At 50.4% G+C, this 44104-nt stretch carries 40 protein-coding genes and 1 pseudogene (1 of these 41 running past the window's edge); 11 read left to right on the forward strand and 30 right to left on the reverse strand.

The genetic code is table 11. The annotated features are described in order from the left end of the window. The 17 genes from lpxB to rpsB form a co-directional block, all read right to left on the reverse strand. Positions 1–219, reverse strand: the beginning of a protein-coding gene (gene lpxB, locus H5985_RS05055) for a lipid-A-disaccharide synthase (protein ID WP_205050225.1). It extends 921 nt beyond the left edge of the window; the window shows 219 of its 1140 coding nt (coding positions 1–219); its start codon is at positions 217–219; its stop codon lies beyond the left edge, outside the window. Continuing rightward, positions 219–1019, reverse strand: coding sequence for an acyl-ACP--UDP-N-acetylglucosamine O-acyltransferase (gene lpxA, locus H5985_RS05060; protein WP_205050226.1), 801 nt, complete (start codon positions 1017–1019; stop codon positions 219–221). Before lpxA ends, lpxB begins: the two co-directional genes overlap by 1 nt. An 86-nt stretch (positions 1020–1105) precedes the next feature. Next, complete coding sequence (gene fabZ / locus H5985_RS05065; protein ID WP_420892574.1) at positions 1106–1564, reverse strand: 3-hydroxyacyl-ACP dehydratase FabZ; 459 nt, start codon at positions 1562–1564, stop codon at positions 1106–1108. Then, positions 1561–2658: a UDP-3-O-(3-hydroxymyristoyl)glucosamine N-acyltransferase gene (gene lpxD / locus H5985_RS05070; RefSeq protein WP_205050228.1), complete on the reverse strand. Its 1098-nt coding sequence runs from the start codon at positions 2656–2658 to the stop codon at positions 1561–1563. The genes fabZ and lpxD overlap by 4 nt, the downstream gene beginning before the upstream one ends. Positions 2659–2662: 4 nt before the next feature. After that, positions 2663–3157, reverse strand: a complete 495-nt coding sequence (locus tag H5985_RS05075) for an OmpH/Skp family outer membrane protein (protein WP_205050229.1) — start codon at positions 3155–3157, stop codon at positions 2663–2665. A gap of 96 nt (positions 3158–3253) precedes the next feature. Further along, the gene (gene bamA, locus H5985_RS05080) at positions 3254–5584 is read right to left on the reverse strand and encodes an outer membrane protein assembly factor BamA (RefSeq protein ID WP_205050230.1); all 2331 of its coding nucleotides are present in this window, start codon (positions 5582–5584) and stop codon (positions 3254–3256) included. A gap of 28 nt (positions 5585–5612) precedes the next feature. Then, a complete protein-coding gene (gene rseP, locus H5985_RS05085; RefSeq protein ID WP_205050231.1) occupies positions 5613–6965 on the reverse strand; it encodes an RIP metalloprotease RseP in 1353 nt (450 codons plus the stop codon). Next, positions 6959–8122 (reverse strand): 1-deoxy-D-xylulose-5-phosphate reductoisomerase, encoded by a 1164-nt coding sequence (locus H5985_RS05090; protein ID WP_205050232.1) that lies wholly within the window; start codon positions 8120–8122, stop codon positions 6959–6961. The genes rseP and H5985_RS05090 overlap by 7 nt, the downstream gene beginning before the upstream one ends. A 23-nt stretch (positions 8123–8145) precedes the next feature. After that, positions 8146–9045: a phosphatidate cytidylyltransferase gene (locus H5985_RS05095; RefSeq protein ID WP_205050233.1), complete on the reverse strand. Its 900-nt coding sequence runs from the start codon at positions 9043–9045 to the stop codon at positions 8146–8148. 2 nt (positions 9046–9047) lie between these two features. Continuing rightward, positions 9048–9803, reverse strand: a complete 756-nt coding sequence (uppS, locus tag H5985_RS05100; protein ID WP_205050234.1) for a polyprenyl diphosphate synthase — start codon at positions 9801–9803, stop codon at positions 9048–9050. Between the two features lie 16 nt (positions 9804–9819). Then, positions 9820–10380: a ribosome recycling factor gene (gene frr / locus H5985_RS05105; protein ID WP_205050235.1), complete on the reverse strand. Its 561-nt coding sequence runs from the start codon at positions 10378–10380 to the stop codon at positions 9820–9822. A gap of 34 nt (positions 10381–10414) precedes the next feature. Then, positions 10415–11143: a UMP kinase gene (gene pyrH, locus H5985_RS05110; protein WP_205050236.1), complete on the reverse strand. Its 729-nt coding sequence runs from the start codon at positions 11141–11143 to the stop codon at positions 10415–10417. 198 nt (positions 11144–11341) lie between these two features. After that, positions 11342–11761, reverse strand: coding sequence for a DEAD/DEAH box helicase (locus tag H5985_RS05115; RefSeq protein ID WP_338124956.1), 420 nt, complete (start codon positions 11759–11761; stop codon positions 11342–11344). A 56-nt stretch (positions 11762–11817) separates the two neighbouring features. Further along, positions 11818–13071, reverse strand: a complete 1254-nt coding sequence (locus H5985_RS05120) for an RNA-guided endonuclease InsQ/TnpB family protein (RefSeq protein WP_239481618.1) — start codon at positions 13069–13071, stop codon at positions 11818–11820. Between the two features lie 97 nt (positions 13072–13168). Next, the gene (locus H5985_RS05125) at positions 13169–13456 is read right to left on the reverse strand and encodes a hypothetical protein (RefSeq protein WP_205050237.1); all 288 of its coding nucleotides are present in this window, start codon (positions 13454–13456) and stop codon (positions 13169–13171) included. An 83-nt stretch (positions 13457–13539) separates the two neighbouring features. After that, entirely contained in the window at positions 13540–14430 is an 891-nt protein-coding gene (gene tsf, locus H5985_RS05130; RefSeq protein ID WP_205050238.1) for a translation elongation factor Ts, read from the reverse strand. Between the two features lie 97 nt (positions 14431–14527). Then, positions 14528–15268 carry a 30S ribosomal protein S2 gene (rpsB, locus tag H5985_RS05135; RefSeq protein ID WP_205050239.1) on the reverse strand — a complete coding sequence of 247 codons (741 nt, stop codon included), beginning with the start codon at positions 15266–15268 and terminating at the stop codon, positions 14528–14530. Positions 15269–15571: 303 nt separating this feature from the next. Between rpsB and map the strand changes: the two genes are divergently transcribed. Continuing rightward, positions 15572–16375: a type I methionyl aminopeptidase gene (gene map / locus H5985_RS05140; protein WP_205050240.1), complete on the forward strand. Its 804-nt coding sequence runs from the start codon at positions 15572–15574 to the stop codon at positions 16373–16375. 60 nt (positions 16376–16435) lie between these two features. Here map and fabF read toward each other — a convergent pair whose 3' ends face one another. Next, positions 16436–17665 (reverse strand): beta-ketoacyl-ACP synthase II, encoded by a 1230-nt coding sequence (gene fabF / locus H5985_RS05145; protein ID WP_205050241.1) that lies wholly within the window; start codon positions 17663–17665, stop codon positions 16436–16438. A gap of 232 nt (positions 17666–17897) precedes the next feature. Between fabF and H5985_RS05150 the strand changes: the two genes are divergently transcribed. Next, the gene (locus tag H5985_RS05150; protein ID WP_205050242.1) at positions 17898–20447 is read left to right on the forward strand and encodes a [protein-PII] uridylyltransferase; all 2550 of its coding nucleotides are present in this window, start codon (positions 17898–17900) and stop codon (positions 20445–20447) included. A 42-nt stretch (positions 20448–20489) separates the two neighbouring features. Here the strand turns inward: H5985_RS05150 and H5985_RS05155 are convergent, their stop codons facing one another. The 8 genes from H5985_RS05155 to H5985_RS05190 form a co-directional block, all read right to left on the reverse strand. After that, the gene (locus tag H5985_RS05155; RefSeq protein ID WP_205050243.1) at positions 20490–20921 is read right to left on the reverse strand and encodes a PepSY-like domain-containing protein; all 432 of its coding nucleotides are present in this window, start codon (positions 20919–20921) and stop codon (positions 20490–20492) included. A gap of 23 nt (positions 20922–20944) precedes the next feature. After that, a complete protein-coding gene (locus H5985_RS05160) occupies positions 20945–21679 on the reverse strand; it encodes an S-methyl-5'-thioinosine phosphorylase (protein WP_205050244.1) in 735 nt (244 codons plus the stop codon). Between the two features lie 2 nt (positions 21680–21681). Continuing rightward, positions 21682–23778 (reverse strand): NAD-dependent DNA ligase LigA, encoded by a 2097-nt coding sequence (ligA, locus tag H5985_RS05165; RefSeq protein WP_205050245.1) that lies wholly within the window; start codon positions 23776–23778, stop codon positions 21682–21684. Between the two features lie 45 nt (positions 23779–23823). Then, entirely contained in the window at positions 23824–25161 is a 1338-nt protein-coding gene (locus tag H5985_RS05170; RefSeq protein ID WP_205050246.1) for a hypothetical protein, read from the reverse strand. A gap of 167 nt (positions 25162–25328) precedes the next feature. After that, a complete protein-coding gene (gene smc / locus H5985_RS05175; protein ID WP_205050247.1) occupies positions 25329–28856 on the reverse strand; it encodes a chromosome segregation protein SMC in 3528 nt (1175 codons plus the stop codon). Between the two features lie 124 nt (positions 28857–28980). Next, positions 28981–29682 (reverse strand): trimeric intracellular cation channel family protein, encoded by a 702-nt coding sequence (locus H5985_RS05180; RefSeq protein WP_205050248.1) that lies wholly within the window; start codon positions 29680–29682, stop codon positions 28981–28983. Between the two features lie 142 nt (positions 29683–29824). Then, positions 29825–30340 carry a phosphoribosyltransferase gene (locus H5985_RS05185; protein WP_205050249.1) on the reverse strand — a complete coding sequence of 172 codons (516 nt, stop codon included), beginning with the start codon at positions 30338–30340 and terminating at the stop codon, positions 29825–29827. Between the two features lie 50 nt (positions 30341–30390). Then, positions 30391–31686, reverse strand: a complete 1296-nt coding sequence (locus H5985_RS05190) for an adenylosuccinate synthase (RefSeq protein WP_205050250.1) — start codon at positions 31684–31686, stop codon at positions 30391–30393. Between the two features lie 167 nt (positions 31687–31853). Between H5985_RS05190 and H5985_RS05195 the strand changes: the two genes are divergently transcribed. Then, entirely contained in the window at positions 31854–32705 is an 852-nt protein-coding gene (locus tag H5985_RS05195; RefSeq protein ID WP_205050251.1) for an arginase family protein, read from the forward strand. Positions 32706–32713: 8 nt separating this feature from the next. Further along, complete coding sequence (gene queF / locus H5985_RS05200; RefSeq protein WP_239481620.1) at positions 32714–33556, forward strand: NADPH-dependent 7-cyano-7-deazaguanine reductase QueF; 843 nt, start codon at positions 32714–32716, stop codon at positions 33554–33556. 88 nt (positions 33557–33644) lie between these two features. Here the strand turns inward: queF and H5985_RS05205 are convergent, their stop codons facing one another. From H5985_RS05205 to hflK, 3 genes are read right to left on the reverse strand one after another with little or no spacing between them, the layout of a single operon-like run. After that, positions 33645–33839: a DUF2065 domain-containing protein gene (locus H5985_RS05205; protein WP_205050252.1), complete on the reverse strand. Its 195-nt coding sequence runs from the start codon at positions 33837–33839 to the stop codon at positions 33645–33647. Between the two features lie 2 nt (positions 33840–33841). Continuing rightward, entirely contained in the window at positions 33842–34714 is an 873-nt protein-coding gene (gene hflC, locus H5985_RS05210; RefSeq protein WP_205050253.1) for a protease modulator HflC, read from the reverse strand. Between the two features lie 20 nt (positions 34715–34734). Beyond that, positions 34735–36162: an FtsH protease activity modulator HflK gene (hflK, locus tag H5985_RS05215; protein ID WP_205050254.1), complete on the reverse strand. Its 1428-nt coding sequence runs from the start codon at positions 36160–36162 to the stop codon at positions 34735–34737. Positions 36163–36475: 313 nt separating this feature from the next. Here hflK and H5985_RS05220 point away from each other — a divergent pair, with 313 nt between their 5' ends. The 4 genes from H5985_RS05220 to iadA all read left to right on the forward strand — a co-directional run bounded on the left by H5985_RS05220 (position 36476) and on the right by iadA (position 40237). Continuing rightward, positions 36476–37177, forward strand: a complete 702-nt coding sequence (locus H5985_RS05220) for a nucleoside recognition domain-containing protein (RefSeq protein WP_205050255.1) — start codon at positions 36476–36478, stop codon at positions 37175–37177. 23 nt (positions 37178–37200) lie between these two features. Further along, complete coding sequence (locus tag H5985_RS05225) at positions 37201–37665, forward strand: YjiG family protein (protein WP_205050256.1); 465 nt, start codon at positions 37201–37203, stop codon at positions 37663–37665. Positions 37666–37812: 147 nt separating this feature from the next. Further along, the gene (locus tag H5985_RS05230) at positions 37813–38934 is read left to right on the forward strand and encodes a M20 family metallopeptidase (RefSeq protein ID WP_205050257.1); all 1122 of its coding nucleotides are present in this window, start codon (positions 37813–37815) and stop codon (positions 38932–38934) included. A gap of 157 nt (positions 38935–39091) precedes the next feature. Continuing rightward, positions 39092–40237: a beta-aspartyl-peptidase gene (gene iadA, locus H5985_RS05235; protein WP_205050258.1), complete on the forward strand. Its 1146-nt coding sequence runs from the start codon at positions 39092–39094 to the stop codon at positions 40235–40237. 97 nt (positions 40238–40334) lie between these two features. Here iadA and H5985_RS05240 read toward each other — a convergent pair whose 3' ends face one another. Continuing rightward, positions 40335–41225 carry a LysR family transcriptional regulator gene (locus H5985_RS05240; protein WP_205050259.1) on the reverse strand — a complete coding sequence of 297 codons (891 nt, stop codon included), beginning with the start codon at positions 41223–41225 and terminating at the stop codon, positions 40335–40337. Positions 41226–41327: 102 nt separating this feature from the next. Here H5985_RS05240 and H5985_RS05245 point away from each other — a divergent pair, with 102 nt between their 5' ends. The 3 genes and pseudogenes from H5985_RS05245 to H5985_RS05255 all read left to right on the forward strand — a co-directional run bounded on the left by H5985_RS05245 (position 41328) and on the right by H5985_RS05255 (position 44067). Continuing rightward, complete coding sequence (locus tag H5985_RS05245; RefSeq protein ID WP_205050260.1) at positions 41328–42275, forward strand: AEC family transporter; 948 nt, start codon at positions 41328–41330, stop codon at positions 42273–42275. A gap of 551 nt (positions 42276–42826) precedes the next feature. Next, positions 42827–42907, forward strand: a pseudogene (locus tag H5985_RS09650) (helix-turn-helix domain-containing protein); the annotation flags it as partial. Positions 42908–43047: 140 nt separating this feature from the next. Then, the gene (locus H5985_RS05255; RefSeq protein WP_338124957.1) at positions 43048–44067 is read left to right on the forward strand and encodes an RNA-guided endonuclease InsQ/TnpB family protein; all 1020 of its coding nucleotides are present in this window, start codon (positions 43048–43050) and stop codon (positions 44065–44067) included. Positions 44068–44104 lie beyond the last annotated feature (37 nt).

The following is a 44104-nucleotide window of genomic DNA, read 5'->3' on the forward strand; positions in this document are numbered from 1 at the left end:
CTTTAAAAGTGAGGGAAGCTTTTTAATCACTTCGACGTAGCCGCGAACAGAAAGCGCCCGGCTGTGATGCCAAGCATCGAGTCCTGCCGCAATCATCCGATCGCCGCCGATCCCGTACATTTTTTCATCGGGATAACGGTGGGCGACCTGCGGCAGCACCAAAGAGGCGATAAAGTCGCCGGAGGTTTCTCCGGCGAGCCAGACCAGATCACGAGCCATCAGTCGTTCTTCGGACGGATAATACCGCGTTCACTCGAGGCGATGAAGTCACGCATGAGCTTGAGCTCGCGGCTCACCTGAGGATTGTTGGCGATAATCACATCAAGCGCTTGCACGGCTTCAGCAATACGCAAGCCGTCACGGTAAATCACCTTGTAAGCAGCCTTAAAAGCGTTGAGGGCTTTCAAATCGTACCCTGCACGACGCAAACCGACGATATTTAAACCGTGCGGTTCGGCGGGATTGCCGTTACAGATGACAAAGGGAGGCACATCCATCACAAGAATGGAGCCGCCGCCCACCATCGCGCCTTCACCGATTCGGCAGAATTGATGCACGCCTGCCTGCCCGCCGATGATCGCACGATTGGCCACGATGCTGTGGCCAGCCAATCCGACGTTATTGGCCAAAATCGTATCGTCGCCGATGATGCAATCGTGAGCGATGTGAACGTTAGCCATAAAAAGATTGCGGTTACCGACAACGGTAATGCCGTGATCCTGGACCGTACCGGTCGCAATGGTGACATGCTCACGAATGACGTTGTCATCGCCGATAATCAAACGCGTATCCTCACCTTTGTATTTTTTATCCTGAGGTTCGCAGCCGACACTGGCATTGGGGAAAATACGATTGCGTTCACCGATTTGCGTATTGCCCAAGATATTCACATGCGAAATGAGTTCGGTACCCGCACCGATTTTCACTTTCGGTCCGATCACGCAAAACGGTCCGACGACCACGTCATCGGCCAATTCCGCAGAGGGGTCAACTAAAGAAAAATGATGAATTTTTGCCATAATGGCTCGCCTTATCTCGGTTGTTAATCATGGCCGGCAACAAACGGCATCCGCCGGCCTCGCGGCTTGTTGACTCACGGAGTCGGTCAATCCATCTTGCGACGAGCGCACATCATCGTGGCCACACAGGCAACCTGATCGTCCACCATGGCCGTTGCTTCAAACTTACCGATACCGGCACGATCCTTGATAAAGTGGCAGTGAATGCGCAATTGATCACCCGGCTGCACTACCTTCTTAAAGCGGGCATTGTCGATACCGGCAAAGAAATAGAGCGAACCGTCATTGCGCTGCTCTTCGGTCAAGCGAGCCAAAGCCAACACGGCGCAGGCCTGAGCCATCGATTCGATGATCAATACACCGGGCATCACCGGGCATTCCGGGAAGTGGCCTTGGAACTGAGGTTCGTTGGCGGTGATGTTTTTAATCACAACAGCCGTCGTCAAATCTTCGGAAACACTTTCCACACGGTCAATCAGCAAAAACGGATAGCGGTGCGGAAGATACTTCAGAATATCTTGAATGTTGTATTTCATTTTGTTCACTTACCTTCATTGGAATTGTCAAGTTTGGCTAAAGCCTCTTCGAGCGCACGCAGACGTTTGCGCATTTGAGGCAATTGTTTAATCAACACAGCCGAGCGTTCAAAGTCACGGTTGGGCATTGCAGGGAAAAAGCCCATCATAAGCTTCACATCGTCCGGGAAAGAAACCACGGTCGTGGCCGGTCCCACCGTCACGCCGCTCGGAATCGTAATATGACCGTTGATGTTGGCTGCGCCCCCCACGGTCACGTGATCGCCTAAAGTGGTGGATCCTGCCATACTGGCCGCACCGGCCATCACGCAGTGCTCGCCGATTCGGCAGTTGTGGGCAATCTGAATGAGGTTATCGATCTTCGTGCCCTTGCCGATCACCGTATCATCGAGTGCGCCGCGGTCAACCGCCGTATTGGCACCGATTTCCACATCGTCTTCAATGCGGACACTGCCGATCTGGGGAATTTTGACCCATTCCCCGTTAAAGGGAGCAAATCCGAAACCGTCGCCGCCGATGACGCAGCCTGACTGCAAAATGCAGCGTGCACCGATCGTACAGTGATGATCAACCGTCACATTAGGGTGCAGTCTCGTGTCTTCACCGATCACCGAGCCCAGGCCCACCACGCAATTGGCACCGATCCAAGCCCGAGCGCCGATCACGGCATGATCTTCAATGACGGCTCCGGCGTCAACACGGGCCGTCGGATCCACTTTAGCAGTAATGGCCACGGAAGCATGCGGATGAATGCCGCTTGCAAATTTGGATTCAAGTTTCTCCACAACTTGAAGTGCAAAGGCAAACCACGCATAGGGATCAGGCGTAATCACCATCGCACGGGGGCATTCTTCGCCATAAATCTTTTCTTTATCTTCCTGACGAAGGACAACGACCCCGGCCTGACAGTCTTTGACTTCACCGATATATTTAGAATTGGCCAAAAAGGCCACTTCATCGGGTTTGGCATGACTTAACGCACCGATACTGCGCACGCAGACCCCTTCGAAAGGTCCCACCAATTCCTGCGCCAGACGTCCGGCGCTCTGACGACGCACGGCTTCAACCAAAGCCACGATCGGATAAGCAGTTCTTTGGGTCATGATTTTATTTTCCTAAAGCTTTGATCACCTGATCGGTAATGTCCACATTGGGGCCGACGTACACGGCCTCCTGAACGATCAGGTCATACTTGCCCTTTCGGGCGATGTCGCGAATGATATCGTTGCTGCGCATCAGAATGGATTGCAGTTCTTCATTTCTGCGACGATTTAAATCTTCACGCAATTCACGTTCACGGCGCTGCAGGGAACGCTCACGATCGGCAAGTTTTCGCTCTTCGGCCATGCGTTCGGTATTGGACATTTTCGCCACGCGTTTTTGGAATTTTTCCACGTCGGCTTTCAACGCCCTTGCCGAGACAGAAAGCGATTTTTCACGGCTTGCGAATTCTTTTTCAAGCTTTACTTGAGCTTCGTGTGCAGCCGCACTTTCCCGAAGAATACGATCGGGATTGACCACACCGATCTTGGTGTCGGCCGCAGCCGACTGAGCCACTACTGCTAACGCCAAACCCAACGTAAGCACCAACTTTTTGAGCATATTTTCATGCACTCCATGTACGCTCAAGGGAAAGGCGGTCCGATAAAACCCCTTTCCCCCGAATTTTCACTCTCCGCTCGTCAAACGGTACAGACGTTAGAAGCCGGTACCGATCTGGAACTGGAAGCGTTCGATATCGTCGCCGTCTTTATCATTAATCGGCGCTGCGATACTGAACTTCAACGGGCCTAACGGCGAAATCCAGGCTACGCCGACACCAACGGAGTAACGCAGATCAGACAAAGAAATACTCATCTTGTCATCTACACGACCATTTTGTCCGTAGGAATCGCCCCAGACCCAACCGCCGTCAAAGAAGGTAAACCAGCGAAGCGTACGGTCAGCACCCGGCAAAGGCATCAACATTTCAAAGGAGAAGTTAAGCGAAGCATTACCACCGGCACTATCGCCTTCTCCACCACTGGAATTATCCTTCGGACCTAAGCTCGAATTTTCATAGCCACGGACACTACCGATACCGCCAGCGTAGAAGTTCTTAAAGAACGGGTATTCTTTGCCGCCCCAGCTGTCGCCGTAGCCGATTTCGCCGTTAAAGGCCAGCGTCAAGTCGCGCGTCATCGGCCAGTAGTGTTGCAACTGGTAGCTTGCACGATAGTAGCGAAGATCCATCACCGGAAGCGTCACTTCGCCTGATAAGCGCTGATAGGTACCGCGAGTCGGTGCCAAAGCGTTATCGCGGCTATCGCGCGACCAACCGATGGTGGCCGCCACAGACTTCGGAGAGTCACCAAAATCATCTACGTATTGCTTATAACGTCTCGGAGCTCTGTCACCGGCATCCACGAGTGTATTTTCGATCTTGGCACCCAAATACACACGGTCAAATTCTGTAAACGGAATACCCCAGCTCACGGACGCACCACGGGTTTCGTATTCCAAATCGTCGGCCAAATCCAACTCATCCATATCGACTCGGCGATCATATATATCGATCGAGCGGGAGATGCCTTCAGGGGTGACATACGGTTCAGTCAAAGACAAAGCGTAGGTACGGGTACTGTCAGAAGTATTCACTTCCGCGCTCACGGCTTTACCGGTACCGAAGATATTGTTCTGAGCAAAACCGGCTGACAAAATCACACCGTCACTCGTGGAGAAACCGGCACCCAAGTTGATGCTGCCTGTCGGGCGTTCCTTCACGACCACTTCCAAGTCAACCTGGTCGCGCGTACCGGGGACCGGCTTCGGATCCACCGTCACGGAATCAAAGAAGCCCAAACGGTCAATACGGTCACGAGAGAGCTTCACCTTTTCGCTGTCAAACCAAGAGGCTTCGTACTGGCGGACTTCACGACGGATCACTTCATCCTGAGTCTTGCTGTTGCCGGAAATGTTCACATGGCGAACATAAGCACGACGGCCCGGGTCAATGGTGTAGACCACCTTGGCTTCATTTTCACCCGTCACCACAGGATTCGGGCGAGCCGATGCAAAGGCATAACCCAAGCTCGAAAGCTTATCGGTAATGGCCGTTGAAGCATTATTGATGACTTCGGCGTTATAGATCGTGCCCGGTTCAATTTCGATCAACTGCTCAAGCTCACTTTGCAGACCCAACAAGTCTCCGGTCAATTCCACGCCGGTGATGTGATACTGCTCGCCTTCGGTCATGTTGATCGTGATGAAAATGTCTTTCTTATTCGGAGCGATCGAAACCTGAACGCTATCGACCTTAAAATCGATATAGCCGTTATTCATGTAGTAGGAACGAATCGCTTCGATGTCGGCTGCGAGTTTTTCACGAGAGTAGAGATTGCTCTTCGTGTACCAGCTCATCCAACCGGACTTCGTCAACTGCATCTGTTCCTGAAGCGTTTCATCATCCATGATGCGGTTGCCCACAAAACGGATGGATTCAATGCTGGCTGCTTCCCCTTCGTCAACGACGATCGAGATACGCACGCGGTTACGGTCAAGAGGCGTCACAGTCGTCTTGACATCCACGCCGTAGTAGCCGCGAGCCAGGTATTGCCGGCGCATTTCCTGGTCAGCACGATCCAAGGTGGCGTGGTCAAAAATTCGGCCTTCGGCCATACCGACATCGCGCAAGCTCTGTTCAATAGCTGCGTTATCAAAGGCATGGATACCCTGCGTGCTGATCGAAGCCACAGCGGGTCGTTCCTGCACCTGCACAACCAACACATTGCCGTCACGCTCCAAGCGCACATCACGGAAAAGACCGGAGCCGTAGAGCGAGTGAATGGCCGTGTTACCCTTGGCGTCCGTGAACTCGTCGCCTACCTGGAAGGGCAAATGCGAGAGCACCGTGCCGGGTTCGGTACGGGCGATACCTTCAATTCGGATATCTTGAATAACAAAATCAGAGCCCGCTGCGAAAACGGTCCCTGCGATAGACATGAGCGCCGTCGCGACGGAGGCGCGCAAAAGGGAAGACTTCAAATGCATTTTAAATCTAACGATTTGCTCGGATGGCCTATTGTATCAGCCTTATAAAGTCATTGGAAAGAGCTAAAACCCCCAATGCAACAACAATTAACAATCCCACTTTCTGGCCGGCCTGCATTACCGTTTCCGGCAAAGGCCGTCCTCTGAGAATTTCCATCAAATAATACAGGAGGTGACCGCCGTCCAACAACGGTATCGGCAGTAAATTCAAGAGCCCCAGACTGACGGAAATCATGGCAAGAAACGATAAATACACGCGCCAACCCATTTGAGCGGTTTTACCCGCATAGTCAGCGATCGTCACAGGTCCGGTGAGGTTTTTCGTGCTCGCCTCCCCCGTCACCATCTGCACCACGGCTTTATACGTGGTTTTGGTAATGGAAGCCGTACGCTCCAAGCCCGCGACCAATCCATCGATCGGACCCTTGGATAACCAAATGAGATCAGGCATGATGCCGACATTAACGCCGATCACCGCACGTTCTTCCTTCACCCCTTTTTCATTATCCACAAGGCGAATCTGCGGCGTCACGGTCACTTCCCGCACGTCACCCTTTTCGTTTTTAAGCGTAAGCACGATGGGCTCCTCGCCCACCTCACGAATATAGGTGACGAGCTCCTGAACCGAAAGCCCGTAGCGACCGTCCGCGCTTAAAACGATATCCTTTTCGTGAATGCCCGCTTGCGAGGCCGGGGAATCTTTCTGGATATTAAAAAGAATCGGATCACCGTAACGGATGTTGATTCCCAATTGGGCAAAAGGACTCGCACTGTCTTCATCAATCTTGAGATCTTTCAGATCAAAGTAAACCGTATAGCGGCTGCCCGAACGATCGAGCACCACCGGGACATCGCTTTCTCCGATATGCTCCAGAACGGCCCAATTGAAATCCTCAAGCCCCTCCACATCGTTATCACCGACTCTGACGATCCGGTCCAGACGTTCGATATTGAGTTGCGCGGCCTGCGAGTATGGCGTCGGAGTATCCATGACCGGTCGGATTTCAGGCTGTCCGCTCCAGGCGATGATCGCATAAAAAAGAACGGCAAGAATAATATTGGCAAGGGGCCCTGCCGCCACAATTGCAAAACGCTTATAAACGGACTGACGGTTAAACGCGCGGTGAAGTTCGTGAGGCTTGGCCGTGCAGCCTTCCTGGCGCTCATCGAGCATGGACACATAACCGCCCAAAGGCAGCGCCGACAGACACCACTCGGTCTGATCCTTACCCATGCGTTTGGAAAAAAGCACCGGCCCGAAGCCGAAGCTGAATTTCAAGACCTTCACGCCGCAAAGCCGTGCCACAAGGTAATGGCCCAGCTCGTGAAAAGTAATCAGAATGCCTAAGGCAACGATAAACGCAACAACAGCCGTTACCATCGGGCAATCACCTCACGAGTTTTCACGCGAGCCAAATGATCGGCGTCGAGCACCTCTTCTAAACTTCTCGGCGCCGGCATCACCAACGTATCCATCATCTCCCTGCAAGCGCGGGCAATATCCGTGAATCCAATTCGACGGGCTAAAAAGGCCTCAACGGCAATTTCATTGGCCGCGTTTAATACAATGCTGGCGCAGCCTCCGCTGCGAAGCGCTTCATAGGCGTAACTTAATTGCGGAAAGCGTTTGGTATCGGGTGCTTCAAAAGTGACCGAACCTAATGCAGCAAAATCAACTCGCTTGGCAAAACCGTCGAGGCGTTCAGGCCATCCGAGCGAATAGGCAATCGGCGTGCGCATATCGGGTGCACCCATTTGCGCGAGAATACAGCCGTCAGCGTATTCCACCATCGAGTGAATAAGACTTTGAGGATGAATGACCACATCAATACGATCGGCCGGGAAACCGAAAAGCCAGGACGCTTCGATTACTTCCAAGCCCTTATTCATCAAAGTGGCACTGTCAACACTGATTTTTTGACCCATGTTCCAGGTCGGGTGTGCCACCGCGTCCTCAGGCGTCACGCCGCTTAAATCCATTCTCTTTCTGAAGGGGCCGCCTGAGGCCGTAAGAATAATGCGAGCCTTGCTTCTTTGGGCATCGGAAGCCGAAGCCAGACACTGAAAGATCGCATTGTGTTCACTGTCAACGGGCAAAAGTTCGGCGCCACTCTCACGAATCGTCTGCATCAAAAGTGCGCCGCCGCAGACAACACTTTCCTTATTGGCTAAAAGCAAACGTTTGCCAGCGCGAGCGGCCGAGAAAGTGGGCGCTAATCCCGCCGCGCCCACAATAGCTAAGACGGCGACATCCACTTCGGGCAAAGCGGCAAGCTTTACTAAATCGTCTTGACCAGCCCAAACCTCAATGCTCTTGAGTCCTCGCTCAGCCAACTTTGCAGCCAATTCCGACTTCTTCGTTTCGTCGGCGGTCACCGCAATACGGGGTTTGAATTGTTCACAAAGCTTGACGAGTTCATCCAAGCGGCTGTTGGCTGTTAAAGCAAAAACGTTGTAGCGATCCGGATAGTGCGATAAAACATCGAGGGTCGATCCCCCGATCGACCCCGTTGCACCGAAAATGGCGATATTTTGCATAGGAATAGTGAAAAAACGTGTAATTAACCGAGTGTGCCCGAAGCAATTAAGACGCAGAGTAAAAAGCCTGCGGGCAATGTCGGCATCATGGCATCGAGCCGATCGTAAAAGCCGCCGTGGCCGGGCAGAAGATTACTGGAATCCTTAATGCCTGCCTGACGCTTCAGAGCGCTTTCGAAAAGATCGCCGACGATGGATAAGCTCACCAACACAAAGGCAACGATAAGCCAAGCCACCGCCCCCATGGACTCAACGATGACGCCGGGCACTGTTTTGACGCCCGGCACAAACCAGGCAAAAATCAGCCCGAGGACGATCACGCTTAACATGCCGCCAGCAACCCCCTCCCAGCTCTTTTTGGGACTGATGGCCGGAGACATACGGTGTTTACCGAAAGCCATGCCGGTGAAGTAAGCCATGATGTCAGCCACCCAGACGATAGCCAGAAGTGAAATCACCATGGAAATACCGAATGAGGCGTACATTGCCACAAAGCCCAACCAGGCCGCAGGCGGGAAAAACACACCGGTGATGCCCACCACCACCCGATTGACGGGAAGACCGGTTTGGCGGGCAAAATAGACTCGAATGGAAATGCCGACCCACAAAAGCGTGATCACAGCCAGATACATCACAAAGATGCCCGAGAGATTGGCATAAAGCATCTGGTACTCACGCGCCGCTTCATGAATCATCTGAAGATCAAGATAGGCAAGATAAGCCGTGCCGCTTACCGTCCCACCGACGATCAAGGCCAGAACGCCGCTTGCCACTGAGCTCAGCCCTGAGAGTTTAAGCCATTCCCATTGCGCCAGAATGAACCCCACGGCCATGACACCGGCAAAAACCACCGGCCCCATTAAGTAGGAGACAATCAGAATCAGTAATAAAACAATAGCCGTGATTACTCGTTGCTTGAGCATCGTCACTCTCCGTGTTCGAGGGCTTGGATCTGTTCACCGGTCATGCCGAAACGGCGTTGGCGGCCGGCGTACCAATTAAGAGCCTCGTCGAGGTCCTTTTCGTCAAAATCAGGCCAAAGCGTTGCCGAGGCAAAAAGCTCGGCGTAAGCGGCCTGCCACAAAATGAAATTGCTGATGCGCTGCTCACCGCCCGTGCGAATCATCAAGTCGACAGGAGGTGCCCAGTCAAAGGCGAGATTCTCGTCTACAAGCGCTTCGGTGATGCGCTCAGGATGTGTTGCAATCGTCGGCTCTTTTCGCACAATGTTGCGGAAAGCCTCCACAATGTCCCAGCGGCCGCCATAGTTGGCACAGACCGTCAAAATCATCGTTTCACAATACGAGGTGATGGCTTCGCTTTGTCGAATGCTTTCTTGAATTTCCGGGGAAAATGCCGTCAAATCCCCTGCCACACGAAGTCTGACACCGTGTTCAAGCATCGCTTGAGCTTCTTTTTTGAGAGCGGTGGCAAAAAGTCTCATCAAAGCGTTGACTTCATCGGCCGGTCGCTTCCAGTTCTCACTGGAAAAGGCAAACAAGGTCAGATAGCGCACACCGCGCTTGGCCGCGGCTTCGATAACGCGGCGCACGCTTTGCACGCCGCGGCGATGACCTTCGGCGCGCGGCAGGAAACGGCGCTGAGCCCAGCGGCCGTTCCCGTCCATAATAATGGCGACGTGGCTCGGAGCCCCGCCGCCCTTTTGAGTCACAACAGTCATTGCGGCGGTTAAGGCATTAAACCGTCATCACTTCTTTTTCTTTTTCAGCCACGCACTTATCAATGGCTACCACGAAGTTGTCGGTCAACTTCTGGATTTCCTTTTCGGCGCGGGACTCATCATCCTCGGAAATTTCCTTGGCCTTGGTGAGCTTCTTGATCTGCTCGTTGGCGTCACGACGCAAATTGCGCACGGCTACCTTGGCTTCTTCACCCAAGTGACGAACGACCTTCGTCAATTCACGACGACGTTCTTCGGTAAGGGGCGGCAACGGCACACGGATAAGCATGCCGGAGGTGGCCGGATTCAAACCCAAATCAGAAGAACGGATGGCCTTTTCCACGGGAGCAACCATGCTCTTTTCCCACGGTTGAACCGTCAGCGTACGGGCATCGGCCACACCCACCTGAGCAACCTGATTAATCGGGGTCATCGTTCCGTAATAGTCGACCATCACATGATCGAGCAAACCGGTCGAAGCACGGCCCGTACGGATCTTGATGAAATCTTCGCGCAAGGTTTCCACCGTACGGTTCATCTTGTATTCGGTTTGTTTTTGAATTTCACTGATTGACATAAAAAATCACTCCATTGACAATCATCGTCACTGATTAGGGGTTATAGACCAAGGTACCTTCATCTTCACCGCGGCAGACCCTGGCAATGGATCCTTTCTTGCGGATATTGAAGACCTTGATCGGAAGATTCTGTTCACGGCACAAGGCAAAAGCGGTTGCATCCATCACCTTGAGATCGCGCTTGATCACTTCATCGAAGGTAATCGTCTTATAGAACGTGGCATCGGGCACCTTCTTGGGGTCAGCCGAATAGATGCCGTCGACCATCGTGGCTTTCAAAACGATATCGGCACCGATTTCAGCACCACGCAAAGCGGCCGTTGTATCGGTCGTGAAATAGGGATTACCGGTACCCGCAGCAAAAATCACAATACGGCCCTTTTCGAGATGGCGAAGAGCCTTACCACGAATATAGGACTCGGCAATACGTTCAATATTCAATGCACTTTGAACGCGGGCTTCAACACCGTTTTTACGCAAAGCGTCCTGCAGCGCCAAAGCATTCATGAGAGTCGCCAACATCCCCATGTGGTCACCCTGCGTGCGCTCCATCCCGGTCGAACCCAAGGCCACACCGCGGAAGATGTTGCCGCCGCCCACGACGATGCCGATCTGCACGCCCATGTCGTAAGCTTCTTTGATGTCTTCAACCGTTGATTGAATGGTTTCGCGATTGATGCCGAAAGCGTCCGGCCCCATCAAGGACTCACCGGACAACTTCAAAAGCACTCGCTTATATTTCACAGGTGATTGTTCCGTCATTTAGAGAACTCCTGAAATTAGTGACAATCTACAAGCGCACGACAAGCCGCGCATGCAGTCACAAAGCTACAAGCGCACCAATACCTACGCGTTAGTGCCCATTGTAATGAAAAGGCGTGCTCTTGGCTTGCATAAATGCAACAAAAGCAACCTTTTGCGAAAAAATCATCCGCAGACTACCCAAAACCTCCCAAAAGGTTATCCTTGTGATGACAATAATCTTAAAATTTCTTCTCGACTTAGACGATTGGATAAATCCGTACCTTCGAGGAGCGCGTCCGCTAACGATTTTTTTGTCTCATGCAACTCAAGGATTTTCTCTTCAATCGTGTCCTTAGCAATAAGCTTATAAATGGTGACCGGATTTTTCTGACCGATCCGATAGGCTCTGTCGGTAGCTTGGTCTTCAACGGCCGGATTCCACCAAGGATCCAAATGGATTATGTAGCCGGCAGCGGTCAGATTTAATCCGCTACCCCCTGCCTTCAAGCTGATGAGGAAAAGAGACATTTCTCCCTTTTGAAACGTTTCAACCAGCTTTTGACGTTGTGCTGCCGGTGTTGAACCATCCAAATATAAGTAGTCAATATCCAACTGATCCAAACGTTGTTTAATCAATGCTAAGTGTGAATTGACATCCTCCCCTCCGTCAACGGCGGGGATTCCCTACTGTGTCATCGGCTCTCGCCGATGATCACTTCGATGGGTTCCTGCTGCTGACCCGCGCAATGGATTGATTCCATCCGCCGATTCACTCGAGCACGGCCTACTTCACCGAACTCCCCACAGGCTGACATGCGCTGCCCGCGCACCTTTATATTTCTTGCTCCCACTATGTCGGCATTGCCCTGATACCCACAAGTCACGCATATAAAATTCGCCTGACTCTTTCGGTTCTCTTTTGACTCATACCCACATTGCGGACAAGTTCGGGAAGTATACTGAGGCGCCACCTTGATGACGATTCCACCCCTTTGCTCACACTTCCAATGCAGTCGTTGGAAAAACTTCCCCCAGGCTTGATCCAGTATCGCTCGGTTTAATCCCGATTTCTGCGCCACATTGTGACCGGGATCGTCCAATGTCCCGGCGGCACTCGATGTCATATTCTTTATCTTTAAGTCCTCTCGATAGATCACAGCGTGCTTTTTGCTCAGATCCAACGCCACTTTATTGATAAAGTCCTGACGAATATTGCCGATTCGCTGGTGAAACTTTGCGACTTCCTGTTGGGCTTTTTTCCAATTGCTGCTGTATTTCTCCTTTCTTGATAACGCCCTTTGCAACTGCGCCAATTTCTTTAAGTGCTTTTTTAACGCATTGCACGGGGTAATCTGTGTTCCGTCCGAGAGGGTGCAAAACCACACCACTCCCATATCCATCCCGACTTCATCGCCGTTATGCTTGGGGATATCTTTTTCATACTCGGTTTGAATCGAGACATACCAGCCGTCAGCTTTGCGAATGACGGTGATATTTTTTGATTTGCCTTCGATATATCGGCTGCGTCTGTATTTCACAAAACCGATACCGGGCAGGTAGATCTGTTTTCCTGTCTCATCGATTTTGAATCCCTGCGGATAGCGAAATCCGTCCGATGATCCGAACTTCCTGTGAAAGACCGGAAAACCCGCATGACCTGAAAAGAAGTTTGAATACGCTCGGGCAAGATCTTTCATTGACTGCTGAAGGCACTGAGAGTAGCACTCTGAGAGCCATAGCATGTCAGGATCTTTTTTCCAATCAGGCAATAAAGCAGAAAGATTTTTGTAGGTGGGATATTGACCGGTTTTCTTCTCATATTGTTCTTTGGCCCAACTTAAACCTTTGTTATAAACAAAGCGGCAGCAGCCGGCAAAGCGTGACATTAAGCGTGCTTGACGGCCGTTAGGTTTAAGTTTGAAAAGAAAACCTTGGCGGAACAACATGAAACGACATTTTACAAAGTTTTGAACTCTATTTTGTTTAAACTAATTGCCAATTATCATTGGCGTTCCTTATATCCCCGCCATTAATGGCGGGGCTTTACGGAACATCAGGTAAATACTCACGGAGCGTAGTATTACGCAAAAGTTCCCGTAAACCTAAAGCCGTTAGAAAATATTTCTCCCATCCGTAATCGTTGACACGACGAATAATAAAACGATTGACAAGCAGCTCATCTAAAGCATTTTTGTAACCGGCAACAGACCACTTAAATAAGGAAATACTGCCGTACAAATGACTGTCGTATCGATCTAAAGGATCCATCAAAAACAACTTCAAAACCTGATTGGCTGTAATTCGAGTGGAAGAAATGTTGGTTCTGCGCATCGGAGACAATCTTGATTAACCGTTAAAAAAAAACTCCCCGCAACCCGGATCGGATCACGAGGAGCCTCACTCAAAAGTCGAAATTAGGCCTTTTGAGCAGCAGCCATTTGTTCGGCCACTTCAGCAGCAAAGTCGCTTTGCTTCTTTTCAATACCTTCGCCGACAACGAAGAGCACGAAAGAGGCGATGGAAGCACCGTTTTGCTTGAGCAATTCGGCCACGCTCATCTTGTCGTTCTTAACGAACGGTTGAGACAAAAGCGTCACTTCCTTCAAGTACTTCTGAACCGTACCTTCAGCGATGCGTTCGAGCATGGCTTCGGGCTTGCCGGCTTCGCGAGCCTTTTCGATAGCCACGCGACGTTCCGTAGCCAACAATTCGGGATCAACACCATTGGCATCCAAAGCCTTCGGCTTCAAAGCAGCGATGTGCATGGCGACGTCGTGACCGACTTCGTCATTGCCGCCGACCATGTCAACGAGCACACCGATCTTGGAGCCGCCGTGCACGTATTGGTGGAGCTTGCCTTGAGCTTCGATACGCTTGAAGCGACGGAAGGTCATGTTTTCGCCGATCTTACCGACCAAAGCCGTACGCGTGGCTTCGAGGGTTTGACCGTTGACTTCCAAAGCACCCAAAGCGGCGATGTCAGCCGGGTTCTTTTCAGCAACCATGCGGGCAGCATCAGCAGCCATTTGTTGGAATTCGGGGTTCTTGGCAACGAAGTCCGTTTCGGAGTTCACTTCGAAGATGGAACCGATCTTGCCGTCTTCGGAGATGTAGATGCTCACCACACCTTCGGCAGCGATACGGGCAGCGGCTTTGCTAGCCTTGTTGCCGAGCTTCACACGCAAAATTTCTTCAGCGCGAGCCATGTCGCCTTCGGCTTCGGTCAAAGCCTTTTTGCATTCCATCATCGGAGCGTCGGTCTTGACGCGCAATTCTTTAACCATAGCGGCAGTAATAACGGCCATGTATTTCTCCAGTAGAGTTTGGTTTGTGAATTTCAAAAAGGGGCGAGGCTTTACCGAATAAATCCTCGCCCCGAAAAAGAACAACTATTGAAGTTTATTAGGCTTCTTCAGCAACTTCAACGAATTCTTCTTCACCGGCGACTTCCTTCAAGCTTTCTTCGCTTTCTTGGCGACCGGCCAAAATGGCGTCAGCCATTCCGGAGGCATAGATGGAAACGGCCTTGGCCGAGTCATCGTTACCCGGGATAACATAGTCGATGCCGAGCGGGCTGCAGTTCGTGTCCACAACACCGATCACGGGGATACCCAACTTGTTGGCTTCCTGAACGGCGATCTTGTGGTAGCCGACGTCAACGATGAACAAAGCATCGGGCAACGTGGTCATTTCCTTGATACCGCCGATGGAACGGTTGAGCTTTTCAACTTCACGGGTGAAGTCCAAGGCTTCCTTCTTGGTCATCTTTTCCAAGCCGCCGTTGGCGATCGTGTCTTCCATGTCCTTCAAACGCTTGATCGTGAGCTTCACGGTCTTGAAGTTGGTGAGCGTGCCGCCCAACCAGCGTTGATCAACATAGCAGCAACCGGCGCGTTGAGCTTCAGCAACGATCGTGTCACGACCGCCGCGCTTGGTGTCAACAAAAAGAACCTTGCCGCCCTTGGCAGAGAGTTCGCGAGCGAACTTAAGGGCTTGTTCAAACTTCACAACCGTCTTTTCGAGGTTGATGATGTGAATCTTGTTGCGGGCGCCGAAAATGTATTGACCCATCTTCGGATTCCAGAAACGAGTTTGGTGACCGAAGTGGCAACCAGCTTCGAGCATTTCGCGCATGCTAACCATGATAATTTGTTCCTTCTAAGGTTTTAAACTGACAACGCGCCGCTATTTTGCATACCGATCGGTCTTGATCAAACCGATTACAGTTAATGAGCAAAACAACCGTTAGATGACGCGCTGCGCTATTAGAGCTTCCCGAAAATAAAAAAGCCGAGCAAGCGGACGGAAAGCTGAAAAAACCGCTTCTCGACACGAAAATTTCACTACAAAAAGTAGCTTTTTTCGCACAGCTCGCTATTATATGCGAAATCGGCTTGAAAAAAGCAAATTTTCTCAATATTTTGAACAAGTAATCATCAACATACCATGGCTATTGTCATTAAAACTCCCGAAGAAATCGAAGGTATGCGCAAAGCCTGTCGATTGGCTAGTGAAGTCCTTGATTATATTGAACCTTTTGTACTGCCCGGCGTCAAAACCATTGATTTGGACAATCGCATGAATGATTTCATGCTCGCGCACGGCGCCAAATCGGCCTGTCTCGGCTACGCCCCCAAAGGCTTCACACCCTATCCGGGCTCAACCTGCATTTCCGTCAATCACGTGGTCTGCCACGGCATTCCGTCTGAAAAGACTTTAAAAAAAGGCGACATCGTCAATATTGACGTCACGGTTATTCTGGACGGCTTCTACGGTGACACCAGCCGCATGTTCTTTGTCGGCAATAAAGTCTCCGTTTCGGCCCGCCACTTGGTTGAAGCCACGTACGAGTGCATGTGGCGAGGCATTGCCGCTATTGCACCGGGCCGCCCCTTAAACGATGTCGGCATCGCCTGTGAAAAGGTTGCCCGAGAAGAGGGGTTGTCGGTCGTTCACGAATACGGCGGACACGGCGTGGGCCGCAACTTCCACGAAGATCCCTTTGTGTGCCACTACAACACTCAGGACAATCGCATCATTATGAAACCCGGCATGATTTTCACGGTTGAACCGATGCTCAATGCCGGGCGCCGCCACATCTCTGAGCTCAATGACGGCTGGACAGTGGTCACCGCCGACCGCAGTTTATCGGCTCAGTGGGAGCACACGGTGCTTGTGACCGACACGGGCTACGAAGTCTTAACTCTCTCAGACGGCTACCCGCCGATCCCCGATTACATCAAGCGCTAAATGGCAAAAAGGCCGCAGGAATCACACCGAGCGGCCTTCCTTTTATCAGGGCGAAGATCGTCAATCCAATTTTTTAAAAATCAGACTGCCGTTTGTTCCGCCGAAACCAAACGAATTTTTCATCGCGTACCGAATCGTTTTTTCCCGAGCGGTATTCGCGCAATAATCCAGATCACACTCGGGATCAGGATTGTCAAGATTAATGGTCGGGGCTACCACCTGATGATGCAAAGCCAAAACGGTGAGAACCGATTCCATGCCGCCTGCGCCCCCGAAAAGGTGACCGATCATGGATTTCGAAGAGCTGATAAGAAGATTTTTGGCGTGCTCACCGAACACTTCTTTAATCGCCTTGGTTTCGTTGACGTCTCCTAACACGGTAGACGTGCCGTGAGCATTAAGATAATCAATGTCCCGGGGATTGATTCCCGCCTGAGCGATTGCCATACGCATGCAATAAGCCGGTCCTTCAGTGTTGGGCGTCGTGATGTGATGCGCATCTGCCGTCAAACCGTAACCCACGAGTTCGGCGTAGATCTTTGCGCCTCGGGCTAGCGCATGTTCATACTCTTCGAGAACCAAGACCCCCGCTCCTTCACCGAACACAAACCCGTCACGATCTTTATCAAAGGGACGCGACGCTTTTTGCGGTTCATCGTTTCTGCGAGACATGGCATGCATGCTGTCAAAACCTGCCATCGGCAAACCGCAAATGGGCGCATCGGTGCCTCCCGCAATCATCACGTCCGCATCCCCTCTTTTAATCATCCAGGCGGCTTCGCCTATGCTGTGCAGTCCCGTAGAGCAAGCACTGACGTGAGCCATATTGGGCCCCTTAAACCCGGTCATAATTGCCAATTGACCGGAAACCATGTTAATGATGCAGCCCGGAATCAGAAAAGGCGAGACGCGTCTGGGCCCCCGATCGAGCAGAGTTTCGTGATTGTCCATAATCATCGGAATGCCGCCGATGCCCGAACCCACGGCGCAGCCGATGCGTCGCAGATTTTCTTTTTCGGGATCAAGACCGCTGTCTTTGATGGCTTGAAAAGCCGCGGCAATCCCGAAATGAATAAAGCGGTCAAAACGCCTGGCTTCCTTAGCCGGCATGTAAGGCGTCACATCAAAGTCCTTGACTTCCGCGGCAATCCGGCAGCCGAATTCTGTCGCATCAAAACGAGTCACTGCTCCTACGCCGCTTTTACCCGCAAGCGCATTTTTCCAAATCGTTTCAATATCGTTGCCGATAGGGCACACGCCCCCTAAACCCGTCACAACAACCCGACGCATGATGAGATTCCTCTTTATTAAATATGTCTGCAACGAGCCAAAAAAGTTTTTACCCGTGCAAATGAGCAAACTGCAATACGGTCAATCATGCTAACAAACGGAAAATCGCTTGAGAATCCTCCGTTTTGGGTAAAGGCAATACCAAGGCGGATGAGTCAATTGACAAAACAATGTCTTTTTGAAGCCTTTAAAATGGGAAGAATACGTTCTTAAATACTGGGCGCCGGAAACCATGGCCGACTTTATCGAAAACTTTAAAAAACTCTCGGCTGAACTCGCCGAAAAATTCATGACAGATGGCCGTGTGACGAGCTACCTCTCGGCCCACACGGCCGCAGCCGATCAGTGCATTCGAGAAATTGCCAGAGAGGAAAACTTAAGCGGTGACTACGCCTTGGTCGCTTTAGGCGGTTACGGTCGAAAAGAACTTTTCCCCTACTCCGATCTCGATGTCATGGTTTTGTGTGACCACGATCCCGATCAAAAAGAAGGTGAGAAAATCGAGCATTTTCTGATGCGGCTTTGGGATATGGGATTGACGGTCGGCTCAAGCGTACGCACAGTTGACAATGCCCTCAATGAGAGCAGTCGTGATATCACGGTTCAAACGGCTATTTTGGAAGCGCGTCTGATCACAGGCAACGCCTCCTTATTTGCTGAACTTCAAAAAGAATTTTTCAGACAAATGGATGCGGCGGGTTTTTACCGTGCCAAATCGCTCGAATTGCGTCAACGCCATCAAAAATACGAGGACACTCCCTATTCATTGGAACCCAACGTCAAGGAAAGTCCCGGCGGACTGCGTGACCTGCACGTGCTTTTCTGGTGTTCGCACGCCGCAGGCATGGGCTCAACCCCGGAGGAGATGCTTGCCGCCGGCACGCTCTCGGCTCAGGAAGCCGACAAACTCAAAGAGGCGCATCACGCCCTCAAAACCTTTCGCATTTACCTGCACCTCATGGCCAAACGGCACGAGGACCGTTTGATTTTTGACCTCCAAAACCGAGTGGCAAAGGCTGCCGGCTACAAAGACACCGAGCATCAACTGGCCGGTGAAGCCCTCATGAAGCGCTACTATCTCACGGCGAAATCCGTGATGCAGTTATCGGACATTTTCATGCAGATGTTCGAAGACAAGTTCTTTGACGAAGGCTATGTGAAAGAAAACGTCATCGACCGCACTTTTATTGCCCGAGGCTATACGCTCGATATCACGCACGACGGGGCTTTTAAAGATGACCCCAATGCTATTTTGCGTGCGTTCTACCTGCTTGAAAGTTCCGCGCCTTTAAAACGCCTCAGTGTCTCGCTTTTGCGTGAACTCATGAGTGCAAGAGAGCTCATAGATGAGCATTTCAGACAGGATCACGCCAATAAAAGCATGTTCCTGCAGATTATCAAAATGCCGCACGGCGTAAGCCACGCCTTACTTGACTTGAATCAATGGGGCATTCTGGAGTTGTTTTTACCGGAATTCCGACACATTGTCGGTCAGATGCAGCACGATCTCTTTCACACCTACACCGTTGACCAACACACAATGCGTGTAGTGCGCAACATCCGCTACTTCTCCCGCAGTGAATACGCTCATGAGTATCCGATCTGCACGCGTCTGATGCAGTCGATGAAAGACAATTGGCGGTTGGTGTTGGCAGCCCTTTTTCACGATATCGGCAAGGGCCTGGGTGGTCATCACGAGAAAATCGGAGCCGATATTCTCAAAGCGTTTTGCGAGCGCTTTGAAATTGATCAGGAAACGACCGATTACCTCATTTTTCTGGTCCGTGAGCATCTCACGATGAGTTTGGTTGCACAAAAACAGGACCTGTCAGACCCCGATGTCATCAAACGCTTTGCCGAAGTGGTGCAAACCGAAGACAGACTCAACGGCCTATTCCTTCTGACCGTCTGCGACATCCGCGCGACGGGCCCCAAGGTCTGGACTCAATGGAAAAGTCAACTGCTGCAGGATTTGTATTGGCAGACGCTGCCCTTGGTTCGTCAGGGCGGGGCGCCCGATCGACAATCACTTTTGCTGCAACGGCAAAAAGAGGCGGGAAAACTCATTGTTGAAGCCGGAGTCAAGCCCGAGCAGATTGAAGCCATCTGGAAAACGCTCACCCTTCAGTACTACCTGCGGCATACGGCCGAAAGTATTGCCTGGCAAACTGTTTCGCTAGCCAAGTTTTTCCCGACCGAAAGCCCCTTTGTGGCTACACGCGTATTGGCACAAAATGCGGGTATCGAAATTCTTGTCTACACGCCTGACCGTGCCGGTCTTTTTGCGAGCATTCTGGGGTTTTTACAAAAAAAGCGCTTCTCCGTTCTTGATGCCCGAATCTACACCACACTGGATCACAAAGCCTTCAATACGTTTGTAGTAAGCGACAACGGTTCGCGCGACATCAATCAACTCGCTCGAGAGCTTGAACCGGAACTGACTGAGTGGCTTACTCATCCGAAAGAGTTGCCAAAAACCAAACCGGGGAAACTCTCTCGCCGTTCGCGTCACTTCCCCCTACAGCCGATTGTCAATATTGAAGCGGATGAAACGGGCCGAAATTGGCTCTTATCCGTGACCTGCATGGATCGAATCGGATTGTTGTTTGATATTGCAACAATATTAAATAAATATCATGTCAATCTTCAAACTGCCAAAATCATGACCATGGGCGAGCGGGTAGAAGACGTATTCTTAATTGATGGAGAAGCTCTCAAGGATATTCCGACGACCGTTGCTATTGAACGCGATCTGATGGAAGTTCTGACGCCTAACCTGTAGGAAAAAGCCGAAGTTCAAAAATATTGACTTCGGCTTTCCGGTCTATTTTTCTTCGATTTTGATGTTGTGGTGGCGATTTCTCACCTTGATGCCGACATCCCAGACGACACCTTTGGGCGTAGTGATTTTGTTGGCCCCCAAAACCTCTGCACGAGGCCACTTTTCGTGCACCTCTTTAAGAACATTCTGCGCAATCGCATCGACTGTCACATCTTCTTTTGAACGAATCAATTCACCTTTTTCAGAAATGTGCGCTTCAATCTCAAGGCGACCGTGGCGTGCATCAACCTCATAGGAATGGGTATCCTCATCCCAATCCCACTCGGTGACCGAGGCCTCGGGAAAATGTTTTTCAAAAGTGCTTTTGACCAAATCCGGCACCATTGAGGCAGAGATTTCTCCGGCCCATACCGGCGCAGAACAAAAAAGTCCGGCTAGGAGCAAAACGGATTTTTTTATGGCTTCAGTTTTCATAATCATTTTTCCGAGGGATATTTTTAAACAAAATCGTAAGCGGCCACGCACTCGGCCAAGATTCGTTCAAGCGTTGACACCGATCGGCCCATATTAAGTTTGATGGCTTCAAAATCAAGGCGATTATCAACAAGACCGGCCGCCCAATTGACGCTGAAACAAATCAATGCATAACGCATTCCTAATTCACGAGCCAAGACGGCTTCGGGCATCGCAGTCATCCCCACCAAATCACAGCCGTCCATGATCATGCGACGAACTTCGGCTGCGGTTTCCAATCGCGGCCCTTGCGTGCAGGCATAGGTTCCCCGATTATGCACATAGACCTTGCAAGTTTGTGCAGCATCGAGAATTTTCCCTCGCAGTCCTTCATCAAAAGGTTGGGTGAAATCAACGTGAGAGGTCGCGATGGGGGCTTCTCCCCAGTACGTGCTTTCACGGCCGCTTGTGTAATCGATAAGCTGATCGGGAACCGTAAAGTGACCGGGCGCATTCTCAGCTGACATGCCGCCAACCGATCCCACGGCGATGATATCGGTGACGCCCGCCTCATGAAGTGCCCACATCTGTGCACGGGCCGGAATTTGATGCGGTGCATAACGATGATCTTTTCCGTGACGATGCAATACAACAATCGTTTTATTACAAAAAATGCCGATATCAAACTCCGCCTCACCGAAGGGCGTCGTGACTTTCTGCGTTCGGGCATTTTGAAGAACGAAATTTTCAAAACCACTGCCGAATACCAATCCCAACATATTTACTCACCTTTCAACAATTCCAACATTTGTGCCTGATCGATAACCGTCACGCCAAGGGCCTGAGCTTTTTCCAATTTACTGCCTGCTTCGGAGCCTGCCACAACGTAATCGGTCTTTTTACTCACGCTTGAAGCCACCTTGGCGCCCTGCGCAAGCAAAAGCGCTTTGGCTTCTTCCCGACTCATTGAGGGAAGCGTTCCGGTCAGAACAAAGGTTTTGCCGGAAACGGCGGCATTCTGTGCCACGGCTTCAGGAGTCGGCCAATGTACGCCAAGCTCAATTAGCTCATCAATGACATTGCCATTATGAGGTTCTTCAAAAAAGTGAATAATCGATTGAGCGATCACGTCTCCCACATCATTGACCGCCAAAAGCGAGGGGGCATCCGCCTCTCTTATCGATTGCAAACTTCTGAAGTGAGAAGCAAGGTCTCGGGCCGTACTTTCACCGACGTGCCGAATGCCCAAAGCGTAAATGAATCGGGCAAGAGTCGTTTCTTTACTCTTTTGCAGAGCCTGCAGCAAATTGGCTGCGCTTTTCTTACCGAAACGCTCCAAGGACAAAAGTTTGTCTTCGGTGAGGCGATAAAGATCCGCAGGCGTTCGAATAAGATCGGCCTCAAGCAACTGATCGATCACCTTTTCACCCAGTCCGTCAATATTTAAAGCCAGGCGCGAAGCAAAGTGCACGAGCGACTCGCGTCTTTGAGCCGGGCAAAATAGTCCGCCCGTGCACCGGGTATCTTTTTCCTCTTCATCCCTGAAGGTTTCCGATCCGCAAACGGGGCATCGCTGCGGCATGACAAAATCTCTTTCGGTTCCCTTGCGTCTTTCGGGTAAAACCCGAACGATTTCAGGAATCACGTCGCCAGCGCGTCGCACGACAACCGTATCCCCTATTTTCAAACCCAATTCTGCAATAAAGTCTTCGTTGTGAAGCGTAGCGTTCGAAACGGTGACGCCGCCCACAAAAACGGGTTTAAGTCGAGCCACCGGGGTGAGTTTCCCGGTTCTGCCCACCTGCACATCAATGTCTTCGAGCACCGTGAGCGCTTCTTCGGGCGGATACTTATGCGCACAGGCCCATCGCGGTTCCCGAGAAATAAAACCCAACTCATTTTGCTGGGCAATCTGATTGACTTTATAGACCACGCCGTCGATTTCAAAGGGTAATGTCGGGCGAATCTCTTTGACCCAATCATGAAATTGCGCAAGGGCCTTCCAACCGTAGACCACGCGGCGCTCTTTGGCAACCGGGAATCCCCAACTTTCGAGTTTATCCAAAATGCCGCTATGCGTCGTGGCAATCACTCGGCTCACCTCCCCCACCCCATAGGCATAAAAGGAAAGTTTTCGCTTGGCGGTTACCTTGGGATCGAGCTGACGCAAGCATCCTGCGGCTGCATTTCTCGGATTAACAAAAGGCTTTAATTCCTCTAAGCGTTGCTCATCATTGAGTCGCTCAAAATCAGCCTTGTGCATGATCACTTCACCGCGCACTTCCAAAACGGGAGGAACATCGTCGGGCAGCTGCAGAGGAATCGTTCGGATCGTTTTCACATTGGCCGTTACGTCTTCACCGACAAGGCCGTCGCCTCGAGTGGCAGCCGAGACCAACACGCCGTTTTCATAGCGAAGATTCATCGCCAAGCCGTCAAATTTGAGCTCCACGTCGTATTGCACATCGGGATCGTTCTCAGCTAATTGCAACCCTTTTCTGACCCGCTCATCAAACGCTTTAGCGCCTTCAGCCTCAAAGTCCGTTTCCGTATGAATGGAGAGCATCGGAACAGCGTGCGTGATTTTGACGAGATCGCTTCTCGCGGCACCGCCCACTCGCTCCGTGGGCGAGGCCTTGGACTTTAAGTGCGGATACTTTTTTTCGAGCTCGCTTAATTGTCGAAAGGCTTTGTCGTATTCGCTGTCGGGCACGCTCGGTGCATCCAAGACGTAGTACTCGTAATTCCAACGCTCCAAATTCTTTTCAAGCGAGCGCATGTCGGCCGCAACAGTCGCTTCATCAACCGGCTGCGGCGACACGGTATCGGGGTCCGTATCAAACAGACTTAACGTTGTATCGGTAAATGTTTTTTTCATGGGGTTAAAAAGAGCGGCCTCACGGTCGCTCTTTCGTTCAAAGAATCAGTCTCTGGTAAAAAGCACCCGTGCGCGAGGGCTGCCGGGTTCAATATTGGCCTTAATCATCTCCTGATAATATTTTTTCAATTGATGATTAATGGATTGGGCCGATTCCGTGTTAATCGGTCGGTCACGCGAATCCTGCAGTTGCAGATTCAGTCGTGCACACAAATCGTTGGAAACAGAGAAAAGCGTACGCAAAGGGTTGGAATCGGGCGAAGCCAGCGGTGCATCCAACGCAATGGTGAGGTAACGGCGATCAAAATCATCCTGATGCAGGAAAATCGTCGCTTCGGCAATACGCTTGGCAGTCCCCAGGAAATAACGCATGGGATTGAGCTGCGTGAAGCCGGCCAAACGGGCAGCTTCTGCCACATCATTGGGATTGAGGGGTTCCTTGGAAGCCATCACAAAATTAAGCTGCACGTCCAGTCGCATGACATCTTTGTAGAGCTTTTGAGCTCGCTTGACGATCTCGTGCGAGGCTTCCGTATCGCTGTCGGCTTCCAGGGCAATGCCGATCTGCTGCACGGCACTGGCAAAGCGGCTCGCATCCATCTCATTGATGCAACCCTGACGATTAGCCAATAAAAGCACCACCGCCAATTCACTGTAGCGGCCGACGGCGCTCGGTTGATACCAACGCTTGTTATCGGACCGACAAACGTAAATTCGAAGCGGAAGGTTAAGCTTTTGCAGACTCGCTACCATTTCCATCATCTTTTTACCGTCAACCGGCTTATTGGACTGCACCCAGCCCACGGTTTCAGTGACCTCGTCATGACGGAAATGCGCCAAACCCTCTTTCGGGAAGGTGCTGGGAGCCGGGGCTTCAGGCTCCGCCGTCTCTTTGGTTTCTTCGGTTACCAGATTCGTAAAGAGATTTTCCTGTTTGGGCTCTTTAGGAGCAGCCGATTCAGGCTTTTTAGTCTGCACGGGCACTTCGGGCAATACCGGCGACGTTTGCTCATTGGGTTGTGAGACCTCTGAGGTTTGGGCGGCAGTGGCCGTTGTATCGGCTATTTCCTGCCAGGTCGCTTTAGGTTTCTCGGTCTCGTTATCAGGCATTGAAGGAGTCAAAGCAACACCTGAGCGCTCGTCGCCCGCGTGATCAGTCACGCTTTCAACTTCAAACCCCACCGTACCGTTATTGAGATTACGAATCAATTCCTGTTGGTTGGCTTGGCGTTTGGGAGGATTGTTGTACATGCCGTTTTTGGGCAAGTTACTCAGACCGACTTTCCCCTCTCTGTTTTTCTTGGCTTCCATTCGGGACCATAAGAACAATCCGACCAGAATGATGGCCGCCCCGATCACCAAAAAAAGAACCGTTTCATTCATAAAAACAACCTCAACGCGCAACGCCCGCGCACAAGCACAATTGTGTTTTTTCAGCCCTTCAGACTGAGAGTACAGTCTGTTATTTTAGAGCAAGGCTGAGGGTCTTTTCAGCTTTGAAGGAAAAATTTTCCAATTGACGCTAAAAGAAGACTTTTAAGTCCTAAAAATCACCGGTTTTGAGGCTTTTGTGCGTATTGACTGGCCTCGGCAATATCAACGCTCACCACACGGGATACGCCGGGTTCCTTCATCGTGACCCCGATCAATTGATTGGTGTGTTCCATCGTCACCCGATGGTGTGTAATCATCATAAATTGTGTGTTTTCACTCATGGCACCGACCAATCTCGATAAACGCTCCTGGTTGGCCTCATCAAGCGGGGCATCGATTTCGTCCAAAAGGCAAAACGGTGCCGGATTTAGGGTAAAGAATGCAAACACGAGCGCTGTAGCCGTAAGCGTCAATTCGCCCCCGGAGAGTTGGCGGATAGAGTGATTGTGTTTACCGGGAGGATTGGCAAACATTTCAATCCCCGCTTCAAGCGCATCATCGCTTGTCATTTCCAATCGTGCATGACCACCGTTGAAAAGTTGGGTGAACTTCTGATTGAAAGCCTCATTGACCCGATTGAAGGTATCGGTCAGGAGAGCACGGGTCTCGTGGTCAATCTTTTTGATCGCCGCTTCAATGGTCGCAATGGCCTGTTCAAGGTCAAGCACTTCGCGATCGATTCGATCGACTTCGGCTTGCTGTGCAGTCAATTGCTCAAGAGCGGCGTGGTTCACGGCCCCCAACTGCGCCATGTCCCGCGCAATCTGTTCGACCTCCTGGCGCAAGGCATTGAGTTTCGGGCGCTCAAGTTCATAGCGGGTACGAAGCGCCTGCTCATCAAAATCCAATTCTTCCAGACGGCTTTTGACTGTCCCATATTCCACCTCGTGTTGACCGCGTTTGGCAATCAAGTCGCCCATGCGGTTTTGTTCTCGGCGTTTAGCGTCTTCGAAAGCCTCCAATGATTTTTCGGCTTGGGCCACACTCGCTTCAATTTGCGTGAGCTTTTCTTTAACCGCCTCAACCGCAGCCTGGGCCACCTCACGTTTTGCCAGAAGTTCCTGAAGACCCGCTTTTTCACTGTCTTCATCGAGTTCTTCCAAACGTGCCGTCACCTCTTGAATTTTCTCTTTGAGTTCAACCTGCTCATTCTGAGCCACAAGCTGCGCTCGCTGTGCTTCGCCTATGCGCTCGGAAAGATTCTTGAGCGTCATCTCTATTTCACGCTGCGTGTAGGCAAAAACATTGAATTCCTGCTCAGCCTGTTTGGCTTGCTGACGAGCCATCTCCCAAGCCTGGCGGGCGTCTTCGGACTTTTGCTGACGTTGCGCCACCTCTTCATCCATTGCCGAAAACCGCTCTTCTGCCTCTTCGATCGCTGCGCTTGTCTCTTCAAGCTGCGCTTGAGCTTCCTCAATCCATTCGCTCAATTCCTCGCTGCGATTTCTATAGGCTTCAATGGCGGCGGTCATCCGCGTCACTTCAAGTGCCAATTCACTTTCTTTTGTTCTCACGCTTTCAAAGTGTGTCGTAGCGCTGCGAAGTTGATCACCGGCTCGGGAAACCTGAATATGAATCTGCCCCAACTGTTCGTGAAGGCTCTCGAGCTCTTGACGAAGCGTCTGGTTTTCCTCTTCAAGAGCAGAAATTTCCGCCCGACGCGATAAAAGACCGGTTGAGTCATCGGCCCAGAAATTCACGCTCACCTGATCGACGATGTGACCTTGCGGCGTCACAAAATGGCAACCCGGCGGTAAAAGATTGACTTGAGAGACCGCCTGACGGACATTTTCCGCCACAAAATAGTGAGACAACCACCGAGACAGGGCCGCACGGGTTTCTTCGTTATGCTTGTCAAAATGAAGCTTTTCAATGAGGCACGTTAACCCCGCAGGCGTTTCGATAGCCTCCGTCGGTAAAAGCGTCGAATAAAAGGTCAGTTTGGCGGGAGGGGCGGCCATTTCAAAACCGGCAGCCATGGATAAATTTGTGATTCCCAAAGCGTTGACGCGTTCCCGAAGCACGGCTTCCAATGCACGGGCCCAGCCGCTTTGAGGCTGAAGCTTTTCAAATAACCGAGCCAGACCCGAAAGTCCCTGCCGAGACAGCCACTCGGAGAGTTTATCTGCCGTGAGAGACTTTTCTTCCAACTCTTTAAGAGTGGCAAGTTTTGCCGTCAGTGCTGCCTGACGCTGCTCTTTTTCGTGAATCGTTTTTTGCAACTCAGCCAATTCGGCACGAGTCTCTTCAAGTTCTGCCTGAGACTCTTCACGTTGTTCTTTAAGTGCTGCGCTGTCTTCTCGAACAATAGCGAGCTCTTCCTTGATCGACTCAAAACGCACCATATCGGGCGCTTCAGTCTGTGCGGCTTCACGTTTGAATTTTTCCAGGCGAAGCGTTAACTCTTCTTTGGTTTTGGACAGTGTAGCCATTTCCAAAGACAGACTTCGGGATTCGTTTTCGATTTTCTGCGCTTCTTTCTGAAGCGCTTCATAGTCCTGGTGCTTTTGCATGGCGATGTCTTCGGAAAGATTTTTCTTTTCCTCAAGCACCGCCTCGCGCTCATTGGCACTGGCAACAAGCTCTTCCTTTTCTTCGCGTTCAAGCGTGAGCGTATGAATCTTTTCGCCCTGTACGGTGACTTCATTGGTACGGGCCTGCAACATCGAGCGGTAGCTCTCCAGTTGCGTTTTCATTAAGGCACGACGCTCGATAATGGAACGGATATTGCCTTCCACCGCTGAAATCTGCTTATCAACCTCAGCCAATGACTGCGTTTTACCGAGCACCATAATGTTGGCCTCATTAAATTGCGAGCGTAAAGTCTGAAGTCTTTCACGAAGCTTAGCCGATTCACTGTCGTTTTCACCGACTTTGGTCTGCGCCTGAGCAATTTGCGCATTGATGCGATCGATTGCATTTTGCGCCTCTACCATCTGGGCAAACCACCAAAGCGACTCCTGCGCCTGACGTTTCGTGTTGAGGGCCTGATAGTGTTTAGCGACCTCAGCTTCTTCTTGCAGACGCTTTAACGACTCGCGACGAGTCACCTGCAGGTCACTGACGCGGTCCAGATTGGCTCGGGTGCTGGCAAGTTTGGATTCAGCCTCTTTGCGGCGTTTTTTGTATTTGGAAACGCCGGCCGCTTCTTCGAGATATTCGCGACGCTTTTCGGGCGAATCTTTGGCAAATTCCGTCACCATACCTTGACTGATGATGGCGTAGGAGTTGGCCCCCAACCCGGTTCCCATAAAAAGATCACGCACATCGGTGGCTCGGACCTGCTGATTGTTGATAAGGTACGAGCTCGTATTGTCGCGCGTTAAAACGCGCTTCACAGAAATATCCGCATAAGCTCCCCAAGGGCCTTGAAGCGTTCCGTCGCTATTGTCAAAGACCAGTTCCACCATCGCGCGGCCGGCGGGTTTTCTGTTATCGGAGCCGGCAAAGATGAGCTCACTCATGCTCTTGCAGCGCAAGTCACTGGCTTTACCTTCACCCAAAGCCCAGCGTACGGCCTCAATCACATTGGATTTGCCGCAGCCGTTCGGGCCCACAATCCCGACGATGGATGAAGGTACTTCAATAACGGTGAGGTCAGCGAAAGACTTAAACCCGCTGATGCGTATTTGGCGCAAACGCACGGATATTTCCTAAATAATCGATTACAAAGATTTTGATTTTAAAAACAAAAAAGGCGCCTTGTCCAGACGCCCGGGCTGTGCTCAGGCTTTACGGCACTTCGCACAGCGTAGCAAACTCAAACGTTTAACGGCGGCGATCGCGATCGGTTTCCGGAGACGGATCCTGGTGAATGAACTCATCGTGGTAGGCGATGCGCCAGGAGCGATAGTAACACCACATACGGAAGAAGCAGATAAAGAGCGAACCCCCCCAGATACTTAACGTGTTGTCAAAGCCCAATTCAATCATGGCAATGTAGAGCCAGCAACCCGCAAAGGCCACGGACCCATAGGGCTGGTGGTCATAAATTAAGGAGGGCTTGATATTGAGGAAGGCATCACGGCAAAGACCGCCGAAAACACCGGTAGCCACACCGCACAACACAGCGGGCAGATAAGGCACGCCGAGGTTGACACCGTGGCTTGTCCCTACCGCAGAGAAAAAGCCCAAACCGATAGCGTCGCTCCAGACAAAAATGTCGTACGAGAGGTGCTTTTTATAAAAGCGGAAAAGCATCGGCGTAAAGATGGCCATAAAGAGCACAAGCCAGACGAGCTCCTGATTGGCAATCCAATACATCGGACGACGGTCAATCAACAGATCACGCATAATCCCGCCGCCGAAAGCGGTGGAAAAAGCCAAGACAAAAACACCGACCGGGTCACACTTCATGCGAATCCCGATCAAAATACCGGCAAAAGCAAAAGCGACAATACCGATCACGTCGGTTAAATAGAGAAGATCTACCTTGTTATAAAAGGCCTCGAGAGCAGCGGTGATATCCATGACAAATTTCAGTTGATGGAGGTCATTTAAAAAATTTTCGTCATTTTAAGCAATTTGAATCAATGCTTCAATTCGTTGAACTTTCAACAAAAAAGACCCGTCTTTGTGTTGCACAGGTCTTTTTTGAGAAAAAAACACTTGATTAATTTTTGTCCCGACTGATTTCACGCAATCGGTCAATACCCATGGCATCGTAGCGTTCAAAGGGTTGGTGAATCCAGGGATTATCCTCAAGGTAATCACACCAATAATCAGGCTTACAAACCGAATGAGACTTCCACCACAAAACAGCCACTCGGATTTCCGTAATGGCAGGATATTGTTTTTTCAGATGTTCGGCCACCTGAACAATCGTTTTACCGGAATCGACCATGTCATCGACCAACAACAACCGTCCGGCAATCTCGCCACCGGTTTTGGTGATGAATTGAGCGATGTCCAATTGGCCCTGTTGCGTACCGGCCGCCTGGCGGTAAGAGCTCGTCGCCAAAATAGCCAAGGGCATATCGTGCACACGCGAGAAAATATCCCCGATGCGCATCCCGCCTCGGGCGAGACACAAAACCGTATCGAACCGATAGCCGTCATCGGCTACCTTCAGGATAAGCTTCTCGATTAAGTCGTCGTATTGTTCTTGGGTAACGAAAAGGTCACTCATAAATTTGAAAGGGCGGCTTTGTGCCGCCCTCAGTCCTCTAAAGGTTAATGTTATTTGGCAAACGGATTGTCCAACATGATCGTTTGTGAACGATCCGGACCGGTTGAGACCACAGCGATCGGGCAGCCTGCCACTTCAGACAAGCGTTGCAAGTAACGCTTGGCCGTCTCAGGCAAATCTTCCCAACGCGTCACACCGAACGTGCTTTCTTTCCAACCCGGGAAGTCTTCATAGATGACTTCACATTGAGCACAAGCTTCGGCTCCGTAGGGCATCACTTCCACTTCTTCGCCTTGATACTTGTAACCCACACCGAGACGAACCGTCTCGAGTCCGTCCAAAACGTCCAACTTCATGACAGCCAAGCCGCGCAAACCGTTAATTTGGACGGCACGACGCATGGCAGCCCCGTCAAACCAACCGCAGCGACGCGGACGACCGGTCACGGCACCGTATTCGTAGCCCTTGTCTCTCAAGTGCTGACCGATTTCATTGTCAAGCTCTGTCGGGAAAGGACCTTCACCGACTCGGGTGCAATACGCTTTGGTAATACCCAACACATAGTCAATGCGGTGAGCACCGACACCGGCACCGGAACAGACGGCGCCGGCCACCGTGTTGGAGCTCGTCACATAGGGATAGGTACCGTGGTCAATATCGAGCATGGAACCTTGAGCGCCCTCAAAGAGGAAGGACTTACCTTCGTCCATGAGCTTATTGATCGTGTAGGACACGTCGGTCAACATCGGTTTGATACGCGGGGCGTACGCAAGCGTTTCATCAATAACTTTATTGATATCCAAAGCTTGAGCGCCGAGTAACTGCGTCAACTCGAAGTTGTGATATTCCATCACATCACGCACACGTTCAATGAAGAATTTTTCATTAAAGAGGTCAGCCACACGGACACCGCGGCGGGCCACTTTATCTTCATACGTGGGGCCGATACCGCGGCCGGTCGTACCGATCTTCTTGGCACCGGCGGCGGCTTCACGGGCGTGATCCAAAGCGATGTGATAAGGCATCACCAAGGGAGCGTTGCCCGAGACACGAATACGATGCTCGGCTTCGCAGCCATGATTTCTTAACTGTTCGATTTCACCGAAAAAGGCTTCCGGACAAAAAACGATACCGTTGCCAAGATAGCAGGTCATCGTCGGATGCATAATGCCCGACGGAATCAAACGAAGAATTGTTTTGTGACCGTTGATCACCAAAGTGTGACCCGCATTGTGACCGCCGTTGAAACGGACAACGCCATCGACTTTTTCAGTAAGCCAGTCAACAATCTTGCCTTTACCTTCGTCGCCCCACTGGGCGCCGACCACGACAACATTCTTAGCCATTGTTTTATCCCCGAAATAAGCAATGAAAACTTGAAAGCGGTAATGAACCTGTTCATTACGCACGCAACCGTCTTATTATCGCCGAGTTTCAGAATTTTTTGTAGTCCTCTGACGAGCAAGTTTTGAACTAACGTATAATTTTTCGGCTTCTTCACAATGATCTAAAAATGAAAACCATTCGCTTACTGTATCCTGATTGGCTCAGCGGAGGACTTGAAACGTATTACTTCGGTGCCAATCTTTTACAACACATTTTGCCTGCCAATTCCAATCAACCTTTGGTGAAGGTTGAAGTGGCCCGACCCGACGGGCAGCCCCGAACCATTCAAGACGGCATAGCCGGCAAAAACGAAGTGCTCTCAGGCATTCGTGCTGCACAAAAAGTCATTGAAGAAAACCGGCCTCAGAAAATCATTACCATCGGCGGCAACTGTCTGGTATCTCAAGCTCCGTTTGATTACCTGCACGGTCTTTATCCCGATGCCGGCATTATCTGGATTGATGCGCATCCGGATGTTTCCATGGCCAAAGACGGCTACCCCAACGCTCACGCCATGGTACTCGGTGCTTTATTGGGTAAAGGTGAGAAAAGCATGGTCGAAATGCTTAAAAATCCGCCCTTTAAACCCAATGAACTTTTGTATGTCGGTCTGCAGGGGCTGCATGATTATCAGGCGCAATTTCTCGATGAGCTCGGTGTGAACTACAAAATTCAGACTGAAAAATTTCTCACCGGTGAAGAAATTGCAACGTTTACCGAAAAGTTCGATCACATCCTGGTGCACCTTGATATTGATGTGCTCAATCCTCAATATTTCCATTCGACCTATTTTGCTAATCCTGAATTGGTTGGAGACGGCTCGGGCGGCGGCAAAATGCGTCCGGATCAACTCAGTCAGATACTTCAGACAATCAGTCGTTCTTCAGATATCGTCGGATTCACCGTAGCCGAGTACCTTCCTTTTGACGAAGAACGATTAAGCAAAATGTTCGGCTCTTTAGAGCTGTTTACCAAATAGGACCTGTTATGCCGATTTTAATGCCCGAACCTAAGAACACCTTATTAGGTAAAGAGACCGTCTACAGCGACCGCTACAATCCCGATCTGCTGCAACCGATCAAACGCAGTCTCGGACGCGACGCAATCGGTGACCACGATTTTCGAGGCGCCGATATCTGGCGCTTGTATGAACTGTCTTGGCTTAACGATCAAGGTATTCCTCAAACTGCCGTGGGAGAGCTCTACGTTCCCGCCGATTCTCACAGTATCATCGAATCGAAATCCCTCAAACTCTACGCGGGCTCCTTTGCCATGACACGTATGAAGGACATCGAAGAGGTTAAAAGGCATTTCAGTGAAGATTTGTCCGACAGGCTGGGAGCAACTGTTGAAGTAAAACTTCAACCCCTCAGTCAGTATCACGAAACTCTTCGTACGATGCCGGGAATTTGTCTGGATGCTTTGCAATTGCCGACCGATGCTCCGGTATGCGCTTATGAAACCGATCCGTCCTATTTACGATTTGTCCCGCATTCAGACAAAATCGTTGAAGAGACCTTCTACACCACGGTTTTTCGCTCTCTGTGCCCGGTAACCGGTCAACCCGATCTCGCAAGCGTCATGATTTCCTACCGCGGAAATGAAATTGATCCGAGCGGACTTTTGCAGTACCTCATTTCCTACCGTTGCCACAAAGGTTTTCATGAACAATGTGTCGAGCAGATCTACCACGACTTACGCCAGGCATTTAATCCTCAGATGCTTGAGGTCTATGCCTGTTTTACAAGACGCGGTGGCATTGACATCAACCCCTTCCGCTCATCATGGCGAGACAGACCTGATGAGTTCATTCGTGAAAAGCGTCAGTAAAAATTAACCTCAGATAAGCCGATCCCCACTCCTGACTCAGGAAATGGGGATCTTTTTTTGGCAGAAAAAAGTCATTCGGGCTTAAGCATCAGGCTGTCACAAGCCAAATTACGCCTACTCCAATCAGCAACAAACCTAAGCCGATCTTTCGGATCACTTCCGGTTTGCCGATTCGGCCGATCTCCTGAACGGACTCGAGCCACTTATCAGGAGCAGCAAAGGGAATCAACCCCTCGATAATGCAAACCAGTGCCAAAGCCAACACCCAAGTCTGCCAGGTCATTTTTACTTCGCCTCAGGCTCTTTCATGTATTTGAAGAAGTCCGCCGAGGGATCGATCACCATGACATCCTTCTTATTGGCAAAACTGGCTCGATACGCTTCGATATTGCGGTAGAAACGAGCAAATTCTGCGTTTTTCGAGAAGGCTTCGGCATAGGTGGCGTTGGCGATTGCATCGCCCTCACCCTTGATCTGTTGGGCCTGATTGTAGGCCTGAGCCAAAATCACCGCTCGTTGGCGATCGGCATCGGCACGAATCTTTTCGGCTTCTGCCGCACCGGTCGAGCGCTCTTCGGCTGCCACGCGCTTACGTTCGGCTTCCATACGACGGTAGACCGATTCGGAAATCTCAGGCGTAAAGTCCACGCGCTTTAAGCGCACATCCACCACTTCGACTCCCACGTCACGGACACGTTCCTGAAGACCCGTGCGAATCTCAAGCATGGCCACATCACGCTCGCGGCTCGTGATGCCGTTAACCGTCCGTTTATTAACCGTTTGGTTTAACGCGTCACGAAGCAATGCCGAAATCCGATCTTCAGCAGCCCGTTCATTTCCTTGGAAGGACACCCAGTATCGACGAGGGTCAGCGATACGCCACTTAACAAAAGAGTCAATCATTAAGTTTTTCTTTTCACTGGTCTGCACCAAGTCGGCGGTCGGTGCGTCCAACGTCAGAATACGCTTGTCCAAATACACAACGTTCTGGAAAGGCGGCGGCAATTTCACATGCAGCCCCGGCTCCGAGACCACTTCTTTGAGTTCACCCAGAGCAAACACCAGTGCGTGCTCACGTTCGTTTACCGTATAAAGGCAGAAATTTGCTGCAACTACGGCCGCCACGCCAACGAAGACAGCAGTCGATAATTTATTCATTTGTTTCTCCTATCTTCCTGTTAGCGAATTCGGTCACGAATATTGCGCGAAGAGCTCTGAGTCGATGCTGCTCGACTGCCGGAGGAAGCAGGCTGTTGCGTTACGGCTGCGGGAGCAGGACCGGTAGCCGCTGCAGGGGTTGCAGCTGAGGCAGCGTTTTGCTCCATGAGCTTATCAAACGGCAAGTACAGCAAATTGTTGCCGTCCTGCGTATCCACATAGACCTTTGTGGTCGACTGCATCACCTGCTGCATCATGTCCACATACATACGATCACGCGTCACTCGCGGAGCTTTTTCGTACTGAGTCAACACTTGAGCGAAACGATCGGCATCACCCTTGGCCGTTTCCACCACGCGGGCTTTATAACCTTCGGCTTCCTGGGCAAGGCGGGCAGCCATACCTCTGGCCTTCGGAATGACGTCATTGGCGTAAGCCTGACCTTCATTGATCTGGCGTTCACGGTCTTGGCCGGCCTTCACCGCATCATCGAAAGCCGCTTGTACGGGCTGAGGCGGCTGAGCATTTTGAATGGCCACGCTCATCACCTCGATACCGGTGTGATAACGATCGAGCATTTCCTGCATGATCTTTTTGACATCTTCAGCGATTTCCTGCTTGCTTTCAAAAAGCACGCTGTCCATCTTCTTACGACCGACCACTTCACGCATGGCGCTTTCAGCCGATTGTCTGACCGACTCATCCGGATCGCGGGATCGGAAGATGTAATTCATGGCGCCGTCGCCGGACTTAATACGGTATTGAACGTTAAAGCGCAGGTCAACGATATTTTCATCGTCGGTGAGCATCAATGCTTCGGCCTCGCGGTTGGCGCGACCCATGGCTCCGATGGCTACAGTACGGACACTGCTCACGTCAACAATATCGGCTTGTTGAATGGGGAAAGGAATGTGCCAGCGGAAACCCGGCATGGTCGTTTCGGTATATCGACCGAAGGTGGTCACGATACCCGACTGACCTTCGGGCACAATGTAAAACCCGGTAGCAGCCCAAAGACCCACCACCACAACTGCGGCAAAGGCTAAACCCCGTCCGCCGGGTTTCTTACTTATAAATTTAGGCGGCTGCATGTGTTTAAAGGATTCAAACTGCTTTTTAAACTGATCCTGAGGACATTGACCGTTTGAATCGCGGCGAGGTTGTTCCGGTTCGTTAAAGGCACTGCTTTGACGACGCTCGCCCTCGGACCGATCGTCGTTTCGTTGACCCAACATACCGCCTAAAGCACGGTTAAATTCATCCCAGAGACGATCCAAGTCATCACCCTGACCGTTTTTCGGCGAGCGATTACCAGGTTCGGCCTCCTGGCGTTCCTTATTATCTTGGGCACGATCGTCGTTATCTCTCATTTCATTTTCTGAGACGCTCTTTTTTTCTTCTTTTTCGTCCGAGCCGCCTCGGCCCCAATGCGGGTCATTTAAAGACATCGCTCTACTCCCCGGTCATCCGTTCCGATACAGGCAACGGAGTCCGCCTGCTAATTAATAAAAGTGAACGTTTTATTTTAATGGAAAAATTTTCTCAACTCTTAAGCCAATCTTAGAAAATAGCAAAATCGGCTCCGGTCAAAGCTGTATTTTGTGTGTCTTAATCAGGTATTCCCCCTAGATTTACCATTCTGAGCCCCAAAAATAAGGGAAACTACTTACACACGAAGATGTTAAATACTTTACTATCTGTAACGCGGATGTTTAAAGACATCCATTTCTTTACATATTGTTAACAATAAGGATCAATCCTATGTCTGAACAAGAAAATAAGACTAAGGAAGAAAAGGCCGGTATTGGCGGTTATATCTCTTTGATTTTCGCCGTCGTCTTTTTCTCCGGTGTCTGCGCTGGTAATCACTGGTGGGCTATTTTCGACTTCTCCACGTTGAACGGTGCCTTCGGTAAGGTTGTTACCAATGTGACACTGAACGGCGACGCTATCAAGACGGCTACCGGTATGTTCCGCGGTGTGGGTGGTACGGGTGCCATTGACGGCTTCTGCTTCGCCTTGACCTTGGTTCCGACCGTTATGTTCGCCTTGGCCATGATCACGGTCTGCGACCACTACGGCGCTTTGACCGCTGCTCGTCAACTCTTGACCCCGATTCTCCGTCCGTTGATGGGTATTCCGGGTTCCTGCTCTTTGGCTTTGATCGCTTCCTTGCAATCGACCGACGGTGGTGCTGCTTTGACCCGTCAGTTGTTGGACAAGGGTGAAATCACCGAAGACGAAGCTGACGTATTCGCCATGTTCCAATTGTCTGCTGATGCCACGATCACCAACTTCCTCGGTGCAGGTGTCGTGTTGTTGAGCTTGACTGACTCCGCTGGTAACACTGTTCCCGCTTCCATCGCTTTGTGCTTGGGCATCATGCTCGTCATGAAGGTTGTTGGCGCCAACATTGTTCGCTTCTTGAAGATCTTCATGGCCAAGAAGAAGAAGGCCGCTTAATTCAGGATTGGAGGATATAAAGTATGTCTAGCGAAAACAGCAAGCCGATGGTTACCGACGTATTCGTCAAGGGTGCCATTCAAGGTTGGGGTATTGCTACCCACTCCACGATCCCGAATGTGTTAATGGCTTTCGTGATCATTCGCGTGTTGAACGTGGCCGGTCTTTTGCCGATCTTGGGCGATATTTTCCGTCCGTTGATGGGCCTTTTCGGTCTTCCCGGTGAAGCCGCTGCCGTGTTGATCGCCGGTTGGATGTCCATGGGTGGTGGTGTCGGTGTGGCCGCTGCTTTGTTTGATCAAGGCTCCTTGTCCGTGACCGACTGCGCCATTTTGGCTCCCGGTATCTACTTGATGGGTTCTCAATTGCAATACATGGGTCGTTGCTTGGGCGTTATCGGTACGCGCGGCTCCATGATCCCCGTGTTGATGGGCGTTGCCATTATCAACGCTTTCATCGGTATGTTTGTAATGAACATCATCGTCTAGTGATGCAACTTTAATCGCATCTGAAAGGGAGATTGATTTTTGTTAATCTCCCTTATTCATATTTTCAGACACAAACAGTACAATGAACTTGGTCGATCAAACATCAATTTTGATCGGTTCATAACAAATTTAGAAAGGAAATTTCCGATGGTTCAAGAATTTTTGAAGGACTTGGAAAAGGTCGTTAACGTGGATGCCGGCACCGCCTGCATCGATGGCGTTAAGCAAGTGGCTGAAACGTTCAAGGGCATGTACGAAGGCATTGGCTTTACCGCCAAACTCGTTGACTTGGGCGACAAGGTCGGTCCCGGTCTTTTTGCTACGAATAAGCCCGATGCTACCCACTACGATGTCATGCTGAACGCTCACTTGGATACGGTGTTCCCCGCCGGTACTGTTGCCGTGCGTCCCATGTCCATCAAGGGTGATCGCGCCTATGGCCCTGGTGTCTTGGACTGCAAAGCCGGTTGCATGACGATTTTCTATGCTTTGAAGAATCTTCCGAAGGAAACGCTCGATAAGCTCTCCATTCTCGTGGCTTGTAACCCCGATGAAGAAACCGGTTCCGTGAGCTCTCACGACTGGTTGAAGGAATGCGCTTCGAAGTCTGATCGTGCCTTGATTTTTGAACCGGCTCGTGAAGGCGGTGAATTGGTTTGCGCTCGTAAAGGCTCGAGCACCTACAAGATCACTTTCCACGGTGTTTCCGCTCACGCCGGCAACTGCCCGGAACGCGGTCGCGATGCTGTCTTCGCCATGGTGAAGTTCATTGCTGCCGTGAAGGAATTGGCCGATTGGGATCGTGGTATTACGCTCAATTTCGGTGTGGTTCGCGGCGGTACGGCTGCCAATGTTGTACCGGATTTGGCTGAAACCGAATTGGATCTGCGCGTCTGGAACGATGCCGACTACGACGAAGTCAATGCCAAGATCATGCAATTGGCTCAACAAACCTGGGTGGAAGGTGTTACGCAGGAAATCGTTGAAAAGAATCATCACGCTGCTATGCCCTTGAGCGAAGCCACGCAAGCCATGGCAAGCCTCATTGAAGAAGCTGCCAAGCTTGAAGGTTATGACATTGCCTGGATGAAGGCCGGCGGCGCCTCCGACGGTAACACGACGGCTTCCATGGGCGTTCCCACCTTGGACGGCCTCGGCCCTGTCGGCGGTGAAATGCACTGCGATCGCGAATATCTTGAAATCAATACGATTGAAAAGCATATCAAGGTCGCAGAACGCTTCTTCACGTTGATCGCTGAACGCAAGTAAGCTCTCTAATTAATTGAGCTTGAGGGGACGGTTGTTAAGATCGTCCCCTTTTCTTTTCTTACTCAAATTTCACCTTTTCAATCCTCTCTGTTTTCCTGTAGCGGCGTTATGATTAGCGGAGAATTTTTCTCCAATAATTTTTCGGTGAGGTGTTCATATGGCTTTATTGATTAAGAATGCGCATGTCTTCAGCCCGAAAGATCAGGGCGTACAGGATGTTCTGATGGTGGCTGAAAAAGTTGTGGCCATCGGTAAAGATCTTCCTTCCACTCTTCCTGACACCGAGGTAATCGATGCCAAGGGGCAAATCATGACCCCGGGCTTTTTCGATCAACACATTCACGTCACGGGTGGCGGCGGTGAAGGTGGTCCCGTAACGCGTACCCCTGAAATCATGCTCTCGGAACTGGTTGCAAGCGGCACAACCAGTGTTGTGGGTGTTTCAGGTACGGATTTTGTGACCCGCTCAATCGAAAATCTGTTAGCTAAGGTGAGAGCCTTAAAATCTGAAGGGGTGTCTGCCTGGATGTACACGTCCAACTACAAGTTCCCGCCCACAACGCTGTCCGGTTCTGTCTCTCAAGACATGTTTCTTGTTCCGGAATGCCTCGGCGTGAAAATCGCTCTGGGTGACCACCGCTCCTCTTTCCCGACGGTTCAGGAAGTGCTCGCATTGTTGGCTGAAATTCGTGTGGGCGGCATGATTGCCGGTAAAACGGGTTTCCTTCATATTCACACGGGCAATATTCCGGGCAGCTTTGACATGTACAAAGAAATTGTCTCTCGGGGCTTTCCGATTAAGCACATTCGCCCGACGCACTGTGGTCGTATTCGCCACGTGTTTGACGCCGCTGTGGAATTTGCAAAAGCCGGCGGTTACATGGATATCACAACTGGCGCGAGTTGCTGCTTTGACCATCCTGCCGAAGCCGTGATGGCTGCGCTTGATGCAGGCGTGGATCCCACTCACATCACTTTGTCTACGGACGGTCACGGCTCTGTTCCACGCTTCAATGACAAGGGAGAAATGATCGGTTTAGGAGTCGGCGGTGTAGCCGGTAACTTAACTGAAGTCAAACGATTGATAGCCGAACACCATATGCCGATTGAAGACGCCATCACGTTTATTTCTTCTAACGTCGGTGCCGCTTTAGGTCTGCCGGATCAGGGAGTAATTGAGGTGGGCAGTTGCGCTAATGCTTGTCTTTTCAACGATGCCATGGAATTGACGACAGTTGTATCCCGCAATCATGTCATGATGCGTAACGGAGAAATTGTTCAAAAGGGAACTTTTGAATACTAACGAGTGGCACTGAAGACGAGGCGCAGAAAACTTCTTCTGCGCCTTGTTTTTTTGACGAGAAGAAATTCTCAAAATCCGTCGAGAATCTGATTTGATTTCAGTTGTTTTCAGACTTTTTTGATGTTGGCGACAGCAGTCGCGGCAATTCTGCAATGAAAGTCTTCACGGCCGGCATGGTCGGCTCTCCGTGCGTGACCAAGAAAATTTTTCGAAAGACTGAAGGATCCAGAGGACGGCTTTGTACTTTGTGCTTGTCGTTTTCCAAAAGCAGTTCGGGCAAAATACTCACGCCGATCCCTTCCCTAACCAAATTAACGATTGAGGTTGCTCCCACCGTTGTATATCGAATAGGGATTTTCTGTTTATTCTGCTCTAATCCTTCTTCCAACTGCTTGCACCAACTTGCCCCATGCAGAATGTACGGATAATCGACCAAGGCTTTAAGCGGAATTTTCGAATATTGACTCAAGGGATGACCTTTAGGAAAAATGACCCGCAATTCGTCCAAATGAAGAAGTCTGGCATTTAAGTTATCTCCGACTTTCGGTGTGAACAGTCCTATATCGATTCGGTCTTCCTTCAGCCATTGACTGATGATGTCACCGTTGCCGATTAAAACCTCATATTCAATTCCGGGAGCAAAGGCCATAAAACGCTTCAGTACAGACGGAAGCCACTCATTGGCCACTGCGGTAACGGTTCCCAATCGAACCAGACCGCTTTTTAAGCCCGTCATATCCTGAAGCACACCACTCAAACGCATTTCATCCGCATAAACCTGCCGAATGAAAGGCAACAACATTTTTCCGGCAGTGGTTAACGTGACCCCGGATTTTTTTCGATTCAACAGGGAAACGCCCCACTGATTTTCGAGATCTGCCACCATTCGACTGACTGCTGATTGGGTATAAAAAAGACGCTTGGCCGCTTCGGTGAAGCTACCGCACTCAACTGCTGTGAGAAAGGCACGATATTTAACGATTGACATTTTAATATTCTATTTTTGAATGTTTTTCATACATAATATTCGCTTTTATTAATATTCTCCAAGTTTTATACTGGTCTCTGACGTATTTAATGGAAGGTTACTATGTTGACCGTTTTACTCATTCTCCCCGATTTCCTGGTGATCCTGCTCGGTTTCCTGTTGATGAAATTTTTCCACGATGGGGTATTTGGAGAAACGTTTTGGAAAGGTGCAGAAAAAATTGTTTTCTACGTTCTTTTTCCGCCTTTGTTATTTACATCGGTAGCTACTTCCAATCTGACTCTGGGCGAAGCCGGACTCTATCTGGTTGTGGCGATCAGTGCCATGATGTGTGCGGTTGTGATGTCTTACCTGATCCGTTTTCTGATCAAGGCCGATCCGGTTACTCATGCATCGGCTTTTCATTGTGGATTTCGTTTTAATACTTATGTCGGTTTTGCCCTTGTTTCCCGTCTTTTCGGCCAAGAAGGATTAGCCCTAATGAGTTTGTTGATTGCCTTTTGGGTCCCGATCAGCAACTCCATCGCTGTGGCAGCACTCGCGAGCGCCGTAGCCAAAAGAGACCAGACTTCAGGGGAATGTAATGTCCTTCTTAAAACGATCGAAGCGATCGTGACCAATCCTCTGATCATTGCGACGACATTGGGACTTATTGTTAATCTCGCATCCCTTCCGGTGCCAGAAGTGGCAATGACCTTTTTCAAGTCTCTCGGTAATGCTTCTCTTGCTATGGGTCTTTTATGTATCGGTGCCGGCTTGCGATTAAGCGGCATGAAAAATGATTGGAAACTCATATCCGCCAACACGGTTGAACGCCTTGTGGCTACACCGGCCGTTGCACTTATATTCTGCTTGATTTTCGACTTAGCCCCTGCAGCATCGGGTGCGCTTATGATTTTTGCAATGCTTCCTACAGCCCAGTCTTGCTATGTGATGACCACGAGCATGAGAGGCAACGGCCCACTCGTTGCCGGGATTACAACTGCGCATACATTGGCAGCCATCTTTACAATTCCTTGTTGGATCGTTGTGATTACAACAGTGCTATGAGTCCTGCGATTAATTATTCAAAATGGCGGTAATTAAGACGAATAGTTCAGTTGCCGCCTTTTAATGGTCAAGCTCTTTTCTTCAAAATCCCTAGTTAACCTTCTGGATTCCGAAATGCTTGTACCAAAAACTCCAATGCTCCATCGTCACTGCATTGAAGTGTCACCAAATCAATGTGGACAACGTTCTGATTTCAGGACGTTGCCCCACAGTTTTTAAATAAGCCAAATGGATGTCCCACGGTTCGCGGTGCCAAAGCGGCAGCACCGGTACTACCTGACATTTGAACAATTCCTGGAGCATCAAAGCAGGTGTCAGATAATGGGCTATTTGAAATTTGAGCTAAAGGACAAGAAGAAATTGGGTTATCTAACACCGAGTGAATATCGGCAGCAAATAACCCAAAATCAGTAACTGTAACTGGTCTACTTTATGGGGCAGGGTTCATTCACGCGGTAGATATAAGACAACAATCTAAAAGGATTGCCATAAATCAACAAAGTGCTTTAAATATGGTGATTGTTGAGATCTAGTTATGATACGATTCAGTCATGTCATTTGTATCGTATCAATTTAGGATCTATCCAAACAGCCTGCAGCGTCAATCTCTGATTGACCACTTCGGTTGCACCCGTTGGGTTTTCAACCGTTACCTCTCTGAGGCTGATGATTGTTACAAACAAACCGGTAAGACCATGCGGTGCCATGATTTCATTGTTCGTTTGGTCGATCTGAAAAAACAGTACCCCTGGCTCAAAGATGTCAATTCACAATCGCTTCAAATGGCAGCCCGCAACGCCGAGCGCGCCTTTGTCAATTTTTTTTTGAAAAACGAGCACAACCCCCTCGTTTTAAAAGCAAACATTCCGGCAGGCAGTCTTTTCACTGTCCTCAACATTGCAAAGTTCAATTTCCTGATGTGGGAACAAAAGGTCATATTGTTTTCCCCAAAATCGGTCCCGTCAAAGCTATTTTGCATCGGCGATTCACCGGTACGGTCAAAACGGTGACGGTTGTTCGGGAAGCCTCAGGGAAGTACTACGCCAGTGTTTTGGTTGATGATGCACAACCCAAAGTTGTACCGGATACGGTTAATTTTGAACGTACAGCAGGCATTGATGCCGGTATTAAAACGGCCTTTACTGTAGCCAGTCAGGGCGGAACAGAAAAAATTGATAACCCGACGTTTTTGAAAAAATATTCGGAGCAACTTAAAAAACAACAAAAGCGATTGGCTCGATGCCTGCGTATCGTCAACGTTAAGGAAAATGAAAAAGGAGAAAAGGTTAAGGAAGTCACCGTCTCAAAACGCTATGAGAAGGTGAGAAAAGAGTTAGTACGCACTCATGAGAGAATTCGCCATTGCCGCAAGAACTGGATCGATCAAATCACTCATCGGTTAGTCAACGATAGTCAAGTGACAACCTATGTGATTGAAGATCTGAATTTAAAAGGGATGGTTAAGAACCATCACCTGGCTCGAGCGGTATCTGATGTTGGGATTGGCAACTTCTACCGAACGCTTCAATACAAGTTGAAAGCGGTCGGAAAGAACCTGATTGTGGCGGGACGATGGTACCCGTCCAGTAAACGGTGTCCGGAGTGTGGGGCCAAGAAAGAGAGGTTGACATTGAAGGAACGTGAGTGGCGCTGTGCGCAGTGTGGTCACGAGCATGATCGGGATGAAGCAGCCGCGCGAAACTTGCGTCATTGGGTTAGACTCTCAGAATCAGACAAACACCGATACGGCCGGAACGGCCGTGCGCTGGAAAAGGAAGCGATTCCTTTTTGAAGAGTTCCCCCGAGGAGAAACCCGTCGGTGCGGGTTC

The organism is Parasutterella secunda (assembly GCF_016901835.1).
GTDB lineage: Bacteria > Pseudomonadota > Gammaproteobacteria > Burkholderiales > Burkholderiaceae_F > Aphodousia > Aphodousia faecavium.

Bases quoted from the DNA above. Each gene is read 5' to 3' on its own strand.
- H5985_RS05120 (WP_239481618.1), bottom strand. From the start codon at position 13,071: ATGTTGTTCCGCCAAGGTTTTCTTTTCAAACTTAAACCTAACGGCCGT.
- H5985_RS05125 (WP_205050237.1), bottom strand. From the start codon at position 13,456: ATGCGCAGAACCAACATTTCTTCCACTCGAATTACAGCCAATCAGGTT.
- H5985_RS05170 (WP_205050246.1), bottom strand. From the start codon at position 25,161: ATGAATGAAACGGTTCTTTTTTTGGTGATCGGGGCGGCCATCATTCTG.
- H5985_RS05195 (WP_205050251.1), top strand. From the start codon at position 31,854: ATGAAAACCATTCGCTTACTGTATCCTGATTGGCTCAGCGGAGGACTT.
- hflC (WP_205050253.1), bottom strand. From the start codon at position 34,714: ATGAATAAATTATCGACTGCTGTCTTCGTTGGCGTGGCGGCCGTAGTT.
- H5985_RS05205 (WP_205050252.1), bottom strand. From the start codon at position 33,839: ATGACCTGGCAGACTTGGGTGTTGGCTTTGGCACTGGTTTGCATTATC.
- rpsB (WP_205050239.1), bottom strand. From the start codon at position 15,268: ATGGTTAGCATGCGCGAAATGCTCGAAGCTGGTTGCCACTTCGGTCAC.
- pyrH (WP_205050236.1), bottom strand. From the start codon at position 11,143: ATGACGGAACAATCACCTGTGAAATATAAGCGAGTGCTTTTGAAGTTG.
- H5985_RS05220 (WP_205050255.1), top strand. From the start codon at position 36,476: ATGTCTGAACAAGAAAATAAGACTAAGGAAGAAAAGGCCGGTATTGGC.
- H5985_RS05185 (WP_205050249.1), bottom strand. From the start codon at position 30,340: ATGAGTGACCTTTTCGTTACCCAAGAACAATACGACGACTTAATCGAG.
- frr (WP_205050235.1), bottom strand. From the start codon at position 10,380: ATGTCAATCAGTGAAATTCAAAAACAAACCGAATACAAGATGAACCGT.
- H5985_RS05160 (WP_205050244.1), bottom strand. From the start codon at position 21,679: ATGTTGGGATTGGTATTCGGCAGTGGTTTTGAAAATTTCGTTCTTCAA.
- tsf (WP_205050238.1), bottom strand. From the start codon at position 14,430: ATGGCCGTTATTACTGCCGCTATGGTTAAAGAATTGCGCGTCAAGACC.
- ligA (WP_205050245.1), bottom strand. From the start codon at position 23,778: ATGAAAAAAACATTTACCGATACAACGTTAAGTCTGTTTGATACGGAC.
- H5985_RS05230 (WP_205050257.1), top strand. From the start codon at position 37,813: ATGGTTCAAGAATTTTTGAAGGACTTGGAAAAGGTCGTTAACGTGGAT.
- map (WP_205050240.1), top strand. From the start codon at position 15,572: ATGGCTATTGTCATTAAAACTCCCGAAGAAATCGAAGGTATGCGCAAA.
- queF (WP_239481620.1), top strand. From the start codon at position 32,714: ATGCCGATTTTAATGCCCGAACCTAAGAACACCTTATTAGGTAAAGAG.
- H5985_RS05095 (WP_205050233.1), bottom strand. From the start codon at position 9,045: ATGCTCAAGCAACGAGTAATCACGGCTATTGTTTTATTACTGATTCTG.
- H5985_RS05240 (WP_205050259.1), bottom strand. From the start codon at position 41,225: ATGTCAATCGTTAAATATCGTGCCTTTCTCACAGCAGTTGAGTGCGGT.
- H5985_RS05180 (WP_205050248.1), bottom strand. From the start codon at position 29,682: ATGGATATCACCGCTGCTCTCGAGGCCTTTTATAACAAGGTAGATCTT.
- H5985_RS05225 (WP_205050256.1), top strand. From the start codon at position 37,201: ATGTCTAGCGAAAACAGCAAGCCGATGGTTACCGACGTATTCGTCAAG.
- hflK (WP_205050254.1), bottom strand. From the start codon at position 36,162: ATGTCTTTAAATGACCCGCATTGGGGCCGAGGCGGCTCGGACGAAAAA.
- H5985_RS05190 (WP_205050250.1), bottom strand. From the start codon at position 31,686: ATGGCTAAGAATGTTGTCGTGGTCGGCGCCCAGTGGGGCGACGAAGGT.
- H5985_RS05245 (WP_205050260.1), top strand. From the start codon at position 41,328: ATGTTGACCGTTTTACTCATTCTCCCCGATTTCCTGGTGATCCTGCTC.
- H5985_RS05090 (WP_205050232.1), bottom strand. From the start codon at position 8,122: ATGCAAAATATCGCCATTTTCGGTGCAACGGGGTCGATCGGGGGATCG.
- rseP (WP_205050231.1), bottom strand. From the start codon at position 6,965: ATGGTAACGGCTGTTGTTGCGTTTATCGTTGCCTTAGGCATTCTGATT.
- H5985_RS05075 (WP_205050229.1), bottom strand. From the start codon at position 3,157: ATGCTCAAAAAGTTGGTGCTTACGTTGGGTTTGGCGTTAGCAGTAGTG.
- H5985_RS05150 (WP_205050242.1), top strand. From the start codon at position 17,898: ATGGCCGACTTTATCGAAAACTTTAAAAAACTCTCGGCTGAACTCGCC.
- bamA (WP_205050230.1), bottom strand. From the start codon at position 5,584: ATGCATTTGAAGTCTTCCCTTTTGCGCGCCTCCGTCGCGACGGCGCTC.
- uppS (WP_205050234.1), bottom strand. From the start codon at position 9,803: ATGACTGTTGTGACTCAAAAGGGCGGCGGGGCTCCGAGCCACGTCGCC.
- iadA (WP_205050258.1), top strand. From the start codon at position 39,092: ATGGCTTTATTGATTAAGAATGCGCATGTCTTCAGCCCGAAAGATCAG.
- lpxA (WP_205050226.1), bottom strand. From the start codon at position 1,019: ATGGCAAAAATTCATCATTTTTCTTTAGTTGACCCCTCTGCGGAATTG.
- H5985_RS05155 (WP_205050243.1), bottom strand. From the start codon at position 20,921: ATGAAAACTGAAGCCATAAAAAAATCCGTTTTGCTCCTAGCCGGACTT.
- lpxD (WP_205050228.1), bottom strand. From the start codon at position 2,658: ATGACCCAAAGAACTGCTTATCCGATCGTGGCTTTGGTTGAAGCCGTG.
- fabF (WP_205050241.1), bottom strand. From the start codon at position 17,665: ATGCGTCGGGTTGTTGTGACGGGTTTAGGGGGCGTGTGCCCTATCGGC.